Raw genomic sequence first — 43263 nt, forward strand, 5'->3', positions numbered from 1 at the left:
ATGAAAGGCAGCTCCGGTGGGAGCTGCGACGCCCGGTCTGCATAGTGCTGCCAGGCGATTCTGACTGTCCCTCAATGAAAGGCAGCTCCGGTGGGAGCTGCGACATCACCCGACGCGCCGAACTCCTGGCTGTCGAACACGGCCCTCAATGAAAGGCAGCTCCGGTGGGAGCTGCGACTCGATGGAGTTTTACGACGCTTGCCCTTCCAACCCCCCTCAATGAAAGGCAGCTCCGGTGGGAGCTGCGACTTTCGCGTAGTAAGGATGAGATGGCCTGACTCACCCTCAATGAAAGGCAGCTCCGGTGGGAGCTGCGACCTTGCGCCACAGCAGCGGCGCCGCCGCGACCCCGTGCCCTCAATGAAAGGCAGCTCCGGTGGGAGCTGCGACCGGCGATCCACTCGTCGGTGCGATCGGACGAGCGGGGCTCCCCTCAATGAAAGGCAGCTCCGGTGGGAGCTGCGACTTTCCCGCACCCAAAGGCCGGTGAAATGCCGGGTGGTCCCTCAATGAAAGGCAGCTCCGGTGGGAGCTGCGACCCGGGGTGCCGGCGAAGGTCGCGCTGATGGAGGCGGGCCCTCAATGAAAGGCAGCTCCGGTGGGAGCTGCGACTTGTCCTCCAGGACGCTGAACTTGCGGGTCATCTTCCCTCAATGAAAGGCAGCTCCGGTGGGAGCTGCGACGTCGACTTCGGCTTGTGGCGCAACATCCAGCGCGACCCTCAATGAAAGGCAGCTCCGGTGGGAGCTGCGACGGTGTCAGACCTGCCCGCGGTCCTCCGCCTGTTCAGCCTCCCTCAATGAAAGGCAGCTCCGGTGGGAGCTGCGACTGCCGCAGGTCGCCACTACGGCGAACAGGAACGCGATCCCTCAATGAAAGGCAGCTCCGGTGGGAGCTGCGACACGCGGCGCAGCAGCGCCTCGCGCAGGTCGGCCGACCCTCAATGAAAGGCAGCTCCGGTGGGAGCTGCGACACGCGGCGCAGCAGCGCCTCGCGCAGGTCGGCCGACCCTCAATGAAAGGCAGCTCCGGTGGGAGCTGCGACGAGGGTAGCGGTAGACCCGCGTCCTTCCTTTTCTTTTTTGTCCCTCAATGAAAGGCAGCTCCGGTGGGAGCTGCGACCTGACCCGATCTAGGTCGGCCTCGGCCAGCTCCGAGCGCCCTCAATGAAAGGCAGCTCCGGTGGGAGCTGCGACACGGTGCCCTGGTCGAAGCGGCAACGCGTCGATGTCCACCCTCAATGAAAGGCAGCTCCGGTGGGAGCTGCGACCGTACCGACTGTCCGGCAGACCGGGTGCACCGCGCCCGACCCCTCAATGAAAGGCAGCTCCGGTGGGAGCTGCGACGCGGTGGTGACGGTGGGCGGCGACTACCGGGCCACCCCTCAATGAAAGGCAGCTCCGGTGGGAGCTGCGACCCCCGGGCAGGCACCCACCGCCGGAACCGCGGCCGCCCCTCAATGAAAGGCAGCTCCGGTGGGAGCTGCGACATGGCATCAAGATCGGCAACACTCCGGGCGAGATGACCCTCAATGAAAGGCAGCTCCGGTGGGAGCTGCGACTTCGCCACCAACGCCGGCCCGGCGTGGCCGCCGGTCCCTCAATGAAAGGCAGCTCCGGTGGGAGCTGCGACCTGCTGGTGCCGCCGGATGCGGAGCGGGCGGTCGTCGACCCTCAATGAAAGGCAGCTCCGGTGGGAGCTGCGACTGCTCGCCACCCCCGCCGAGATCGCCACCATGGCGCTCCCTCAATGAAAGGCAGCTCCGGTGGGAGCTGCGACCCGTCCGCGGCCGGGTGTCGATCGTCGTCGTCGCGGCCCCTCAATGAAAGGCAGCTCCGGTGGGAGCTGCGACGGCGCTTCGCCGCCTCAGCGTTCGCCTTGGCCTCGGTGCGCCCTCAATGAAAGGCAGCTCCGGTGGGAGCTGCGACGCGGGGTGCTGTTCCTCGCCGCACCAGTAGGCCCAGTAGCCCTCAATGAAAGGCAGCTCCGGTGGGAGCTGCGACCAAGCCACGCCCCCACAGCCACCCCTCCGCCATGTTCGCCCTCAATGAAAGGCAGCTCCGGTGGGAGCTGCGACCGCTCGCGGCGCGGGTCCTCAGTGATCCACCGCAACTCCCCTCAATGAAAGGCAGCTCCGGTGGGAGCTGCGACTTCGTGGCGGATGGCTCGGGCTCGGGCGGGTGTGACCCCTCAATGAAAGGCAGCTCCGGTGGGAGCTGCGACGTCGGGGTTCTCCACGCTGCTCTCCTTGCGAGAAGGCTCCCTCAATGAAAGGCAGCTCCGGTGGGAGCTGCGACTTCACGAAAATCGGCCGGTTGTGGCCGAAATGCCCTCAATGAAAGGCAGCTCCGGTGGGAGCTGCGACCTCCATGCCCGAGGTGGCCGTGGTGGCACCGTCGGCGACCCTCAATGAAAGGCAGCTCCGGTGGGAGCTGCGACGCAGCTTGTTCTCGACCACGATCTTGACCTTGTCCCCTCAATGAAAGGCAGCTCCGGTGGGAGCTGCGACGCTCGGAGAGTGTCAGCGAGTCCCCGTTCTTCCGCCTCCCCTCAATGAAAGGCAGCTCCGGTGGGAGCTGCGACTGTCGCGTCACTCATCGCCTATCATTCATGTGCCCTCCCTCAATGAAAGGCAGCTCCGGTGGGAGCTGCGACTCTTTACCTCGCAGGCGTGGAACATGACCTTCTCGTTCTACCCCTCAATGAAAGGCAGCTCCGGTGGGAGCTGCGACCCGGGCCGCAACCCTCTTCGGTGCGCTTCCGCTCCCCTCAATGAAAGGCAGCTCCGGTGGGAGCTGCGACTGAATCGCGAATGCCGCGAGCGCGTGCGCGGCCGTCCCTCAATGAAAGGCAGCTCCGGTGGGAGCTGCGACTCCGCGGCGACCGCACCGCGAGCACCGGCACCAACCCTCAATGAAAGGCAGCTCCGGTGGGAGCTGCGACGCGAGGCGGTCGCGCAGCGAGTTGGGGCCGACGCTCATCCCTCAATGAAAGGCAGCTCCGGTGGGAGCTGCGACACTCGACCGCCGGGCCTGCGTCGCCCTTCCTGCAGAACCCCTCAATGAAAGGCAGCTCCGGTGGGAGCTGCGACCAGGAACACGACTGGGGTGTGCCGGCTGAGCCGCTGCCCCCTCAATGAAAGGCAGCTCCGGTGGGAGCTGCGACCTTGAGCCACATCGCCGCCTCGTGATTGACCCACGGCGACCCTCAATGAAAGGCAGCTCCGGTGGGAGCTGCGACTCGGTGGAGCGGCCCTTCTTCAAGGAGGGCCGGTACCTCCCTCAATGAAAGGCAGCTCCGGTGGGAGCTGCGACGGTTGACGGGGGTCGGAAAACAGTGCACGAGTTCAACCCTCAATGAAAGGCAGCTCCGGTGGGAGCTGCGACGACATCGCGGCCAGCACCCTCATGCCCACGCCGCAAACCCTCAATGAAAGGCAGCTCCGGTGGGAGCTGCGACAGGACACCATCAGGAGACGGTCCGCCAGCTCATAGAGCAGCCCTCAATGAAAGGCAGCTCCGGTGGGAGCTGCGACCGCGGCGGTCCGGACCGCAGGCCCGTTCCGTCCGGACCCCTCAATGAAAGGCAGCTCCGGTGGGAGCTGCGACCCAGATCGGCCGGTAGCAGCCGACGCAGGCCACGTACTCCCCTCAATGAAAGGCAGCTCCGGTGGGAGCTGCGACCGTCGGCGCGCCGCTGGTCGCCGCGCTGCCGGGCGGGAAGCCCTCAATGAAAGGCAGCTCCGGTGGGAGCTGCGACCTCGCTCAACCCGAGCATCCAGCGCCCGGACCTCCCTCAATGAAAGGCAGCTCCGGTGGGAGCTGCGACCCCGCACCTGCCGGCCGAACTGGAGTCTGGGTCGCTCCCTCAATGAAAGGCAGCTCCGGTGGGAGCTGCGACGGCCGTCATGCGCCTGCCCTGGGCCACGCCTGGGTCCCCTCAATGAAAGGCAGCTCCGGTGGGAGCTGCGACGGGGCCGCAGCCCTGGCCGCCCTGCTCACCCTGGTCAACCCTCAATGAAAGGCAGCTCCGGTGGGAGCTGCGACCGTCAGGGGGCCGGTGGTGCCGTCGTTGCGGCCCAGGATCCCTCAATGAAAGGCAGCTCCGGTGGGAGCTGCGACCGGAGCTACGTTCTCCCTCACTCGTCTTCCTCCTCGGGCCCTCAATGAAAGGCAGCTCCGGTGGGAGCTGCGACGAAGTCGCCGACCCGCCGACCCGGGTCACGATCACCCCTCAATGAAAGGCAGCTCCGGTGGGAGCTGCGACGGGCCTTGGCAGTGGCCGCCAGCGGTACCGCCGCGAGACCCCTCAATGAAAGGCAGCTCCGGTGGGAGCTGCGACGTGGCGCATCCGGCCACCCTGCGGGCGCAGCGGCCCTCAATGAAAGGCAGCTCCGGTGGGAGCTGCGACTTCACGTCGGCGAACCACAACAAGATCCACGCGGTCGGCCCTCAATGAAAGGCAGCTCCGGTGGGAGCTGCGACTGTCCTACCGGTACCTCGACGACGTCAACGGCATCCCTCAATGAAAGGCAGCTCCGGTGGGAGCTGCGACTGCCATCCGACCCCGCGCGGCTGTCCGGCCCTGAGTAGGCCCCTCAATGAAAGGCAGCTCCGGTGGGAGCTGCGACCCGAGATCGCGGTACCCGCCAGCGGGTTGATCCGGTACCCTCAATGAAAGGCAGCTCCGGTGGGAGCTGCGACTGATCTGCGCGGACTGTGAGTTGTTACCGCGCACCCGCCCTCAATGAAAGGCAGCTCCGGTGGGAGCTGCGACTGGTTGCTCCGTCCGCAGACTCTCGGTTTGCCCAGGGCGCCCCTCAATGAAAGGCAGCTCCGGTGGGAGCTGCGACGTCAGGGGCAGCCAGGTGCCGGGCTGGGCGAGGACCGCCCCTCAATGAAAGGCAGCTCCGGTGGGAGCTGCGACCCTATACCGTCAACCCCTATCCATGTCCTTCCTCCCCCCTCAATGAAAGGCAGCTCCGGTGGGAGCTGCGACCCCACATCTGCTCCACCACCGACTGGGCCGGCCGCGCGTCCCTCAATGAAAGGCAGCTCCGGTGGGAGCTGCGACCGTTGCGCCCAAGATCGCTGGTCGCGTGGGACAGCGTCCCTCAATGAAAGGCAGCTCCGGTGGGAGCTGCGACCACTTCGGCTATGACGGACTGGACGGCGCCGGCCCGCCCTCAATGAAAGGCAGCTCCGGTGGGAGCTGCGACTGGGGGCGACGGTCACATGGCAGACCGTGTTGGCTAGCCCTCAATGAAAGGCAGCTCCGGTGGGAGCTGCGACGAGGAGTCTTTCTTGGCGGTGATGGTCCGGCCATCCAGCCCTCAATGAAAGGCAGCTCCGGTGGGAGCTGCGACCGACGCGAAGGCCCGGCGGAACAAGCTCCGGTCGGCCCCTCAATGAAAGGCAGCTCCGGTGGGAGCTGCGACCGGCGTGTGGTCGAGCAGGGGGTAGATGGTGCGTTCCCCTCAATGAAAGGCAGCTCCGGTGGGAGCTGCGACCCGCGCCCCTCCCGCTTCGCGGCCTTCTCCCCTTCGAGCCCTCAATGAAAGGCAGCTCCGGTGGGAGCTGCGACTCACCATGCGCGGACGTGACGCGGCGGGCGCCCCGCTCCCTCAATGAAAGGCAGCTCCGGTGGGAGCTGCGACCTGCGGTGTTGAGCCCCACGGCCCTCTCCTCACTCCCCTCAATGAAAGGCAGCTCCGGTGGGAGCTGCGACCCGTCACCAACCAGAGCGAGCTGGACGCCGAGCGGGCCCCTCAATGAAAGGCAGCTCCGGTGGGAGCTGCGACGGGACTCGGCAGGAGGGGGTGACTGTGACCAAGCACCCTCAATGAAAGGCAGCTCCGGTGGGAGCTGCGACCTCGAGACGGGCTGCTGGCATCGGCAGTGGCCTCCCCTCCCTCAATGAAAGGCAGCTCCGGTGGGAGCTGCGACCTGCGGCGGCGTCCACCGCGGCCTGCACTCGGGGGGTGAACCCTCAATGAAAGGCAGCTCCGGTGGGAGCTGCGACCCGGGGTGCCGGCGAAGGTCGCGCTGATGGAGGCGGGCCCTCAATGAAAGGCAGCTCCGGTGGGAGCTGCGACCGCCGCCATCCTCCACGGCGCCCGCGACCTCATCAGGCGCCCTCAATGAAAGGCAGCTCCGGTGGGAGCTGCGACTCCGATCTTCGCGGCGGAGGGCGGCTACCGCGCGGCCCTCAATGAAAGGCAGCTCCGGTGGGAGCTGCGACGGCCAGCAAGTCGAGCCTGTTCATCGTCGGTCCGTCGCACCCTCAATGAAAGGCAGCTCCGGTGGGAGCTGCGACCCTCCCAGTCGATCCCGTCGAACACGTCCACTCGCCCTCAATGAAAGGCAGCTCCGGTGGGAGCTGCGACGTCCCCCGCGATCGGGCCCCGCACCGTCCACACGGGCCCTCAATGAAAGGCAGCTCCGGTGGGAGCTGCGACCGGCGCATCCTTCGCGAGCACGGGGTACAGCCAGGCGACCCTCAATGAAAGGCAGCTCCGGTGGGAGCTGCGACTTGGAGCCGGACCACCTGGATCGGCTGTACCGCGCGATCCCTCAATGAAAGGCAGCTCCGGTGGGAGCTGCGACCGTCGTCTCCGGCGGCGGCGTCGCCGGAGACATCCCAACCCTCAATGAAAGGCAGCTCCGGTGGGAGCTGCGACGCCAGAAGGCATGGACGACGGCGGTGAACGCGGCGAACCCTCAATGAAAGGCAGCTCCGGTGGGAGCTGCGACCCTATACCGTCAACCCCTATCCATGTCCTTCCTCCCCCCTCAATGAAAGGCAGCTCCGGTGGGAGCTGCGACTGGGTCAGAATCCCAGCCGTCTTGAGCAGTGTCTACGCCGGCCTGCTGCGAAGGGTACGGCCCCTGGGATCGGGGTGACCTCCCGAGGGCCACGATCGTGGTGCGTTACGAGGCGCGCTGGCAGGAGAAACGTCTCCGCGACAGGTGTACGCTTGCGCGCGGGATGACGAAGGCTTCGCCGGTGATCTAGAGGATTGCTGGCCCGTGGTCGGTGATGGTTCGGCTGCGGCCGATCACGTCGAGGGGTCGGCGTTGGTTATCGCGCAGGGTGCCCAGGTTACAGAAGAGGACGGAGTCCGTGCCCTGGTCGATCAGGTCGATGAGCTGGGTACGCAGCCGCAGGATTTTGGCCGGGCGGGCGTCCACGACGAAAACACTGTACTGTACGCGGTCGCCGTATGATTCGAGTTTTTTGGCCACCTTCGTTCGGCGGACGTCGTCGGAAATGTCGTACGCGATGAGATAGCGCCGTACGTCGTCCAGGCTCATCGGATCTTGATGCCCTGGTATCGGGGCTGGGTCCCGTCGATCACTCCCAGGACGAGTCGTGCCTGGATCTCCATTGCGCGCCGCCACGTCACGTCGTACCCGAAAAGGGGGTGCCGGAAGGTGCCGGTGACGCGGCGTTCGTAGCCGGCGATGAGTGCCTTGCGTCCACGTTCGCCGATGCGGGTGGTCCCGAGCACGGTTGAGAAGTCGCGGGCGCGGATCTCGCCGTTGTTGAATGCGTTGATGACGACCGAATCGGCGACTGGCGCGCGGAACTCCTCGACCAGGTCGAGCGCCAGCGCCGGCTTGTTGCGTCCGCTGCTGTGCAGGAAGCCTGCGTGCGGGTCGAGGCCGCAGGCGACGACGGCCCGCAGGGCGTCCGCGGTCAGCAGGCCGTAGCAGAGGTTCAGTGCCGCGTTGATCGGGTCACGGGCTGGGCGCCTTGTCCGTATGGAGAAGGTCAGCTCTTCTGCCTCCACGACTTTCGGCCGGAGCATGGTGAGAAAGCACTCGAAGTACCGCGCCGCGGCATCGCCTTCGGCACCGAAGATGTCGGTGAGTGACGGCGCCTCGAGCGCTTCCCGTTGTAGCTCCCGCAGTCGGGCCACGGCGGTGGGGGCATCACCGTGGCGGCGTAGCAGTGTGGCCTGGTTGGCGATCTTCGCGGAGACGAACTGTCGAGCAAGGTCGATGCGCCCGTTGTGGGATGCGACGTGTTGGAGCAGTCGCGGGCCGCCGTTTGGCCCCTGGGCTGCCCTGGCCCATCCGGTGACGCGCCCCGAGCTGGTACACCAGACCACGGACAGGCTACGCCACAGCAGCTCCCGGATGAGACCGCTGGACAGGTCGACGTTGCCGTGCACCACCACACCCTGCACGCGCTCGATCGGGAAGGTGCCGAGCTTCTCGCCGCTCTTACTGACCTCGATCCGCCCGCGGGCGACGTACGCCCGCGAACCCGCGGTGGTCAGGTGCAGGATCTGCGTGTCCGGGTCGGCGACGACGATCCGGCGGGTGACCGGCGCGAGCGGGCGTTCGTCGGGCAGGCAGACGGTGATGTGCGAGCAGCGCGAGCAGCGCCGGTCGTCTTCGAGCGGTGGCGGTGCTTGCGCGGCGGCGAGCGTACGGGCGGTGGCGGCAACGGTCTCCCGGGCGAGCGCCATGTCGTCCGCGGATATGGGTACGTCGACCCGGGTGTGGTGGTTGATGAAGTAGATCGCCTGGCCGGTCACGGGGTAGCCCATGTCGGCCAGGGCACCGGCCAGGAGCGCCACCTGGATCCGCATCGGTTCGGTGACTTCGGGCCGGCGGCGGACCGGGGTGGCCTTGTGCTCGACGACGGTCATCGCGGCGTTCTCGTCGAGTTCGACGGTGTCACAGCGCCCGATCACGCCGAGGTCGTGGCTTATCACGTCGACGGCGCGGTAGCGGCGGGAGCGCGACCCGGTCGGATCGTCGGCCGGCGTGTGGGCCGCTGTGCCGACCGCCATCTGATGCGTGTCGGTCGTCTCCCCCGCCGCTTCCAGCCAGGCCCGGCGGGGGCAGAACGCCTGATGCGCCACCAGGCTGATGGGGATCAGCTCGTGCATCAGGGGCGGCCGGTCTTGATGAGCTCGCCGAGCATGGCGCGGCGTTCGGGTGCGCTGTCGCTGCCGAACCGCCGCACCGGGAACCGTACGACGGCGGTGACGCCCCGGCTCGCCAACCATTGCGCGGCTGCGTCGCCGTTGGCCCCGTCGTCCGGAGTTCGCCCGGCCTCGTCGGGCGAGAGCCCAGCCTCGGCGAACCGGCGAAGCTGTCCACTGGCGACGATGGTACGGAGCCGGGCCGTCCGCCATTGTCCATGCCAGACGGGCACGTAGTAGCGGCCGGCCGTGCCCCGTCCGATGTGGCCGGTTGTGGCGGCGAACCCGGTCGTGCGCAGGGCGAGCGGGAACTGCGAGATGCCCCACAGCGCGCACCAGGCCAGCGCGTTGTCGGTCGGCCCCGGCGAGGCGAACCCCGTGGGCGTACGGCTGGCCGGTGCGTCCTTGCCGACCTCGTCGCGGACGCCGCGGCCGAGCAGTCCGTCGCTGACGGCGGTGGCGGTGCGGGCGGCGACCGCCGCGGCGAGCGGGCGGATCCGGTTGCCCACGAACTCGGATCCCTGATTGCGGGGCTGCATTTCCAGCCGGCTGGCGCCGTCGTCCTGGAGCCGCTGGCCCTGCCGGTTGAAGCGCCAGTAGCTCGGCTCCCCCAGCGCGGCGATCAGCCGGAGGTCGAGCAGTGCCCGTTCCTCGGTGAGCCGTTGGAGCACCTGGTGCCGGCGGCCCTGGAGCGAGCGCCAGTCCTCGCGGCTGGAGATGACGCTGATTCGCGGGCTCATCAGCGCTCGCCGCTCGCCTGTGGCGACTTCCCGGCTCGGCCAGCTCTCCGGTGTGTCGTGTCGGGCCGCGTGCCTGCGTACGATCTCGCCGATCACCTCCGGCGTGGCGCGCGGGGCGCTGAGCACCGGTCGGGGCGCCATGCCGGCGGTCCACGACAGCCGGACGCCGGCAAGGCCGCCGTCCTCAACGATCGCCGCGAGCCCGTACAGCGCCATGTGCGACAGCATCGTCGTCGGTTCGGCGGTCGACAGTACGAAGTCGGTCATGAACCCTCCGCGGAGACCTGCCCGTCGGCCGCGCGGAGCAGCGCCTCCAGGTAGGCGCAGCCCCACACCCCCCAACGGATGTGTGTACGTTCGATCAACTCATCCCACAGACCCTCGTCGTACAGCGCTGCGGTGATCGCGTCGTCGCCGTCGACCAACTGCTTGCTCGTGTGCGGGAAGCCGTGCCGCCCGTAGCCGTGGCTGGTGCCGATCAGCCTGGCCACCATGTCCCGGCGCGCCTCCTCCAGGGTGGACAGTGCCGGCCAGGCACGGACGACGGAGAGCTGCTCGTGCCGCCATCGGGTCGGCAGACCCGAAGCGCCGCGCAGGCGCCGGATCGTTCGCACGTCCCGCATCCCGCTCTTGGCCAGCAGCTCGCCGCCGGTGGGGTCGGTACGCAGTGAACGTTGGAAGCGGTCGTCCGCCTTGCCGTCGTCGTGGTGGAGCCCCGCGAGTCGGAGCGTCTCCACAAGCCCGGCGTCGAGGCCGAGTCGGGTGGCGACGGCCTCGGCCCGCTCCGCCACGGCTTCGGCATGCCGGCTGAGGGCGACGCGCCTGCGGCGCGGGGTCCACGTCTGCCGCAGCTGCTCGTCGGTGGTCGCCTTGCGCAGGTCTACCACGATCAGCCGGACCAGTGCCGGATCGTCGTCGAGCTCCCCCCGGTGCAGCGTCACCTCGGCCTCGGCCGGCTCGCCTTCCGGCCGGTCGAGCAGGCCGGCCGCCGCCACCACCATCGGTCGCGGCGTCAGTTCTTCGCGGTGTACGCGGAGCAGCCGGGCGATCTCCAGCGGGTCGGGCTCAGCCGGGTCGTCGGTGGCGTCTGCGACGGCGTCGAGGAACCGGCGGTGCGCGGCGGTGTCGTCCTCGATCCGCAGCACGACCTCGCCCGGCCCCGGTTCGTCGAGCGCGTCGAGCACGTCGACGACGCGGTCCTTGCCGTCCGGGTCGACGACTTTGGCGGTGAACAGCTCGGTGGTGTCGTCGATGACGAGCTGGTCGCCGGGCCGGAGCCGGTCCTCGTCGGCCAGCGGGCGCGGTGCGTCGTCGCCGGGCCGGACCAGCACCGAGCCCGGCTTCAGACGCGCCCGGATCGCCGCCGCCTGCCGGATCGAGACCGGAAACACCTCGTACTCCCGCGGCGGCAGCGCCTCGATGAGCCGTACGGCGTCGGATTCCTCGGCCGGCAACGCGCGCCGGACGACGAGCCCGAATTCGTGGTCGGGCTCGTCGAGGTTGTCGGAGAGCCACAGGTCGAGGTCGTCCTGGGGCGCGGCCAGGTCGTCGCTGGTCCGGGCGAGGTGCCACACCTGGGCCAGTTCCAGGCGTTGGAGCAGGTCCCGGTTCAGCTCCGGTACCGGCGGTCGAGGCTTGCGCAGTGCCCACGGAGCCAGGCCGGCCGGATCGGACTGCCGGTCTGCCAGCCAGGCATGGGCCGCCGCCAGGTCTTCGCGCCGGTACGGTCCGGACTGGGCCCCCGCGGGCAGGTCGGCCGCCGGCACCACCACGGAGATGGCCGTCTTCCGCAGCCCGAGCCGGTTGACCCGGCCGGCCCGCTGGGCGATGGCCCCGCCGGGCGCCAGCTCGGTCACCGCGGCCGCCAGGTCGAGATCGACTCCGACCTCCAGGCTCTGGGTACTCACGAGAATGTCGACCCCGGCATCGCCGGCGATGCTGAGCAGCGTCGACTTCGGCGGCCGCAGCAGGGCGACGTCGTACGGCCGCAGCCGCCCGCAGACCAGCTTGGTCTCCATGCCGCGCGCTCGCAGTTCCTCGGCGACGGCGGCGGCGACCGCAACCGTGTTGACGAAGCAGCCGACCGTCGGACCGTACTCCTGACGCAGCCTCATCGCCTCGTCCGCCAGCGCCGTGATGCCCGCCTTCCGGGCCGGCCCGCTGAGCGGGATCGGCCAGGACGCGAGCGGCAGCAGGGTGACCGGCTTGGGTGCGGTGAGCCGTTGTCGCAACGGCTCGTCCACGTCCAGGTCGTCCGGTTCGACGCCGACCGCCACGCCGGCATCCGCGCGGGGCGTGGCGGTGGTCTCGACGACCTGGAGGACCGGTACGCCGAGCCGCTCCTCCGCGATGGCGGCCAACTCGGTGACCCGGCCGGCCGTGGTCACGAGCTGCTGGGACAGGTGCGCCTCGTCAACGACGGCGACGGTGTCGTATGCGAGCAGGCCGGCCTCGCGGGGCCACGCCTGCGCCCGCGACCCGTAGCCGGACAGCAGCAGCCGCGAGCCCCACATGTCGGGCGTGGCGCAGAGCACGGCGCAGCCGACCGGATCGTCCAGCCACTCCCGGTCCGGCGGCGCGCCACCCCGTAGCAACGCCGTCCACAGCGGCGGCTCGGGCGGGCTCTTCCGCCGAATGCGCAGCGAGTCGAGCGCGTCGGCCACCCGGGCGAGGACCGTCTTGCCGCCGCGGGCATCCGCCAGACCCTCCGCGATGGACTTCGCGTGCTCGTGCTGGTCGTCGACGAGGGCACGGCGGTCGACGACGAGCGCCAGCCGGCGCGGCACCCGGACCGGGTGGCCGGCTGCCATCAGCGCCACCGCGAACACGTGCACATCGATGACGCTCGTCTTGCCGGCCCCGGTGGGAGCGACGAGTTGGTCCGGCCACCGCCCGGTGTGGAGGATGTGGTCGAGCAGCCGCTCCTGCCAACGGAACGGGTTGTGTCTATGGTGGACGGCGGCGAAGAAGGCCGCGAAGTCGGCGCGGTCGAGGCTCATCGGGTCAACCTCCGGGCGATATCGGACGGCAGGTCCCTCGGCACGAGCAGGCCGCCGCCCAGGTGCCGGCTCTGCCCGATGGCGGCGATGGTCCTGGAGCCGGCCAGGTCGCCGAGGCTCAGCACCGCCCGGTACGGCTGAATCACCGTGTCCGGGTGCACCTTGTGCACGTAGCGGCCCACGTCGCCGTCCATCACCCGTACCGCCGACTCGACCCGGACCCCACGCCCGGACGCCGCCTCGGCCAGTGCGCGGTAGCGCGCGTCGCCCCGGCCCTGTGCGTCGAACTCGTGCCGCCAGACCAGCGCGACCGACAGGGCGGCGGCGTCGGCCAGGGACCAGCGGCCGGCACGCGGCGGCCGGCTGTCGGGCACGGCGACCGGCTCGGTCTGCCACCACCGCTCGGTACCGGCGGCCGGCTCCGGCCAGAACCCATCGGCCGGGACTTCCACCGGCGGCTCGACAGTGAACGGACCGGCCCCCACTCGGACCCGCCGCAACCGCTGCGCCGCCATCCTGATCAGGGTGAGGTCGACATCGCTCGCCTCCCGCGGCAGCAGCAGAGCCAGCGCGGTACCGCCGATGTGTGGCGCTTCGGCGCCGAGGAACTGGATCGCGCACCGGTTGCTGGGCCGCGGCACGCCCTGCTCGTACCCGCCGGTCAGGATCGCGGGCGCACCGTCGCCGATGAGTGCGATGAGCGCGCGGTGGACGGCGACCGCGTACCGCACCCGCCACTCCCGCGGGATGGGCTGATCGACCCGGAAGAGCAGCACCGACGTCCACGGCGCTGGCGGGGGCGGTGGCTCCGGCCGGGCGTACCGTCCAATGGCGATGCCGGTCGCCACCACCGGCGGTGGCACGGTCTTCTCGCTGGACCTGTGCGCGTCTTGCTTCAGTGGCGGCGCCACCGATACCTCGCGGTGCGCCGCCTCCAGTGCGTCCACCCGACCGGCCGTGGCTACCGCGAGGTCCAGGCCGTCCCCGGTGAACAGGTCGGCCTCACGGTCGAGGCGGTGCGTCGGCTCGGCCTCGGCCACCGCGAGCCGCACCGGCGACTCACTGGTCCCCAGGTACGGCACCTCGGGACACAGCTCGGCGAGCGCGGCGGCGACCGGTTCTGGCGGGCTCTGGTCCCAGGTCCACGCGTACCGTCCGGTCACCGCGACACCACCGACGGCGGGCTTGCCGATCAGCTTCTCCGACAGCGGACTGCGGCCCTCCTTGACGACCAGACCCTCCTTCCGGTACGCCGTCGCGGCACCGCCGTTGTGCAGCGTCTCCGGCACGGTGATGCCATCCGGCGGGTGCACCTCCAGCCACCGCAACGCGTCTCGGTCCGCTTCGCAGGGCTGCAACCCATCCCCATCGGCGACCGCCCGGACGCCCTGCGCCGCCGCGCACAACAGGGCAGCGTGCAGCCGGGCCGGAGACGGCAGCGGGTCGGGCTGGCCGTCGCCCACATGTCCCTTGTAGACGCCGAGGAGGGGCTCGGCGACGATGGCGAAGCTCACTTGTTCTCTTCCGCTTCGACCGCGCCGGAGATGATGTCCGGGTTGCCGGTGACCCGCATCGCCAGTCCCGACCAGGTGACGTCGGCGACCTTCTCGGCGTGCGCGAGCGCCTCGCTCAGCAACAGGTCGGCCGCGTCGATGCTCAGCGGCTCGACGTCCACGAACGCGCCGCCCCGCTGGTCGAGCCGGACCTTCGGCGCCTCCGCCTCGACGAGGTCGCAGTTGGCCCGCAGGTAGAGCTCGGCATCGGAGCGGGCGAGCGCGTTGAGCGCCAGCGCGGCCAGCAGCGCCCGGCACGCCGCGTCACCCTCGACACCGGCCCCGAACCGCATCTGGCGCAGCGTGGCGAAGGACAGCACGTGGGTACGGATGATGGTGTCGCAGGCGACGCCGGCCAGCTGATCCAGCGTCGGCGGGATACCACCGAGGCCGAGCGCGGACGCCGACTTGGCCTCACCGGACTTGATCCCATTTGCCGCCTTGACGATCTCGTCGTAGGTGGTCGGGCTCAGATCCGCCCGCTGCCGTTCGGCCGTCTCGGTCATCACCTTTTTGTTGAGGTTGATCTGCATGCCGACCGGGTCGACCCGCGCACCGCCGCGCATGCCGGGCTCGGGCTTCGCGAGTGCGCCGGTCTTGTCGCGGCTCACCGAGACGAAGCCGACGATCTCGCCGACCAGCGCGCTGCGCCAGCGGCCCTGCCGGCTGCGCCGGCTCGAATCCCAACCGCCGAACACCAGCGTGACCGGACTCGTCTCCAGCAGGGCCCGGGCGTTGGCCGGGGTCGCGTCACGGACCGCCCGGTACGCCTCCGTCTGCGTGGTCGGTTGCCCGTCGATCGTGCCGGCCCTGATGTGTCCGTCGAACACTCTGTGTGACAGCGTGATATCGAAATAGTGTTCGAGTGCGCCCTCACGCTCGTAGGTCACCTGGACGTGGGGAACCCGGGAGAGCAGCGGGTGACCGTCCTCGATAGCCTGGGCGAGCGCCTGCTCGGCCCGGTTGAGCTGGGATTGCTTCGAGTCGATCATGACGGCGTAGCGGCTCTCGTCACCGAGGAAACGCTGCTCGTAGGCGTACACACCGCCCTTCTTGTTCCGCTCGGCGAACTTCGCCGGCGCGACCGACGCGTGCCGGCCACCCGCCGGCTCCAGCGCCGTGGTCGACGTGAGACAACTGGACCCACCGGGCGACCCGGCGACCAGCAACGTAGCAAGATCCAATGAACGCATTCAGACTTCCTTTCATAGATGCACATCGACTATTACGTCCCGATAGGACCGTGCGTCCGGCGCGTCGAGACGGAGATGTACTTGGTAGAGACGCCAACTGCCCGATGCGCCAGATTGTACTTGGACCACAGTGTATTGTGGCGGTCGTCGCCACCGGTGACCGCCACGAGGGAGGACGCCCATGCACCGACGCACCGTGATCGCCACCTACACCCGTTCAAGCGAGACCCGAAGCTTCTACATGGAGAGCTACGACCCCACATCCGAGGCTCCTTCGCTGCCGCAGGCGCCTGCGGCAGCGAAGGAGCCTCGGATTCGCGGTGCCCGCCGATGGTTGCGTGCGTTGTTCGCGCTGGCGTTGGACGCGGTCCGGGAACTCTTCAGGTGATGGGGCACGGAGCGGGCGCGACCTCCCCACCACCAGTCGACTGACCAGTGGGTTGTCGATCTTTCTGACCTCGGTCAGACTGGAGGCGCAGGCCGGGGTGCCCTTCATTGAGGCTTGGTCGTTTATGGCGTCCAACGGCCGGGTAGTCAGCCGCACCCCGTCCTGCACCTCCTCAACCGACCTCATGTGGGTATCCCCGTGTCGTTCGATGCGGACGGTACCCGCCGGGCGCGGGCGATGACGTCCTCGGGCGGCAGCGGGCTCGCGGGGTGGTGGCTGAGGCACAGCGGGGTGCGGGCCTTGCGGAACGGCTGCCCCTCGACCGCCACGTAGAACTGTCCGCTGCTCAGCCGCGAGATGTCCGGCACGTCGCCGCCCTTGAAGCGGGCCATCTCGCGGGCCGCCTCGATGTGCACCGGCGCGTTGAGGAGACCGAAGAACTGCGTCGCCGCGTTGCCCGGAATCTGGCTGTGCAACCCCTTGGGCGCCTGCGTTGCGAAGACCAGGCCCAGGCCGTACTTGCGGGCCTGGGAGGCGAGCATCAGCGTGCTGCGCGTGCAGGCGGTGACCGGGCCGGACGGCGCCAGCGTCTGCGCCTCGTCCATCACCAGCAGGCCGCCCAACGGCAGGTCGCGGGCCGGGTTGCGTTTGATCCAGGAGAAGAGGGCCAGCTGCAACTGGTTGACGAAGCCCTGCCGCTTCTCCTCGCCCGGCAGCCCGACGAAGCTGATGACGGACACGCGGGCGCGCTTGCCGGGCGCCGGTGTCAGCAGGGTGCCCGGGTCGGCCGATTCTCCGGTACCACCGAAGAGCGGGTCGTTGATCCGGGCGGCCTCCAGGTTTTCCGCCAGGTCGGCGGCGATCGCCGCCGCACCGGCCAGCTCGCTCACCCCGTCTGGCAGGTCCCTCAGCAGCTCGATGAGGCCAATGAGGGTGGTCGGCCCGTCATGGCGGCCGTAGTGCCGCAGCGCCTGACGCAGCACCGCCTGGCCACGCAGCGCTTTGGCCGTGTTGGCGGCCACTTGGGCGCGCGACGCCAACGCGTCGACCGCGCTGTCGACCGCCTGTGTGAACTCGTCAGGGTCGTCGCGTACGCCGCTGAAGTCGGGCAGTGGTTGGAAGGTCAGCGGCCGTCCGCCCTCCCGCCCCGGTGTCCAGACCACGACATCCGTTGAGTCGAGGTAGTCGGCTGCCGCCTGAGCGTCGGCTTCGCCCCATGCCTGTGGCTCGTCCGGCCAACCGTCACCGAGGCGGGCGAGGTCGTTGTTGGGGTCCAGGACGATCGCGGAGATGCCCAGCAACGCGCACTCCTCGACCAGCCGGCGAATCAGGACGGTCTTGCCCGATCCCGAGCCGGCGAAGATGGCGATGTGCTTGCGTAACGCGGACAGCGCCACGTGGATGGGGTCGTCCCGGTCGAACTCGAAACCCACCCGCAGGTACACCCCGGCGGGTGCAACCGGGGCAACGGGATCGGCAGCGCCACCGACCGGCTCCGCGGGCTTTTCGACCTGCGGCGCGGGCGGCACTCCCCCCGCCGGACCATCTGGCGCCGTTTCCAGGGCGTGAGTCTCGCCCGCGCGGGGCGGTTCCCGCCGCGCTCCCGCACCGGGCGGCGCCTCGCCGGCGGGTGGCTCGCGTCCGGCGTCGGCGAGTGCCGTCGCCAGCAGAGCCGTCCTCGACGCCGGGCGTCGGTCCGCCAGCCAGGCATGTAGGCCGTCCGGCTCCTCGGCGAGCAGCGCCCGCAGCGCGACCAGGCTGCGCAGGTCGTCGTCGCCAAGCCGCAGTGTCCGACCGCCGGCCGCGACGAACTCCTCGACCGCCTTGCGCCGCCGAGGGCTGTCCGACCACTCGTCGTTGCGCAGGACGAAAAGCCGCCGCTGAGCGACTCCGTGTGCCAGGCCGGCGGCCACGCACGCGTTGCGCAGCCGGGCCAGCTCGGCGTTGTAGTGCTGCTCCGCGATGGCCCGAAACGCCCAGTGGGCCTCATCTCCGGTCCCCTCGTCGAGCGTCCGCCGCAACCTCGCGTGCAGCGCGGGCTTGCGGACCGGGACCGTGTCCTGGTCGAAGTCGCCGTCGGCACCCTCCCGGATCCACGCGTCCAGGGCGGACGCAAGCAGGGACGGTACCTCCGTGTCCTCGTGAGCCGGATCGAGCAACCCGGCGACCTGTGCCTGTTCTCGCAGCGCCGCGTACCGCTCGTCCAGAAGCCGGAGTGCTGAGTGGTCGGCCGGCGCTGGCGCCGGTGCCTCGGCGGCGGCAGCGAGCGTGGTCATCTCGGTGACCTCGCCGCCGAGCACGCAGGAGCGGATGTGCCGCTCGATCTTGATGAGCAGCTGTCGCGGCGTGAAGTCGACAGCGTCGACGAACGCCGCCGGGCGCACCGGCCAGGTCGGGTAGGGCGGCGCGAACCCGACCTCCTCGTAGTGCGCCGCGAGCCGGCGCTCGATCAGCGCCCGGCCGACGCCGGCGTCCGGGATCGACTCGAGGATGGCCGTCTCGCGGAACCGGTCCTGCACGGTGTCGACCGCGTTGCTCTTGATCAATGCCCAGGACACCGGCAGCAACGCGAGAACGGTCACCGTGCGCCGGGTCATCTCGCGCAGCTCCATCAGGCCGCTGGCTACCTGGTCAAGCAGGACCGCCGCGTGCCAACCAGCCGCGTCGGCCTCGGTCGGCGTGGTGGAGACGTGGCTCCGGTTCGCCACCTGCGCGATGAGGCCGTCGACCTGGTCCACCGCGATGACCGACGGTCCGGTGAGCGCGAGCAGCCGGGACACGTCCGAGACGATCTCCTGCGGCAGCCGCCGGGACGGCCGGATGCCCCACGCGCCACGTTCGCCGGCCTCCGCCTCGTCCGCGGCGAGCAGGTACGACATCGCGACGTCCTGCGCCCGCTGGTCGGGGCCGGCGAGCAGGGCCAGCGCGCGGGCGGTGTCCCGGCACTCGATCCCGATCTGGCGGCTCATGCCGCCAAGGGCGGCCACGAACGCGTCCAGCAGATCCGGTGTCATCGGGGCCCGGCCCGTGACCGCCGTCCGGGTCACCACGGGAAGGTCTAGCGCATCCGTGAGGCGTTGCAGGAACGCGTCCAGCTGTGTCGTACCTTCGTCGTCAACCGGCTGGTGCAGACCGTCGACGATCGACGCCGCGGCACTGCGCCAGAACGTGTTGGCGTCGAGCAGGTTGACCAGGAAGAAGTAGCCTCCCCTGAGCTGGGTGAGTTCGCGGACCCGGCTGAGCAGATGGGTCTTCCCGGCACCCCGTTGACCCCGCACCGCGACGCCGATCGGGCTGGCGTCCGGGCTCCGCTCGGCCGCGGCCAAGCCGTCAAGGATGGTCGTGAGAACCTCCGGGTGGAGGCCGTCGACGTGGAACCGCGGAGGGTGCCAGACGTCGTTCCTGGTCGGCGTGTAGTTGAACTGCAGATGCGCAAGCGCTTTGAGCATTGCCTCGGTCACGGCGCCCCCATCGAGATCGAGTGCTTGGGCTGGTCGCCGAGCACCACGGCGGCGGCCCGGGTCCGCGCATCGAGCGTCTTCTGGTTCGCCTCGGGCACGAGGGTGACGCCGCGCTGGCGGTTGAGCCGGCGCAGCGCCGCGTCAACGTCGGCCGGGGCGAGGTCGCCGAGCCGGTCACGCAGGTCGGCGAGGCTCACCAGGTCGCCGGCGCGACGGGCGATTGTCCGGTACGCCGCACGTACGCGCTCCGCCACGTCCGGCTCGACCGGCGCCGGTTCGCGGCCGGACGCGCCGATTGCGGCGGGGGCGTTCGACATGGCGATGAAATGGTCGAGAGTGGACCGCTGCGCTGCCAGGAATCGGCTCCAGCGCCGGAGCACCGCGTAGAGGGCGCCACCGACGGCACCTGAGCGAGGAGGTGCCGAGCCAGCGTCAAGCTGAGCCGCGCAGTGCGCCCAGCCCTCGGCGCCCAGCTTCAGCACAAGCCGGCCCGAGCGGCGATCGACCTCGATCAGCTTCAACCGCTCCAGCTTCTCCCGCGACCCCTTCTTCAGGTGGCAACCGTGGTCCTGGGTCAACCCCACATTGGAGACCGGGCCCGCCTCGGCCAGAAGAATGAAGATCACGGCCGTCTCGACCGCCGTCAAAGGTTCGTCCGACACGTCAGTTTCCTTTCCCGGCCCGCCTGCGGTTGGCGAGGAACTGTTGGAGAAGTGCGAGTACGTTCTCGATGTCGTCGAGCACCTGGGTGTTGGTGAAGCGCAGTACGGCGTACCCGTGGAGTTGGAGCAGCACGTCGCGCTGTCGATCCGCCGCGTACTTCCCCGCCGCCCGATGGTCATCGCCGTCGATTTCGACAATGCATCGCTCCCGTTTCCACAGCAGGTCGACCCGAACGGGGTTGACCAGCGGACCCGGCCTGACGGTGTGATTCCACGCCCGGCCGGCCGCCCAGGGTCGATCGGCGAGGACGGTTTCGAGCACCACCTCTACGTTGCTCTCCGGATGCGGCTTGCCGGCGGCGCTGCGACGCGGTCGTTTGCCGGCTGACCGCTCCCGTGGCGGGCGCCCGTCGATCGGCGCCCGGGGCCGGGCGCCGGAAACGTCCGGTCCGGGTCGGGGGACCGAGGTCTCCCGGACCGGTCGAGCCACCGCGACTTCCGGAAGACAGTCGATGGCCGGCAGCGATCCACCGCAGATCCACACGGCGAGCCGACCGGGGTCGACCAGCCATTGCGCCGCCCGCACCAGGGCCAGCGCGCCGCCCGCATCGAGATCCTCGGGCGGTCGCAGGAGCAACGCACAGGCCGACCGCCCGAGGCCGGCCGCGAGCACCCGAGCCAGACCGGGCGCGCGTACCTCGGCTTGATGCCGCCGCGTGTGCGGCCCGGGCCCGGCCAGGGCGCCGGCCGCCAGGTCGGCGAGGAAGGGGCCGTACTGGGCGGTGCCGGCGGCATGTGCGAGGGCGAGCGCCCGGACGGCGGCCGGCGCCGCGCCGGCCGGTGTCGCGATGCCTTCGGCGCCCGGCAGCCAAGCGGGAAACAGTTGACCGGCGACCGTCTCCATCCCGTCCAGGATCGAGGTGACCACCGCGCTCTGGCTCCGCGAGCCCGCCGTTCGCTGAAAGATGACCGCGGGCGCATCGGGCGGCGCGTCCGCTATCGCAAGATCCGTGTCGTCCGGGTGGAAGCATTTGATCCACACCACTCGGTCGGTCGAAATTTCCGAAAGAGAGAAGATCATTGGCTCGCCTAACATGACGGCGCTCATTCTGGCGAGCCGCTGATTGGAGTGGCAATCGCCCGGCCGTGGGCACTTCGGCACTGTCCGACATCATTTCCTGGCCGATCAACGGGTGCCCCCCGTCCCATCGCCAGATGGTGTCGACCGGTCTCCAGCGCTCGCGTCCGCGAGCAGCCGGCGCCAGCCCCAACGGGACGGCGGCGGTGGCCGAGCGTGCTTCCAGCACGGGCTGATCGATGGACTGCGAAACCTACGACAAGACAGAAGGGACGTCGTTCCTCTGTCCATGGTGGCCATGAGCGCGTGCTGGTGTCCTGGGCTCGGGAGCGTGGGACACCAGCACGACGGGGCTCAGGGCAGCAGGAGTCCCCAGTACACGGCCCAGGGCAGGAAAATAACGGAACCGGTGAGCACGACGATCCGCGTTACGCGACCATTCGAGCGCGCCGAGGTGCATGGGGATCGACTCGTACCACGCCAATGGGGATAGCGGTGAGCTGTCGATGCCCTGTGTGGGAGCGGGGTCTACGACGGGCGCAGGCGGTGCCTGGCCGGGGCCGGTGATCCAGGACGTGATGAGGTCGACGTAGCCGGGCGCGAGCTGATCGGATTGGGTGAAGCCGTCCCGCGAGCGGTGCAGCCGGTGGTCCGCGTCGGGCAGGACCCGGATCGTGTAGTGCTGGTTGCCGCGGCGCTCCAGCGCCGTGGCGAAGAGGCGCACGGTCTCGCCCGGCGCGGTGGAGCGGTCGTTTGCCCCGAACACGGCGAGCAGCGGTTGACGCGTCCGCTCCAGCGCGGGGGCCGGGTCGTAGTTGGCCGCGCCGAACATTCCGGCCGCGACGAGGACGCGGGTGGGGTTGACCCCCAGCGGTGTCCACAGTGACTCGCTGACGCCGGCGTGGTCGAGGTGGGTGACGTTGCTCCAGGCTTGCGTGCGGGCCGGTGGGAGTCCGCTCGCGCCCACGGTGATGACGAACGCGACGTGCGGGGAGCGGCTCGCGGCGAGCGGCGCGACCCAGCCGCCCTCGCTGCGGCCCAGCAGACCGACCCGGGCCGGGTCGACGTCCGGGCGGGCCCGGAGCAGCTCGACCGCGGCGAGGGCGTCGTCGGCCAGGGCGCCGAACGAGCGGTTGGTCATCGAGTACCCGGAGGTGCGCTTGTCGTAGATGAGGGTGACGATGCCCGCTTCCGCCAGAAGACGCGCCTCGGCCTCGTAGGTCGCCCGGCGGCGCGGCCCCGAGTCGTACACGATGACGAGGCCGGGCCGGCGCCCGGCCGGCGCGGTGGGCGCCAGTACGCTGCCGGGCAGATCCAGCGGTTCACTGTGGACTGTCACCGCGGTCGTACTCACGTTGGCCGGTGAGGCGGACGCCGCCGGCATCCGCCAGTTAACGGCGGGCACCATGAGCATCGCGATGGCGGCGAGGCCGGCGGCTGCCCGGGGCGCGGCCCGCCTGGTTGCAAGCGACATGGGGGTGGTGTTCGCCTTGTCGGCGGAGGTACGTGCTTGTCCAGCCGCGCCGCTCGGCGGCGCGGGTTGTGCGTCTTCCACCTCCTGGGCTGCCGAGTGCCCGCTCGGCAGCCCAGTACCTCGGTGCTCTACTCGACGACGGTCAGGATCCGTTCGATCGCGTCGAGGCGTACCCGCACCTGGGTCACCTCGGCGGCGATCTCGTCGAGCCGGCGGCTGCTGCTCTCCTGCGCGGCGACGGCCCGGGCGCTGAGCCCGCGGTACTCGTCCTCGCGGGCGAGCATGGCCCGGGCCCGCCAGGTCGCGAACATCTGCCAGATCGTCACCACCGCGACGAGGGCGAGCAGTCCGAGTATCCCGAGGACGAACACGTTGCCATCCATCATCGACCGTCCTTCCGCCCGCGGGGCCGCCGGTCCGCCGCGGGATCGCCGTCCTCGCCGTCCGCGCTGAGGGTGCGCGCCGCGGCGATGACCGCCTCGGGCGTCACCCGCACCACGAACGGATTGACCTCATAGAACTTCATCGCCTTGCCGTCCTCCGATAGTTCAACCGTCGACGACACCAGCCCGGCCGCCTCGAGCCGGCGCAGGTGCACCTGCAACAGCGGCCGGCTGATGCCCAGCTCACGGGCGAGCTGGCTGACGTAGTTGCGCCGGCCCGCGAGAGCCGCGACGACGCGGAGCCGGTGCGGGCTGGCCAGCGTGGCCAGCACCTGTACCAGCTCATCGCCGGTTCGTTCGGTCATGTCCAATGACCTCCTTGGCACGTGCAAGAAAAGATTTGCACATGCCATCCCATTGTCAATGAGGGTGCGGCGACTCCCCGCGGCGTACGCCAGCGCCAGGCGCAACCGGCGCGATCGGCCCCTTAGCCGCGGGAGCGCGGTTCGGTTTGGGCTAGATTGGGGCCGTAGCACCGAATCTCGCCGCGCCGGCGGCAGACACCGCTGCGCCGGGGGGTCAACTGATGCGGGTCACGATGGCAACCAGCCCGGCCAAGCCGGGCCAGCCCAACGAGGATTTCACCGCCGCCACCCCGAACGCCGCGGTCCTGCTCGACGGCGCCGGCCTCGCCGGCACCACGTCCCGGTGCCGGCACGGCGTCGCCTGGTACACCCGCCGGCTCGGCGGCACCCTGCTCACCAGCCTGGCCGGCGACGAAGACCACGATCTCGCCACCATCCTCGCCGACGCCATCGGCCAGACCGCCGCCGCGCACGCCGACACCTGCGACCTGGACGACCCCGGAACGCCGTCGGCGACCGTCGTCATGCTCCGGCACCGGGGCGACACCCTTGAATACCTGGTCCTGGCCGACTCGGTACTCGTGCTCGATCGGGCCGGCGGCACACCGGTCGTCGTCACCGACGACCGTGGGGAACGCCTCGGGAAGCAGTACCGGAGCACAGTGGACGGTCTCGCCAACGGCACACCCGAACACGACGAGGCCCTGCGCGACTTCGTACAGACGATGCGCGCCTACCGCAACAGGCCCGGCGGATTCTGGGTCGCCGCCGCCGACCCGCAGGCCGTCAACGAGGCCATCACCGCAAGCCTGCCCGTCGAGGACGTCACCGCGGTGGCCATGCTCAGCGACGGAGCGAGCCGGCTCGTGGACCACTTCGAGCTGACCGACTGGCCCGGCCTGCTCGCGATCCTGCGCGACGACGGTCCGGCCGAACTCATCCGCCACGTCCGCGCCGCGGAAGCATCCGACCCGCGGGCCGGCCGCTGGCCCCGCGGCAAAACCTACGACGACGCCACCGCCGCTTACTGCACGGATCTGACGTAGCGCCCGCGGACCATTCCCAGCTACGGCAGAACGGCGACCGAATAAACCCACTGCGCCGTACCACGCCGGTGGCACGACCTCGCTATCCTCAGGATTCCCAGAGGGCGGGAGGCGGGGTCATGGCGACGGCGACGGTGGTCTTCCTGATCATAGGCGGGCTCGGCGTCGCCGTGCTCGCGCTCGGGCTGCTCGGCACCGAGCTGTTGCACTTCGGCCAGCCGGACGTCGACGGGCCGGTCTCCACGGAGGCGGTCGCCGGGTTCGTGGGGGCGTTCGGCTTCGTCGGCGCGATCGCCAGCGAACTGCTCGACGCCCATTCCGCCGGTCCCGTGGCGCTGGCCGCGGCCATCGGCGCGGTGGCGGCGCTGCCGACCGGCTACGTCGCGCTGCGACTGGCGCGCGCCGCCCGCGAGATGCGTACCGACGCGACGCCCACGCGGCAGGACATGGTCGGGACGTTCGGCGTGGTGGTCACCCCGATCCCGGCGCAGGGGTACGGCGAGGTCCGGCTGCGGGTGGCCGGGCAGCCGGTGAAACTCAACGCCCGCGCCGACCGCCCGATACCGCTGGGCGCCGAGGTCTTCGTCATCGAGGCGCCGAGCGACACCAGTGTCGTCGTCGAAGAAATCCGCTCGATAAAGCAGAACTGACCGAAGGACGGTTTGATGACCCCCATGCTCGTCGCGATCGGCGGCGCTGTCCTGCTGTTCGTGTTCCTCGTGCTGTTCATTCTTTCCCGGATCAAGGTGGCCGGCCCCAACGAGGCGTTCATCGTGACCGGCCGCAAGGGCCGGGCCGTGCAGGCCGCCGACGGTACCCGGGCAACCGACCTGTCCGGGCAGAAGGTCGTGATGGGCGCGTCGGTGTTCGTCGTGCCGGTCGTGCAGAAGGTCCAGACCCTGGACCTGTCCAGCCGGCGGATCCACGTGGAGATCACCGGCGCGGTCAGCAAGCAGGGCATCCGGGCGAACCTGCAGGGTGTGGCGATCGTCAAGGTCGGCGGCACCGAGGACGCGATCCGGGCGGCCGCCCAGCGCTTCCTGCACCAGCAGGCGGAGATCGAGGAGTTCACCCGGGAGGTGCTGGCCGGCGCGCTGCGGTCGATCGTCGGCCGGCTCACGATAGAGGAGATCATCCGGGACCGGGCGGCGTTCGCGTCCGCGGTCGCGGAGGAGGCCGAGCACTCGATGACCAACCAGGGCCTGGTGCTGGACACGTTCCAGTTGCAGGACATCATCGCCGAGGGGACGTACCTGCAGGACCTGGGGCGGCCGGAGGCGGCGCGGGTGCTCAAGGACGCGGCGATCGCGGAGGCGCGCGCCCGGCAGGCGGCGGAGCAGGAGCGGCTGCTGGCCGAGGAGGCGATCGCGGAGGCGAACCGCAACCTCTCGCTCAAGCAGGCCTCGATCCAGGCGGAGATCGACGCGGCGAAGGCGAAGTCGGCCGCGGCGGGCCCGCTCGCCCAGGCCGAGCGGGACCAGGCGATCCTGGCCGAGCAGCAGAAGGTGGCCGAGCGCAACGCCGAACTCAAGCAGCGCCAACTGGACACCGAGGTGCGCAAGCCGGCGGACGCGGCCCGGTACAAGGTGGAGCAGGAGGCGGAGGGTGCCCGCCAAGCGGCCATCCTGCGCGCCGACGCGGAGCGGCAGGCGACCATCGCCGCCGCGCAGGCCGCGGCCGAGCAGGCCCGGCTGGTCGGTGAGGGCGAGCGGGCCCGGCGCGCGGCGCTGGCCGAGGCGAACGCGATCGAGGGCGCCAAGGAGGGCGAGGCGGAGCAGCGCCGGCGCACCGCCATCGCGGACGCGATCGAGCGGGAGGGCACGGCCGAGGCGTCCGCCATCCAGGCGCGCGGCCAGGCCGAGGCCGAGGCGATGCGGGCCAAGGCCGAGTCCTTCTCCGAGTACGGCGAGGCCGCCGTGCTGGACCTGCTGCTGCGCGTGCTGCCGCAGGTGGTGGAGGCGGCGAGCCGCCCGATGAGCGCGATCGACAAGATGACGGTCATCTCCACCGACGGCGCCTCCACGCTGACCAAGTCGGTGGCCAGCAACGTGGCGCAGGGGTTGCAACTCGGCAGCGACCTGACCGGCGTGGACCTGGCCGGGCTGCTGGCCAGGCTGGGCGCCACCCGCAACGGCGCCGCGGCGGCGGTGGAGGCCGCAACGGCGGTGGAGAGCAAGCCGGCCGAGTAAAGCGGCGACGTCGAGGGCCGGCCCTTTCGGGCCGGCCCTCGACGCGTGTCTACCTGGTGGCCGCCGCGGCGGGTTCGGCCGCCGTCCGGGGGGCGTTTTGCCGGGCGGTCTCGCGGGCGTTCGCCCGGGCGATGAGCAGCGAGCCGATCACGGACGGGACGAGCCAGGCGGCCACGTTGCCGTCGGTGATCTGGACCGCGAACGCGGTGACGAACGAGACCACGCTGCTGCCCATGAGGGTCAGGTGCACCAGGCGCCACGCGTCCGGGCGGCCGCCGATCACGGGCCGGCGCCGGGCGATCCACACCCCACCGGCGACCCAGACGGCGGTGAGCGCGCCGATGACCGCCAGCCCGATCAGGCGCCCCGGATCGGACAGGATCAGCCCGAACGCGGACGCGCAGAGCAGCGCGGCGCAGATGGCGTACGCCCGGCCGAGGACGGGGTGCCGGCCGCGCCGCTTCGGGGCGAGGACCACCGGGACCGCGAGCAGGAGACCGGCCCCGCCCGCGGTCGCGTGGATGGCGATAAGCACCGTGTGCACCCAGTTCATCCCTACCCCCCGCGACCCGACTCAGTGGGTTGTCGATGCTAGTCGGCCCGCTCAACGCCACCACCGAGTCTCGGCGCCCCTCCACTGGGGCGCCCCTTCGCGCACAGGCGCGACCAGAGTGGTGACTGAGGGGTGCGACAGAACGCCAAACCGGCAGGGAACATCGAAAGGAGGGTGGCTCCCCCGTTTGGACTCGAACCAAAAACCTGCCGGTTAACAGCCGGCTGCTCTGCCAATTGAGCTACGGGGGAACGACGCGGGTTGGATGGAGCCACCCGCGATCGTGCGCTGCCTAGCGTACAGGACGCCCCCGCCACCGGGTCAACCGGTTCCCCCAACACGGGGTCACGACGGAATTATGGGATAAATCGGCACGTCCCTCCCCCTCACGGGTTGATCGAGGGGGAGGATGGGTAAGCCTGGGGACACGGACCAACCGCAGGTATCTGGAAGGAGTCGCCATGCGCGGCAAGCTGTGGTTTATCGGTGGGCTGGCCGCGGGCTTCGTCCTGGGCGCCCGGGCGGGGCGTGAGCGGTACGAGGAGATCGTGACGAACGCCCGCAAGGTATGGGAGCACCCCACCGTGCAGGAGGCGGCCGGTGTCGCACAGGCGCAGGCCACCAAGCTCTACTCCGAGAGCAAGGACAAGCTCGCCCACACCAGGCTGGGCGAGAAGTTCAACTCCGGCCTCGCGGCGGGCTCGAGCGACGGCGCGAGCTACGCGGGTACCACGAGCGGCCCGTCCTCGACGGAGTCGCCGTCGGGATACTGATCCACCAGCCTGATCCGTCAGCGCTGCGTGCGGCCGCCCCCGACCGGGGGCGGCCGCACACGTTCACCGGTCGCTGCTGAACGCCGCGTCGAACGCCGCCTCCGGCGCGTCGAACGCCAGCCGCCGCACGAACCGCAACGCCTCCGGCGCGCCGACCAGCCGGTCCATGCCGGCGTCCTCCCACTCGATCGAGATCGGCCCGGCGTACCCGATCGCGTTCAGCGCCCGGAAGCAGTCCTCCCACGGCACGTCGCCGTGGCCGGTCGAGACGAAGTCCCAGCCGCGGCGCAGGTCCGCCCAGGGCAGGTGGCTGGCGAGCCGGCCGCGCCGGCCGTCGCCGGTGCGCACCTTCGCGTCCTTGCAGTCGACGTGGTAGATCCGGTCGGCGAAGTCCAGGATGAAGTTCACCGGGTCCAGTTCCTGCCAGACGAAGTGCGACGGGTCCCAGTTCAGCCCGAACGCGGGGCGGTGGCCGATCGCCTCCAGCGTCCGCCGCGCGGTCCAGTAGTCGTACGCGATCTCGCTGGGGTGCACCTCGTGCGCGAAGCGCACCCCCACCTCGTCGAAGACGTCCAGGATCGGGTTCCAGCGGTCGGCGAAGTCCCGGTACCCCCGCTCGATCATCTCCGGCGGGACCGGCGGGAACATCGCCAGCGTGTGCCAGATGGGCGAGCCGGTGAACCCCACCACGGTCCGGACGCCGAGCTTCGCGGCCGCCCGCGCGGTGTCCTTGATCTCCTCGGCGGCCCGCCGGCGCACCCCCTCGGGCTCGCCGTCGCCCCAGATCCGCGCCGGCAGGATGCCCCGGTGGCGCTCGTCGATCGGGTGGTCGCAGACCGCCTGGCCGACCAGGTGGTTCGAGATCGCGTAGACGGCCAGGTCGTACTTGGCCAGCGTCTGCTTCGTGCGCTCGACGTACCCGTCCTCGTTGACCGCCCGGTCCACCTCGAAGTGATCGCCCCAGCAGGCGATCTCCAGGCCGTCGTAGCCCCACTCCGAGGCCAGCCGGCACACCTGCTCGAACGGCAGGTCGGCCCACTGGCCGGTAAACAGCGTGATCGGTCGCGCCATGCCTCCCTCTCCTCGCGTCAGGCGGCCAGTTCGGCCGCGACGGGTTCCACCTCGGTCCAGGACGACCCGGACTCCGCCGAGCCGGCCACCGCGGCCAGCACCAACTGGACCTGCAACGCGTCCGCGAAGGACGGGTGCGGGTCGGCGCCGGTGCCGACCGCCGCCAGGAAGTCGCGCATCTCGTGGGTGAACGAGTGCTCGTACCCGATGATGTGCCCGGCCGGCCACCACGCCGACAGGTACGGGTGCTCCGGCTCGGTCACCAGGACCGTCGCGAAGCCCCGCTCGGCGGCCGGCCGGGTGGCGTCGTAGAACTCCAGTTCGTTCAGCCGCTCCAGGTCGAAGGCGACCGAGCCCAGCGACCCGTTCACCTCGACCCGCAGCGCGTTCTTGCGGCCCGTCGCGAACCGGGTCGCCTCGTAGGTGGCCAGCGCGCCGCCGGCCAGCCGGGCCACGAACACGGCGGCGTCGTCCACGGTGACCTCGCCGGTGCCGGCGGTGCCCGTGGCGCCGGCCAGCCCGCCCGCCGGTCCCTCGTCGAGCAGCGGCCGCCGCCGCACGAAGGTCTCGGTGATCGCGCTGACCCCGGTGACGAGCTGCCCGGTCACGTACTGGGTCAGGTCGATGATGTGGGCGCCGATGTCGCCCAGCGCGCCCGACCCGGCCCGCTCCCTGCGCAGCCGCCACACCAGGGGGAACTGCGGATCGACGATCCAGTCCTGCAGGTAGGCCGCCCGGACGTGGCGGATCTCGCCCAGCCGGCCGGACGCCACGAGCTGGCGCATCAGGGTCACCGCCGGCACCCGCCGGTAGTTGAACCCGCACATCGACAGCTGCCCGTTGGCCCGGGCCCGCTCGGCGGCGGCGACCATCGCCCGCGCCTCCGGCACCGAGTTGGCCAGCGGCTTCTCGCACAGCACGTGCTTGCCGGCGTCCAGGGCCGCGATGGCGATCTCGGCGTGGCTGTCGCCCGGCGTGCAGACGTCCACCGCGTCGATGTCGTCCCGGGCCACCAGCTCGCGCCAGTCGGTGCCGTACCCCTCCCAGCCGAGCCGGCCGGCCGCCTCCGCCACCCGGGCGGGGTCCCGCCCGTAGACGGCGGTCATCCGGGCGCGCAGGGGCAGGTCGAACACCCGGTTCACGGTCCGCCACGCCTGCGAGTGCACGGCACCCATGAACGCGTAGCCGACCATGCCGATCCGCAGTTCTTCAGACACTGTGTGGCTCTCCCGCCGGTACTCAGAACCCGAGCTTGAGGTAGTCGCCCGCGTTGTCCTTGGTGATCGTTTCCGAGGCGAGGATGATCTCCTTGGGCACCTGGAGCTCGACCAGGTCGGCCAGGCCCCGGCCCTGGGCGATCAGCCGGGCCAGCGAGATCGCGGACGACGCCATCGACGGGCTGTAGGTGACCGTCGCCTTGAGCACCGTGTTGTCCGCCTGGATGTCCTCGATCGCCTTCTTCGAGCCGGCGCCGCCGACCATGAAGAACTCCGTGCGGTTCGCCCGGTTGATCGCGGCGAGCACGCCGATGCCCTGGTCGTCGTCGTGGTTCCACAGGGCGTCCAGCTTCGGCAGCGCCTGCAGCAGGTTCGCCGCCTCGCGCTGGCCGGAGTCCGCGGTGAACTCCGCCGCCCGCCGGTTGGCCACCGTGAAGCCGAAGGTGGCCAGCGCCGCCTTGAACCCGGCGCTGCGCTCCTGGGTCAGCTCCAGCGAGTCGATGCCGGCGATCTCGCCGATCACCGGGGTGCTGACCCCCTTGTTCTTGAGCTGGTTGCCGATGTACGTGCCGGCGGCCACGCCCATGCCGTAGTTGTCGCCCTTGATCTGGAGCCGGTACGCCAGCGCGTCCGGGAACGCCCGGTCCAGGTTCACCACCGGGATGCCGGCCTGCATCGCCTTGAGTCCGCTCGCGTTCAGCTCCTTGCCGTCGTGCGGCAGCATCACGATGATGTCCGGCTTCTCGGCGATCAGCGTGTCCAGCGCGGCCCGCTGCGCCGCCGCGTCCGCGCCCGCCTCGACCTGCTTCAGGGTGACGTCGCTGAACGTGCCGGCCTGCGCCTTGGCGTTGTTGGTGATCGCCGCGATCCAGCCGTGGTCGGCGGCCGGCGCGGAGAAGCCGATCGTCACCTGCCGGCCGGCGTTGGCGTTGGCGTTGCCGCCGGCCTCCGGTCCCTTCGTCTGCGCGCTCGTGGGCTCCTTCTCGTTGCTGGTGCAGGCCGCGAGCAGCGCGCCCGCGCCGACGGCCGCGCCGCCGAACAGCAGCCGCCGCCGGGGCAGGTTCAGCCGGTTCTGGGTCATGACGGTCTCCTCAGGGGTGCGTGGCTCCCGGCGACCGTCCACGTCGGACGGTCACCCAGGGGTGGTGGGGTCTGTCAGGTACGGGCGAAGATCGTGGTGAGGGACTTGAACCTGACCTGCTGGACCAGCACGGCGGCCACGATGATGCCGCCCTTGACCATGTTCTGGACCTCGGTGGCCAGGTTGTTGATGGCGAACAGGTTGGTGATGGTGGAGAACACCAGCACGCCGAGCAGCGACCCGATGATCGATCCCCGGCCGCCGGAGAGCAGCGTGCCGCCGATGATCGCCGCCGCGATCGCGTCCAGCTCGTACAGGTTCGCGGCGCCGGCCTGGGCGGAGGTGCTCAGCGAGGTCAGCATGATCGCGGCGATCCCGCAGCACAGCCCGGACAGCGCGTACAGCAGCATGGTATGCCGGGTGACGTTGATGCCGGCCAGCCGGGCCGCCTCCCGGTTACCGCCGACGGCGACCGTGCGCCGCCCGAACGTGGTGCGGTTGAGCAGCACCCAGCCGGCCGCGACCACCACCGCGAGGATGACGACCAGCAGCGGGATGCCCAGCACGTCGGTGCTGGCGATCGCGTTGATGGTGCGGTTCTCCGACACTTGCGTCTGCTTGCCGGAGATGCTGGCGGCCAGGCCGCGGGCCGCCACCATCATGGCGAGCGTGGCGATGAACGGCACCAGGCGCCCGTACGAGATGAGCCCGCCGTTGACCAGGCCGACGCAGAGGCCGACGGTGAGCGCCGTGAAGATCATGCCGAACGTGCCGTAGCTCTGCGTGGCGACGGTGGTGCACCACACGCCGGCCAGCGCCACGATCGCGCCGACCGACAGGTCGATGCCGCCGCCGATGATGACGAACGTCATGCCGACGGTCACCACGCCGATGACCGACGCCTGCTCCAGGATCGTGAACACGTTGTCGCGCACCCGGACCGGGTCGCCGTACAGGTCCGGCCGGGTCACCGCGCCGATGATGACCAGCACCACCAGCACCCCGACCAGGGCCAGGTTGCGCAGGGCGGTCTCGCTCAGCCCACCCCACCGCCGGCCCGGCCCGGTGGTGGTCCGCTCGTCCGCCGGAGAGACCGGCGAGGCGGGCGCCTCGGTCGCACTCATACCGCAGCCTCTTCCATCAGCGACCCGGCCATCACCAGGTCCAGCACCGTGCCCTCGTCCAGTTCGTCGGCGGGTGCCTCGTGGACGACCCGGCCCTCCCGCATCACCAGCACCCGGTCCGCCAGCCCCAGCACCTCCGGCACCTCGCTGGAGACCAGCAGCACGCCGACCTCCCGGGCGGTCAGCTCGCGGATCAGCTCGTACAGTTCGGCCCGCGCGCCCACGTCCACCCCGCGGGTCGGCTCGTCCAGCAGCAGCAGCCGGGTGCCGCCGAGCAGCCAGCGGCCCACCACCACCTTCTGCTGGTTGCCGCCGGAGAGGGTGCCCACCGGGCGGCGCACGTCCCGCGGGCGCAGGTCCAGTTGGCCGGCCACCCGCTCCGCCTCGGCGCGCTCCCGGGCGGCGTTGGTCAGCCCGCCGGTCGCGTACGCGCCGAACGCGGCGAGCGTGACGTTGCGGTAGATCGGTTCGCCCAGCAGCAGCGCCTGGCTCTTGCGCTCCTCGGGCGCCATGCCGAGCCCCGCCCGCACCGCCGCGCCGACGCTGCCGGGCCGCAGCGCCCGGCCGTTCACCCGCACGGTACCGCCGGCCGCCCGGCGTGCCCCGAAGATCGTCTCCAGCAGCTCGGACCGGCCGGAGCCGACCAACCCGGCGATCCCCACGATCTCGCCACTGTGGACGCTGAGCGAGACGTCCGCGAACTCGCCCGGGCGGCTCAGGTGCTCGACCCGCAGCAGCTCCTCCCCCGGCTCGCGGGCGGTGCGCCGGGGAAAGACGTACTCGATGGTGCGGCCGGTCATCCGGCTCACCAGGTCCTTCGTGGGCGTGGTACGGGCCGGCAGGTTCGCGGCGGTGGTCCGGCCGTCCTTGAGGACGGTCACCCGGTCCCCGATCTCGCGGATCTCCTCAAGCCGATGCGAGATGTAGATGACCGCGATGCCCTGCGCGGTCAGCTCCCGGATGATCCGGAACAGGTTCGCCACCTCGTCGTGGGCCAGCACCGCGCTCGGCTCGTCCATGATGATCAGGCGCGCCGCGTGGGACAGCGCCCGCCCCATGCTGACCACCTGCTTGCCGGCCGCCGGCAGCAGCCGCACCGGCCGGTGCGGCGGGATCTCCGGGTGGCCCAGCCGGGCCAGGATCTCCCGGGCCCGGCGGGCCATCTGTGCACGCCGGACAAAGCCGAGCCGCCGGTCCTCGTGGCCGAGGAAGATGTTCTCCGCGACCGACATCTCCTCCACCAGGTCCAGCTCCTGGTAGATGGTGGCGATGCCGGCCCTCATCGCGGCCTGCGGATCCGCGAAGCTCGCCGGCGCGCCCCGCCAGGTGATCGTGCCGGCGTCCGGGCGGTGCACGCCGGCGAGCACCTTGATCAGGGTGGACTTGCCGGCGCCGTTCTGCCCGAGCAGGCAGTGCACCTCGCCGGGCAGCACCTCCACCTCGACCCCATCCAGCGCGCGCACGCCCGGGAAGGTCTTCACGACCCCCTGCAGCCTGAGGACGGGTTCCGTGGCGGGCGCCACCGCCGCGGCCCCACGTCCGCCGGCACCTCGGCCCGGCACGCTCCGGGCGCTCCTCGCGCTCATGACGCCTGCTCGAACGCCAGGTCGCTGGCGAGCACCGCGGCGCCGGCCACCCCGGCCCGCGGGCCCAGCTCCGACAGCACCACCGGCAGGTTGCCGGTGGCCAGCGGCAGCGAACGCCGGTACACCACGCTGCGGATCTCCGCGAGCAGGATGTGCCCCAACTGCGCCAACCCACCCCCGATCACGATCATCGACGGGTTCGCGAAGCTGACCAGGCCGGCGAGCACGGCACCGACCTGCCGCCCACCGTCCCGGATCAGCCGGATGCAGGTGACGTCGCCCTCCATGGCGCCCTGCGCCACGTCCCGCGCCGTCACCGTGCCGGCGTTCGCCAGCCGCTCGGCCAGCGCCGGCGAGCCGCCCGACCGGGCCGCCGCCAGCGCGTCCTTGGCCAGCGCCGCCCCGCTGAACAGGGCCTCCAGGCAGCCCACGTTGCCGCAGGAGCAGACCGGCCCGTGCGTGTCCACCTGGATGTGGCCGATGTCCCCGGCGCACCCGTCGGTACCGCGGTACACCTCACCGCTGAGGTAGATGCCGCAGCCGATCCCGGTACCGATCTTCACGTAGAGGAAGTCGTCCACCGAGTGCGCGACCCCGCCGTGCCGCTCCCCCACCGCCATGATGTTGACGTCGTTGTCCACCACGGCGGGGCAGCCGAGCTCCCGGGTCAGCAGCTCACGCACCGGGAACCGGTCCCAGCCCGGCATGATCGGCGGGGACACCGGCACGCCGTCCCGGAAGCTGACCGGCCCCGGCACCCCGATCCCGATCGCGTCCAGGCGCTCGTACGCGCCGTCCACCTTCGCCTTCGCCAGCAGCTCCGTGACCCGGTGCAGGATCGCCTTGGGCCCCTGGCGGATATCCGCCGGCTCGCTGTACGCCGCCAGCGGCTCCAGCCGGCCGTTGGTCACCTCGATGTCGATCGACGTGACGCCCAGGTCCACCGCGCCGAGGCGCAGCTTCGGGCTCAGCTCCACCAGGGTGGACCGGCGCCCGCCCCGCGAGGCGGCCAGCCCGGCCTCGGCCGCGTACCCGGCGCCGACCAGGCGCTCGACCTCCGCCAGCAGCCGCGGCCGGGGCATCTCCAGCCGGTCCGCCAGTTCCGCCCGGGACACCGCGCCCTGGTCGCGCAGCAGGCGCAGCAGCCGCAGGTGCGGGGGTTCGAGGGTGCGCATTCGGGCAACTCCCGCGGGGCGTGTGACGGGGCGGAACACCGAGGTGTTGTGCCGGACACACTAGGAGCCCTTTGTGGCGGCTGTCCAGACCTTCTTGCGATTCGTGCTCGAACTTTTGCTGATCTCAGCAGAAGTACTGGCCCGGATATGCGAAACCGTTCCCGTCTTTACCGGGTCATGACTACCGCCGACCCTTCTTGTTCTCCCTCCTGCGGAGCTTGCGGGTGTCCCGCAGCTCCACGAACCGCTCCCGGTCCGGCGGCACCCCGGCCTGGATCGCCCGCTCCCGCTCCAGCTCCGCGTCGAACTCCGCCCCGAGCAGGATCGCGATGTTCGAGATCCACAACCAGACCAGGAAGATCACGCCGGTGGTGAGCGCGCCGTACGTCTTGTTGTACGACCCGAAGTTGCCCACGTAGACCCCGAACACCAGCGACACCACGATCCACAGCAGCACCGCCAGCACCCCGCCCGGACTCACCCACCGGAACCCGCTGCGCTTCGCGTTCGGCGACGCCCAGTACAGGATCGCGAACATCAGGCTGACCAGGACGATCAGCACCGGCCACTTGACGATCCCCCACGCCGTGATCACGGCCGAGCGGAAACCGAGGGCATGACCGACCAGTTCCGCGAGCCGGCCGGTGAACACCACGATCGCCGCGCTGAACACCAGCAGGACCTCCACCACGGCCGTCACGCCGACCCGGATCGGCAGGGTCTTCCAGATGGGCCGCCCCTCCGGTACGTCGTAGATCGCGTTCGAGGCCCGCATGAACGCGGCGACATACCCCGAGGCCGACCAGAACGCCACCACCAGCCCGAAGGCCGCGACCACCCCCGCGGTCCCCCGCCCCTGGCCGATCTGCTGGACCACGCCGTTCAGCACGGTCTGCACCGCGCCCGGGGTGATCGTCTCCAGGTTGTCCAGGATCGCGTTGATCGTGCCCAGCCCCAGCAACCCCAGGATGGCGACCAGCACCAGCAGCCCGGGGAACAGCGAGAGCACCCCGTAGTAGGTGAGCGCCGCCGCCCAGTCACCGAGATTGTCCGCCTGGTACTCCCTGGCGGTCCGCTTCAGCGCCGCGGCCCACCCCCGGCGCGTCACCTGCGCGGGCCTCCGCGGCCCCTCCTCCGGACCCGCGCCGCCCAGGGCACGCGCGCCGTGCGCCCCCGCACCCCCGGTCTCCCGCCCCGCCATGGGTACCTCCCGCAGCCGATCACTGCGGCGCATGTGCCCACGACGGACAACTCCTACCCACCCGCCCCTACGGGCGCGGCGGGAGTCACTTGCAGAGCAGCTTCGTCATGCGGCGGCCGGCGACCACCAGGCCCAGCACCGTGGCCGCCAGCAGATACACCGTCGCACCCACCTGCGACCAGCCCGGGGAGCCGAGCGTGATGCCCCGGATCAGCACGACCGCCTGATACAGGGGGCTGGCCTCCACCAGCCAGCGGATCGCCACCGGGTACCCGTCCGGCGGCACGAACGTGCCGGAGAACAGGAACAGGGCGAACTGGGCGGAGCCCATCAGGTCGAAATCCTGCCAGCTGCGCATGAACGTGGACAGCGCCATGCCCAGGCCCCCGAACGCGAAGCCGACCAGGACGGCGGCCGGGAAGGCGAGCAGGGCACGGGGCGCGGTGGTGAGATCCATGGCGACCATGACGACGAGGAACGCGGCCGAGTAGACGCTGCCCCGCACCATCGCCCAGGCCAGTTCGCCGAGGGCCAGTTCGAACGGGCGCACCGGCGTGGCGATGAACCCCTCGTACAGCTTGAGGTACTTCATCTTGCCGAAGAAGTTGAACGTGGTCTCGGCGAGCGCGCCGGTCATCGCGGACGAGGCGAGCATGGCGGGGGCGACGAAGGCGGCGTAGGTGACGACCACGCCGCCGGGGAGGGTGAGGTCGCCGACGAGCTTGCCGACGCCGACCCCGATGGAGAGCAGGTAGAGCACCGGCTCGAAGAAGCCGGAGATCAGCACCACCCAGTAGGACGACTTGAGCGCGACGACGTTCCGCTCGGTGACGGAGACCGCGCGGCGGCCGGCGGCGGGCAGGCGCAGCAGGCGCGGCAGGGCGAGGGCGGTGACCACGGCTTCTCAGGGCTCCTCAGCGTCAGATCGTCAGCCGGCGGCGGAACCGGGCGGTGGCCAGCAGCCACCCGGCCACGGCCCAGGTGGCCAGGTACGCGAGGTGGCCGGCGACGGACCAGGCGGGCGCGACGCCGAGGGTGGCGGCCCGGATCAGGTCGACGCCGTGCCACAGCGGCGAGACGTAGGCCAGCCAACGCAGCACGCCGGGCAGCGACTCGACGGGGAAGAACACACCGGCGAACAGCGACATGGGGATGACCGCGAAACGAAACAGCATCGCGAGGTAGTTGTCGCTGGGCACCGAGGCGGCGTACCCGAACGTGGGCGCGGCGACCGCGAGGCCGAGCAGGGCGGCGACCGGCAGCGCGGCCAGCGCCCACCAGGAGTGGACGGCGCCGAACAGGGCGGTGGTCACCAGGAACGCGGCGGTGCTGGTGAGGATCCGGAACAGCACGAAGCCGAGGTGACCGCCGAGGATGTCGGCGATCCGCAGCGGGGCGGCGACCTGGGAGAAGTAGATCTTGATCCACTCGAAGTTGCCGAAGACCGGGAAGGTGGACTCCGCGATCGCCACCTGCATCGCGGTGGAGGCGATCAGGCCCGGAACGATGAAGTCCAGATACGGCACCCCGGCCACGTCCCCACGCACGTAGGCACCGACGCCCACGCCGAAGGAGAGCATGGTCAGCAGCGGCAGGATGAACGAGGAGAGCGCCGACGAGCGCCAGGTGCGCCGGTAGGAAACCAGGTGGTACTCGAGCACCGCGGCGGTGGGATGGGCCATCTCAGTCCACCAGCGTCCGGCCGGTGAGGTGCAGGAACACGTCCTCCAGGCTGCTGCGCCGGACCAGCGAGCTGGCCGGGGCGAGCGCGCGGCGGTGCACCTCGGCAAGCGCGCCGTCCCCGTCCGTGACGTAGAGCAGGATCCGGTCGGGAAGGACCTCGATCCGCTCCGCCACGCCGGTGAGCTTGCCGGCGTATTCCTCCTGCGACTCCGCCTGGAACCGCAGCTCGACGACCTCACGGGTGGAGTACCGCTCGATCAGCGCCCGGGGTGAGCCCTCCGCCGCGATCCGCCCGCCGTCCATCACCACCAGGCGGTCGCACAACTGCTCGGCCTCGTCCATGTAATGGGTGGTGAGCACCAGCGTGACGCCCTGCTGCTTGAGCCGGAACAACCGCTCCCAGACCAGGTGGCGGGCCTGCGGGTCCAGCCCGGTGGTGGGCTCGTCGAGCAGCACGAGATCCGGCTCGTTGACCAGCGCGCGGGCGATGGTGAGCCGGCGCTTCATGCCGCCGGACAGCGGCTCCACCTTGCTGTCCGCCCGCTCACCGAGCTGGACGAACTCCAGCAGTTCCAGGGCGCGGGCGCGGGCCACCGCCCGGGAGATGCCGAAGAAGCGCGCGTAGGTGGTCAGATTCTCCCGGACGGTCAGCTCCTGGTCCAGGTTGTCCAGCTGGGGACAGACGCCGAGCCGGGCGCGGATCGCCGGCCCCTCCCGGCGCGGGTCCATGCCGAGGATGCGCAGGGTGCCGCCGCTGGGCGGGGAGACGCAGCCGATCATGCGCATGGTGGAACTCTTGCCGGCGCCGTTGGGGCCGAGGAAGCCGAACGCCTCGCCGGGGCGCACCTCCACGTCGATCCCGTCCACCGCCGTGAAGGACCCGAACCGCTTGACCAGCCCCCGGGCGACAATCATGGCCTCTTCGCTACCCACGCGGCGAAGTTAACCCGAGGGTCCGACAATCCCCGACCGATTTTCCGCCGAGCCGGCCGCCGCGCCCTGCGGAGCGGATTCTCCGGAGCCGGAGCCGGCTCGCCTACGGGGCCGGGGTGGCCTGCGCCCGCGCCTCCGCGACCAGCTCATCCACCCCGGGATGCCCGGGATCGGTCCCCGGGTCGAAGCGGACCGTCCAGGTGAGCCCGTCGACGCCGGGCACCCGCCGCGCGGCCACCCGCACCCCGCCGCCCGCACCCAACCGGTGATGCGCGGTGTACGCCACCGAGCGGGTGACCCGGGCGCGCACCTGGTGCGGCACGTCCCCCGGTTCGACCAGCAGGTACGTGAGGACGTCGGCGTCGGCGATCACGGCGTAGCCCGCCCGTTCCTGGACCCGCTCGGCCGGCGTGACGGTCAGCTCCCGGCCGGACCAGACCGCCTTGTTGATCTCATGCCAACCGAGCCGACCCCGCCCGGGCAGCCAAACCCCCCGGGTGGTGGCGACCACCACACCATCGGCGACCGGCGACCAGGCCAGCACCCGCTCGTCCCGCTCCAGCGGCGGTCGCCGGTCGGCGGGCAGCTTCGGCACCCGGCGGAACAGTGCCATTAGAGGCCCCCTACCGCCTGCTCGCGCAGCGCCCGGGCGTGCTGCTCCAGGGAGAACAGCTCGCCGGCCAGCGCGAGGTACTCGTCCTTGCGCTCCACCGGGTTGATCCGCTGCACCTTCGACTTCAGCTCCCGGATCCGCCCGGTCACCGCGCCCCACTGCAGGCGGGCCAGGGTGGCGGCCACGTACCGGGGGTCCGGCTCGGCGTCCAGGCGCAGCGGCTCGACGGCCAGTTCACCGACCCGGGCCTTGGCGGCCAGGTCCGCGCAGGCATCCCGGACCTTCTCGATCCAGACCGCGCCGCTGGCGCCGGTGGCCGCCCCGCCCACCTCGGCGATGGCGTCGCGGACCGCTATGTGGACCGGGTCGCGGTAGTTCTCCACGCCGAGGGTGTCGAACATCGGACCGGCGAGCACCGGCTGCTGGAGGGCGAGCTTCAGCGCCTCGCGCTCGACCATGCTCTGCGGGCTGTCCGCCGCGACCGGCGTGCGGGGCGCCGGCGCCACGGCGCCGCCACCCGATCCGGCGTGCACCGCCCGCTGCACCGTCTCGATCTCCATGCCGAGGTCGCCGGCCAGCTTGCGGGCGTACTCGGGGCGCAGCGCGCGGTCCTTGATCTTGCCGACCAGGGGCGCCGTGGCACGCAGGGCGGCCACCCGCCCCTCGGCCGTGTCCAGGTCGAAGCGGCCGATCACCGAACGCAGGGCGAACGCGATCAGCGGCTCGCGGCGGGCCACCAGATCCCGCACCGCGGTGTCCCCGCGGGCCAGCCGCAGCTCGCACGGGTCCATGTTCTCCGGGCCGACCGCGATGTAGGTCTGCGCCACGAAGCGCTGGTCGTCCTCGAACGCGCGCAGCGCCGCCTTCTGCCCGGCGGCGTCCCCGTCGAAGGTGAAGATGATCTCGCCGGCGAACGCGTCGGTGTCCATCAGCAACCGGCGCAGCACCCCGATGTGGTCCGTGCCGAACGCGGTGCCGCAGGTGGCGACGGCGGTGGGGACGCCGGCCAGGTGGCAGGCCATCACGTCGGTGTACCCCTCGACGATCACCGCCCGCCCCTGCCGGGCGATCTCCCGCTTGGCCTGGTCGATCCCGTACAGCACGTGGGACTTCTTGTAGAGCGGGGTCTCCGGGGTGTTCAGGTACTTGGGGCCGTCGTCGTCCTCGAGCAGCTTGCGGGCGCCGAAGCCGATCACGTCGCCGGAGATGTCCCTGATCGGCCAGAGCAGCCGGCGCCGGAACCGGTCGATCAGCGACCCGGAGCGCGCCTCCCGGGCCAGCCCGGCGGTGACCAACTCCTGGCTGGTGAAGCCCCGGCCGCGCAGGTGCCGGGTGAGCTGCTCCCAGGCGTCGGGGGCGAAGCCGCAGCCGTACCGCTCGGCGGCCGACTTGTCGAAGCCGCGCTGGGCGAGGAACTCCCGCGCCGGCCGGGCGCCCGCCGAGCCGAGTTGCTCGGCGTAGAACTCGGCGGCGGCCTGGTGCGCCGCGATCAGCCGCTGCTTCTGCCCCTGCTGCTGGCGGACCGGCGCCGGGCCGGCCTCCGCGTACCGCAGCTGGATGCCGGCCTTGCCGGCCAGCCGCTCGACCGCCTCGACGAACGTGAGGTGGTCGGTGTCCATCAGGAACTTGATCGCGTCCCCGCCCTGCCCGCAGCCGTGACAGAAATAGACATTCCTAGATGGGGAGACGGTGAACGAGGGGGTCTTCTCGTCGTGGAACGGGCACAGCCCCTTGAGGTTGCCGCCGCCGGCCGACTTCAGCGTGACGTGCTCGGAGATCACGTCGGCGATCGCCGTCCGCTCGCGGACCAGCGCGATGTCCTCGTCCTTGATCCGGCCCGCCACCGCGCCACCCCCTCTGGTGCCTACATCCTGCCTCAGCCTGCCCGCCGCCCCGCCGTGAGGGCGCCGTGCCGGACCAGCGCGGACGGGTCGGTCAGGCTGGCCACCTGGTCGATCACCACGCGCAGCCGGGCGGCGTCGTCCGGCGCCGCCTTGAACAGCGGCGCGAACACCGGGTCCAGGCCGTCCGGCGCCCGCCGCAGCAGTTCCCGGACCAGTTCGCTGAGGACCAGGCGCTGCCGCTCGTACCGGCCCGCGGCGCCCTCGCGGCGCATCACGTACCGCAGCGCGATCCCCTTGAGCAGCGCGCACTGGGCGCGCACCCGCCGGGGTACGACCAGATCCGCCGCGTACCGGCGCAGCGGGGCCGGGCCGTACGCCGCCCGGGTGGCGGCGACCGCGGCCGAGACGAACCGCCCGGTCAGCACGCTGGTGACGCCCTTCAGCGCGGCCTGGGCGGCGTGGCTGCCGTCGTACCCGGCCAGCGGCGCCAGCACCGGGTCGGCGAGCAGGTCCACCAGCACCTCGCCGAGGTCCCCGGCGGACTCGGCCGAGTAGCGGCCGGACACGTCCACGCACAGGGCGGCCCGCTCGTCGGCGTCCGCCAGCAGCCGGGCCAGCCGCACGTACCCGCCGTAGACGCCGTCCTCCACGTCGTGCACCGAATACGCCACGTCGTCGGCCCAGTCCATCACCTGGGCCTCCAGGCAGCGCCGCTCGGGCTCCGGCGCCCCCTCGCGGATCCACCCGAACACCGGCGCGTCGTCCGCGTAGTACCCGAACTTCGGGGTACCCGGGCGGCGCGGCCACGGGTACTTGGTGGTGGCGTCGAGGGCGGCCCGGGTCAGGTTGAGGCCGGCGGAGGCGCCGTCCGGCCCGTACACCTTGGCCTCCAGGCGGGTCAGTACCCGCAGCGTCTGGGCGTTGCCCTCGAACCCGCCGCACGGCTGCGCCAGGTCGGCCAGGGCCTGCTCGCCGTTGTGCCCGAACGGCGGGTGGCCCAGGTCGTGCGCCAGCCCGGCGACGTCCACCACGTCCGGGTCGCAGCCCAGCCGGGCGCCCATCTCCCGGGCGATCTGCGCGACCTCCAGCGAGTGGGTCAGCCGGGTGCGCAGGAAGTCGTCCGCGCCGGCGGTGTGCACCTGCGTCTTGGCGGCCAGCCGCCGGAACGCGGCGCAGTGCAGCACCCGGGCCCGGTCCCGCTCGTACGGGCCGCGACCGTAGCCGGTGTCCTTCGGCGGCTCGGGCACCACCCGGGCGTCATCCACGCGCCGAGGTTACTGCTCCTTGGCCCGCAGCACGCAGAACTCGTTACCCTCCGGGTCCGCCAGCACCACCCAGCCGACCTGCTCGCCCTGGCCGACGTCCACGTGCCGGGCACCCATGTTGACCAGACGCTCCACCTCGGCCTCCTGGTCGTCCGGGCGCAGGTCGATGTGGAGCCGGTTCTTCACCGCCTTGGCGCCCATCACCGGGACGAACACCAGGCCCGGCAGCACCTCGGGGGTGCGCCGGATCTCCACCTCGTCCGGCTGCTCGTAGGTGATCGTGAAGCCGAGCGCCTCGGCCCACCACCGGGCCAGCCGGGCCGGATCGTGGGCATCGATGACGACCTGCTCCCACCGGACACCCATGAGACACCTCCCGCGCGGCGGACGAATGCCGCACAGGTTACGCCGAGGTGTCCGGCAGCGCGGCCCGGCCCGCCTCCAGCCGCGCCACCGGTACCCGGAACGGCGAACAGGAGACGTAGTCCAGGCCGGCGCCGTGGAAGAAGTGCACCGAGTCGGGATCGCCGCCGTGCTCGCCGCAGACGCCGATCTTCAGGTCCGGGCGGGCCGCCCGGCCCTCCTCGACCGCCACCCGGACCAGCCGCCCGACGCCGTCGGCGTCGATCGACTCGAACGGCGAGACGCCGAAGATGCCCAGTTCCAGGTACCGGGA

33 protein-coding genes, 1 tRNA gene and 1 CRISPR repeat array are annotated in these 43263 nt (G+C 71.0%); of the genes, 5 read left to right on the forward strand and 29 right to left on the reverse strand.

The window, feature by feature from the left end; all coding sequences use genetic code 11:
• The first annotated feature begins 68 nt into the window (after positions 1-68).
• A CRISPR array of direct repeats spans positions 69-6823; the repeat unit is 36 nt; unit sequence CCCTCAATGAAAGGCAGCTCCGGTGGGAGCTGCGAC.
• Between the two features lie 186 nt (positions 6824-7009).
• Genes cas2 through cas7g form a run of 6 tightly spaced genes read right to left on the reverse strand, consistent with a single transcriptional unit; the run spans position 7010 to position 15422 of the window.
• Positions 7010-7312 (reverse strand): CRISPR-associated endonuclease Cas2, encoded by a 303-nt coding sequence (gene cas2 / locus KJS59_RS23210; protein ID WP_213455088.1) that lies wholly within the window; start codon positions 7310-7312, stop codon positions 7010-7012.
• Positions 7309-8901 carry a CRISPR-associated endonuclease Cas1 gene (gene cas1 / locus KJS59_RS23215; RefSeq protein ID WP_213455118.1) on the reverse strand — a complete coding sequence of 531 codons (1593 nt, stop codon included), beginning with the start codon at positions 8899-8901 and terminating at the stop codon, positions 7309-7311. Before cas1 ends, cas2 begins: the two co-directional genes overlap by 4 nt.
• A complete protein-coding gene (locus tag KJS59_RS23220) occupies positions 8901-9944 on the reverse strand; it encodes a hypothetical protein (protein ID WP_213455089.1) in 1044 nt (347 codons plus the stop codon). The genes cas1 and KJS59_RS23220 overlap by 1 nt, the downstream gene beginning before the upstream one ends.
• Positions 9941-12676, reverse strand: a complete 2736-nt coding sequence (cas3g, locus tag KJS59_RS23225) for a type I-G CRISPR-associated helicase/endonuclease Cas3g (protein WP_213455090.1) — start codon at positions 12674-12676, stop codon at positions 9941-9943. Before cas3g ends, KJS59_RS23220 begins: the two co-directional genes overlap by 4 nt.
• Positions 12673-14190 (reverse strand): type I-G CRISPR-associated protein Csb2, encoded by a 1518-nt coding sequence (csb2, locus tag KJS59_RS23230; RefSeq protein ID WP_213455091.1) that lies wholly within the window; start codon positions 14188-14190, stop codon positions 12673-12675. The genes cas3g and csb2 overlap by 4 nt, the downstream gene beginning before the upstream one ends.
• Entirely contained in the window at positions 14187-15422 is a 1236-nt protein-coding gene (gene cas7g / locus KJS59_RS23235) for a type I-G CRISPR-associated RAMP protein Csb1/Cas7g (RefSeq protein WP_213455092.1), read from the reverse strand. Before cas7g ends, csb2 begins: the two co-directional genes overlap by 4 nt.
• A gap of 181 nt (positions 15423-15603) precedes the next feature.
• Between cas7g and KJS59_RS23240 the strand changes: the two genes are divergently transcribed.
• Entirely contained in the window at positions 15604-15810 is a 207-nt protein-coding gene (locus KJS59_RS23240; protein ID WP_213455093.1) for a hypothetical protein, read from the forward strand.
• 182 nt (positions 15811-15992) lie between these two features.
• Here the strand turns inward: KJS59_RS23240 and KJS59_RS23245 are convergent, their stop codons facing one another.
• The 6 genes from KJS59_RS23245 to KJS59_RS23270 form a co-directional block, all read right to left on the reverse strand.
• On the reverse strand, positions 15993-19271 hold the full coding sequence (locus KJS59_RS23245; protein ID WP_306345195.1) for an ATP-binding protein: 3279 nt from the start codon (positions 19269-19271) through the stop codon (positions 15993-15995).
• Positions 19268-19933 carry a hypothetical protein gene (locus tag KJS59_RS23250; protein ID WP_213455094.1) on the reverse strand — a complete coding sequence of 222 codons (666 nt, stop codon included), beginning with the start codon at positions 19931-19933 and terminating at the stop codon, positions 19268-19270. Before KJS59_RS23250 ends, KJS59_RS23245 begins: the two co-directional genes overlap by 4 nt.
• Before the next feature lies 1 nt (position 19934).
• Entirely contained in the window at positions 19935-21041 is a 1107-nt protein-coding gene (locus tag KJS59_RS23255) for an endonuclease domain-containing protein (RefSeq protein WP_213455095.1), read from the reverse strand.
• 223 nt (positions 21042-21264) lie between these two features.
• Positions 21265-22485: an alpha/beta hydrolase family protein gene (locus KJS59_RS23260; RefSeq protein ID WP_213455096.1), complete on the reverse strand. Its 1221-nt coding sequence runs from the start codon at positions 22483-22485 to the stop codon at positions 21265-21267.
• Positions 22486-22613: 128 nt separating this feature from the next.
• Entirely contained in the window at positions 22614-22871 is a 258-nt protein-coding gene (locus KJS59_RS23265) for a hypothetical protein (protein ID WP_213455097.1), read from the reverse strand.
• A complete protein-coding gene (locus KJS59_RS23270; protein WP_213455098.1) occupies positions 22868-23233 on the reverse strand; it encodes an ArsR/SmtB family transcription factor in 366 nt (121 codons plus the stop codon). The genes KJS59_RS23265 and KJS59_RS23270 overlap by 4 nt, the downstream gene beginning before the upstream one ends.
• 221 nt (positions 23234-23454) lie before the next feature.
• Between KJS59_RS23270 and KJS59_RS23275 the strand changes: the two genes are divergently transcribed.
• The 3 genes from KJS59_RS23275 (at position 23455) to KJS59_RS23285 (ending at position 26468) form a co-directional block, all read left to right on the forward strand.
• Entirely contained in the window at positions 23455-24279 is an 825-nt protein-coding gene (locus KJS59_RS23275) for a protein phosphatase 2C domain-containing protein (protein WP_213455099.1), read from the forward strand.
• Positions 24280-24398: 119 nt separating this feature from the next.
• Positions 24399-24929: a hypothetical protein gene (locus tag KJS59_RS23280; RefSeq protein ID WP_213455100.1), complete on the forward strand. Its 531-nt coding sequence runs from the start codon at positions 24399-24401 to the stop codon at positions 24927-24929.
• Positions 24930-24944: 15 nt separating this feature from the next.
• Complete coding sequence (locus KJS59_RS23285) at positions 24945-26468, forward strand: flotillin family protein (protein WP_213455101.1); 1524 nt, start codon at positions 24945-24947, stop codon at positions 26466-26468.
• Between the two features lie 49 nt (positions 26469-26517).
• On the opposite strand, the gene KJS59_RS23290 is transcribed toward KJS59_RS23285, so the two are convergent.
• Complete coding sequence (locus KJS59_RS23290; protein WP_213455102.1) at positions 26518-27012, reverse strand: DUF2306 domain-containing protein; 495 nt, start codon at positions 27010-27012, stop codon at positions 26518-26520.
• A gap of 184 nt (positions 27013-27196) precedes the next feature.
• A tRNA-Asn gene (locus KJS59_RS23295) sits at positions 27197-27272 on the reverse strand.
• A gap of 210 nt (positions 27273-27482) precedes the next feature.
• On the opposite strand from KJS59_RS23295, the gene KJS59_RS23300 reads away from it, so the two are divergent.
• Positions 27483-27794 (forward strand): hypothetical protein, encoded by a 312-nt coding sequence (locus tag KJS59_RS23300; protein ID WP_213455103.1) that lies wholly within the window; start codon positions 27483-27485, stop codon positions 27792-27794.
• Between the two features lie 63 nt (positions 27795-27857).
• Here the strand turns inward: KJS59_RS23300 and KJS59_RS23305 are convergent, their stop codons facing one another.
• The 15 genes from KJS59_RS23305 to KJS59_RS23375 form a co-directional block, all read right to left on the reverse strand.
• Complete coding sequence (locus tag KJS59_RS23305) at positions 27858-28865, reverse strand: sugar phosphate isomerase/epimerase family protein (RefSeq protein ID WP_213455104.1); 1008 nt, start codon at positions 28863-28865, stop codon at positions 27858-27860.
• Positions 28866-28882: 17 nt separating this feature from the next.
• Complete coding sequence (locus KJS59_RS23310; protein WP_213455120.1) at positions 28883-30058, reverse strand: Gfo/Idh/MocA family protein; 1176 nt, start codon at positions 30056-30058, stop codon at positions 28883-28885.
• 46 nt (positions 30059-30104) lie between these two features.
• Entirely contained in the window at positions 30105-31163 is a 1059-nt protein-coding gene (locus KJS59_RS23315; protein ID WP_213455105.1) for a substrate-binding domain-containing protein, read from the reverse strand.
• A 74-nt stretch (positions 31164-31237) separates the two neighbouring features.
• Positions 31238-32287, reverse strand: a complete 1050-nt coding sequence (locus tag KJS59_RS23320) for an ABC transporter permease (RefSeq protein ID WP_213455106.1) — start codon at positions 32285-32287, stop codon at positions 31238-31240.
• A complete protein-coding gene (locus KJS59_RS23325; protein ID WP_213455107.1) occupies positions 32284-33873 on the reverse strand; it encodes a sugar ABC transporter ATP-binding protein in 1590 nt (529 codons plus the stop codon). Before KJS59_RS23325 ends, KJS59_RS23320 begins: the two co-directional genes overlap by 4 nt.
• On the reverse strand, positions 33870-35048 hold the full coding sequence (locus tag KJS59_RS23330) for an ROK family protein (RefSeq protein ID WP_213455108.1): 1179 nt from the start codon (positions 35046-35048) through the stop codon (positions 33870-33872). The genes KJS59_RS23325 and KJS59_RS23330 overlap by 4 nt, the downstream gene beginning before the upstream one ends.
• A gap of 181 nt (positions 35049-35229) precedes the next feature.
• A complete protein-coding gene (locus KJS59_RS23335; RefSeq protein WP_249714765.1) occupies positions 35230-36249 on the reverse strand; it encodes a YihY/virulence factor BrkB family protein in 1020 nt (339 codons plus the stop codon).
• Between the two features lie 85 nt (positions 36250-36334).
• Positions 36335-37147 carry an ABC transporter permease gene (locus KJS59_RS23340; protein WP_213455110.1) on the reverse strand — a complete coding sequence of 271 codons (813 nt, stop codon included), beginning with the start codon at positions 37145-37147 and terminating at the stop codon, positions 36335-36337.
• Between the two features lie 22 nt (positions 37148-37169).
• Positions 37170-37931 (reverse strand): ABC transporter permease, encoded by a 762-nt coding sequence (locus KJS59_RS23345; protein ID WP_213455111.1) that lies wholly within the window; start codon positions 37929-37931, stop codon positions 37170-37172.
• Position 37932: 1 nt separating this feature from the next.
• Positions 37933-38847: an ABC transporter ATP-binding protein gene (locus KJS59_RS23350; RefSeq protein WP_376771244.1), complete on the reverse strand. Its 915-nt coding sequence runs from the start codon at positions 38845-38847 to the stop codon at positions 37933-37935.
• Positions 38848-38968: 121 nt separating this feature from the next.
• Positions 38969-39478, reverse strand: coding sequence for a hypothetical protein (locus KJS59_RS23355; RefSeq protein ID WP_213455113.1), 510 nt, complete (start codon positions 39476-39478; stop codon positions 38969-38971).
• Entirely contained in the window at positions 39478-41322 is a 1845-nt protein-coding gene (gene dnaG, locus KJS59_RS23360; RefSeq protein ID WP_213455114.1) for a DNA primase, read from the reverse strand. Before dnaG ends, KJS59_RS23355 begins: the two co-directional genes overlap by 1 nt.
• Before the next feature lie 32 nt (positions 41323-41354).
• Entirely contained in the window at positions 41355-42587 is a 1233-nt protein-coding gene (locus KJS59_RS23365) for a deoxyguanosinetriphosphate triphosphohydrolase (RefSeq protein ID WP_213455115.1), read from the reverse strand.
• Between the two features lie 9 nt (positions 42588-42596).
• Entirely contained in the window at positions 42597-42953 is a 357-nt protein-coding gene (locus tag KJS59_RS23370) for a VOC family protein (protein WP_213455116.1), read from the reverse strand.
• Positions 42954-42990: 37 nt separating this feature from the next.
• On the reverse strand, positions 42991-43263 hold a 273-nt coding region (locus tag KJS59_RS23375), incomplete at its 5' end, for a putative PEP-binding protein (protein WP_213455117.1).

Source organism: Rhizomonospora bruguierae, from assembly GCF_018397995.1.
Lineage (GTDB): Bacteria > Actinomycetota > Actinomycetes > Mycobacteriales > Micromonosporaceae > Rhizomonospora > Rhizomonospora bruguierae.

Excerpts from the sequence above, each read along its gene's own strand:
- cas2 (WP_213455088.1), bottom strand. The coding sequence starts at position 7,312 with ATGAGCCTGGACGACGTACGGCGCTATCTCATCGCGTACGACATTTCC.
- cas1 (WP_213455118.1), bottom strand. The coding sequence starts at position 8,901 with ATGCACGAGCTGATCCCCATCAGCCTGGTGGCGCATCAGGCGTTCTGC.
- KJS59_RS23220 (WP_213455089.1), bottom strand. The coding sequence starts at position 9,944 with ATGACCGACTTCGTACTGTCGACCGCCGAACCGACGACGATGCTGTCG.
- cas3g (WP_213455090.1), bottom strand. The coding sequence starts at position 12,676 with ATGAGCCTCGACCGCGCCGACTTCGCGGCCTTCTTCGCCGCCGTCCAC.
- cas7g (WP_213455092.1), bottom strand. The coding sequence starts at position 15,422 with ATGCGTTCATTGGATCTTGCTACGTTGCTGGTCGCCGGGTCGCCCGGT.
- KJS59_RS23240 (WP_213455093.1), top strand. The coding sequence starts at position 15,604 with ATGCACCGACGCACCGTGATCGCCACCTACACCCGTTCAAGCGAGACC.
- KJS59_RS23255 (WP_213455095.1), bottom strand. The coding sequence starts at position 21,041 with ATGAGCGCCGTCATGTTAGGCGAGCCAATGATCTTCTCTCTTTCGGAA.
- KJS59_RS23260 (WP_213455096.1), bottom strand. The coding sequence starts at position 22,485 with ATGTCGCTTGCAACCAGGCGGGCCGCGCCCCGGGCAGCCGCCGGCCTC.
- KJS59_RS23265 (WP_213455097.1), bottom strand. The coding sequence starts at position 22,871 with ATGATGGATGGCAACGTGTTCGTCCTCGGGATACTCGGACTGCTCGCC.
- KJS59_RS23270 (WP_213455098.1), bottom strand. The coding sequence starts at position 23,233 with ATGACCGAACGAACCGGCGATGAGCTGGTACAGGTGCTGGCCACGCTG.
- KJS59_RS23275 (WP_213455099.1), top strand. The coding sequence starts at position 23,455 with ATGCGGGTCACGATGGCAACCAGCCCGGCCAAGCCGGGCCAGCCCAAC.
- KJS59_RS23280 (WP_213455100.1), top strand. The coding sequence starts at position 24,399 with ATGGCGACGGCGACGGTGGTCTTCCTGATCATAGGCGGGCTCGGCGTC.
- KJS59_RS23285 (WP_213455101.1), top strand. The coding sequence starts at position 24,945 with ATGACCCCCATGCTCGTCGCGATCGGCGGCGCTGTCCTGCTGTTCGTG.
- KJS59_RS23300 (WP_213455103.1), top strand. The coding sequence starts at position 27,483 with ATGCGCGGCAAGCTGTGGTTTATCGGTGGGCTGGCCGCGGGCTTCGTC.
- KJS59_RS23305 (WP_213455104.1), bottom strand. The coding sequence starts at position 28,865 with ATGGCGCGACCGATCACGCTGTTTACCGGCCAGTGGGCCGACCTGCCG.
- KJS59_RS23310 (WP_213455120.1), bottom strand. The coding sequence starts at position 30,058 with ATGGTCGGCTACGCGTTCATGGGTGCCGTGCACTCGCAGGCGTGGCGG.
- KJS59_RS23315 (WP_213455105.1), bottom strand. The coding sequence starts at position 31,163 with ATGACCCAGAACCGGCTGAACCTGCCCCGGCGGCGGCTGCTGTTCGGC.
- KJS59_RS23320 (WP_213455106.1), bottom strand. The coding sequence starts at position 32,287 with ATGAGTGCGACCGAGGCGCCCGCCTCGCCGGTCTCTCCGGCGGACGAG.
- KJS59_RS23325 (WP_213455107.1), bottom strand. The coding sequence starts at position 33,873 with ATGAGCGCGAGGAGCGCCCGGAGCGTGCCGGGCCGAGGTGCCGGCGGA.
- KJS59_RS23330 (WP_213455108.1), bottom strand. The coding sequence starts at position 35,048 with ATGCGCACCCTCGAACCCCCGCACCTGCGGCTGCTGCGCCTGCTGCGC.
- KJS59_RS23335 (WP_249714765.1), bottom strand. The coding sequence starts at position 36,249 with ATGGCGGGGCGGGAGACCGGGGGTGCGGGGGCGCACGGCGCGCGTGCC.
- KJS59_RS23345 (WP_213455111.1), bottom strand. The coding sequence starts at position 37,931 with ATGGCCCATCCCACCGCCGCGGTGCTCGAGTACCACCTGGTTTCCTAC.
- KJS59_RS23350 (WP_376771244.1), bottom strand. The coding sequence starts at position 38,847 with ATGATTGTCGCCCGGGGGCTGGTCAAGCGGTTCGGGTCCTTCACGGCG.
- KJS59_RS23355 (WP_213455113.1), bottom strand. The coding sequence starts at position 39,478 with ATGGCACTGTTCCGCCGGGTGCCGAAGCTGCCCGCCGACCGGCGACCG.
- KJS59_RS23370 (WP_213455116.1), bottom strand. The coding sequence starts at position 42,953 with ATGGGTGTCCGGTGGGAGCAGGTCGTCATCGATGCCCACGATCCGGCC.